The organism is Thiomicrorhabdus sp., from assembly GCF_041583835.1.
Classification (GTDB): Bacteria; Pseudomonadota; Gammaproteobacteria; order Thiomicrospirales; family Thiomicrospiraceae; genus Thiomicrorhabdus.
This window is the reverse complement of the sequence record NZ_JBFHFC010000022.1, coordinates 1-43,137: the sequence shown is the minus strand read 5'-3', so window position 1 is coordinate 43,137 and position 43,137 is coordinate 1. Positions and strand designations below refer to the sequence as shown.

The following is a 43,137-nucleotide window of genomic DNA, read 5'->3' as shown; positions in this document are numbered from 1 at the left end:
GTGGTTGTCGTCGGTCTTGTGGGAGAGCGTGGTCGCGAGGTTAACGATTTTGTTCGTAACAACCTGGGGGAAGAGGGTTTGAAGCGTTCTGTCGTCGTGGCGACACCCGCAGACGATCCGCCTTTGATGCGATTGCACGGAGCTATGTTAGCCACGGCGATCGCGGAATATTTTCGTGATCAGGGGTTGAATGTCTTACTGTTAATGGACTCTTTAACGCGTTTTGCGCAGGCTCAGCGTGAGATTGCACTGTCTGTCGGGGAGCCGCCCGCGAGCAAGGGGTATCCGCCTTCGGTGTTTTCTAAATTACCGCAATTGGTTGAACGGGCCGGAAATGCACAAGTCGGTGCGGGATCGATCACTGCTATTTATACGGTTTTGGCCGAGGGGGACGATCAGGCCGATCCTGTCGTCGATTCGGCACGAGGGGTACTGGACGGGCACATAGTACTCTCCCGGGAAATAGCGGACTCAGGCCGTTATCCCGCGATTGATATTGAATCCTCGGTCAGCCGTGTCATGGTTGAAATCGTGTCGAAAGATCAGATGATGCAAGCGCGTCGTTTTAAGCAGTTATATGCCACCTACCAGCAAAATCAGGACTTGATTAATGTCGGTGCCTATCGCAGAGGCAGTGACCCTAATATTGATGCCGCTATCGCTAAGCGGCCTGATTTGACTCAGTTTCTGTCCCAGCAGATAGACGAACAGTTTTCGGTAAAAGACAGTGTAGCCGAGTTGGAAAAGGCACTTGGTTAGGCTGCTTTTTGAAGGCCGTTGTATTGGGGAATGGTTTTGAGCTCTCGTATTCAAAAAATCCAGACTTTGGTTGATTTGGCCGAAATCGAAGAAGGCAAGTCGGCCAAGACGTTTGCCGAGTTACAGTCGCAGTATAAGCACCATTTACAGCAGCTGGAAATGTTGAATGCTTATGTCAACGAGTATGCACAGGCAAACGTATCTAAAGGGCAGGCAGTTAGCCCTATTCAAATTTTATCTACCCAGGCCTTTGTTTCTAAGCTTCAACATGCCATTCAGGCGGAATCTGATAAGACCGATGAATTATTGAATTTAACCGAGCGTTCTCGTGAAGTGTGGATGGAAAAACGCACGCGTTTGAATGCGTTGAAAAAACTGTTGGCAAAGTTAATTCAAGATCGCCAAGCCCGGATCGATAAGCAGGAGCAGCGGTTTTTGGATGAATTATCGGGTCAAAGCTTTCATAAAAACAGTGAAGAAAACAATGGGTTTTAAAAATGCGGCATGCATGTTGCTTTTTACTTTGCAACTTAATATAGAAATAGGGTGATAAGCGCTATGTTGGAACAGGTTTTATCAGACTCGAAACCGAAAGGGTTGGTTCTGCAAGGATCGGTTGGACGGCAAACTTTGCCTGAGAAAGGCGGTTTTGCGGCACTTCTGGAGTCGACTTTGTCTTCCGGGGAAGGTTCTTTGCCGTCTCTGAAAGGAGCAAGTTCTGCAGTCCTGTCAAATTTGCCTTTTGATTCTGAGGCACAGGGTCTGACGATGGCGAGTACTCGCATGCCTTTTGTAAAAGTCGATGGAGCTTTCGTCGATGACTCGGTTTTACCCCAGACTGCAGGAACGGAAAATGCCGTTTTAACGCTGGCGGATCTTGATAATCCTGGTGTTTTAAACGCTTCGGTTCTGGATGACCTTGAGGTAGCCGGTTCTCCTGAAACGGCGGGCGATGCAAACATTAAAGAAATTGTGGCTGCGATGCTGTCGGGTGGCAAGCTGGATCCTGAAGCACAGGATGTCGCTCAAACTGCCTCTGCTCAAAATGAAGTTGAAGCGGTCTCCGTGCTGGATGAAGCGGCGGTTTCTGCAACTTCTCAAACAGCCGGAGAGCCAGAGCCGTTGATTGCTGATCAACTTGATAACGAACAAGAGCAACAAGTTATTTCGCCTATCTTATCGGATGTATCCGAAGAGTCGTCTGTCGTAGATGATGTGCAAGTGGTTGCAGATCGTGCTACGCACAAATCGTTTGCGGATTATGCTGCGCAGAGAATGCCGGAGCATGATTCCCAAAAATCCGACTTGGATGCCGAGACGAAATCTGTGACGGTCGATGGAGAGGCTCAGGCGTTATCCGAGGAATTGCCGGTGGCGGGCAAGCCTGAACACCCGATTCAGGCACGTAATCAGGCGCATCCTGAACACCCTGAGCATCCCGAACATCCTGCGCATCCGGAACAGGCTCGAAACTTTTCGTCTCCGGCTCAATTCGAATCAAAAGTTCGTAATGCCAAGCATGAAGAATTAACTTCTGTCGCGCAAATGAAACCGGCAGTAGCTTCGGATGTGAATGATTCTGATGCCGATGTTGCCGTTAATGCAACGGAACAAGATTTGTCAGTGTCTGAAACGGTTGAAGAAGCTTCTATGGATGAGCTTTCGAAGTCCGCTGAATTGGACGCGAGTCCGGTAGATGAGAGTATTGCTCCGGTGGCCGTTGACGGTGCGGCGGAACAAGTCGATCCTCAAGAGCAAGTAGCGGCTGTTTCAGGGCAAGATTTGCCGGAAGAATCTATTGTCGCTTCGATGAATGCCGATGATTCTGCGGAAGTCATTGCTTCCAGTGTTAAGGCGGAAGCTGCAAGTTCAAGTCATGCGGCGGCATCCGGCAGTGCCGGTAATGGACATCAGGCGGCAAACAGAAGTCCTTTAACATTTGAGCACCCTTCGCAACCGCAAGGACAGCAAGCTCAAAATCAGCAAGGACAGAGTCAGCAGAACGGACAGCAAGGACAAGGTAATCAGTCCCAGCAGCAGTTTGCGCAAATGGCGCAGTCGTTTGTACAGAATATGCAAGCTTCCCGACAGCAAGCTGTTGAACGTCAGGCGGGGATTCAATTCAGTGTTGATGGAGCGACTAGCCAGACTGCTTTGGATGCCGAAACGTCAAATATTTTATTGAATACCGATAGACGCCCTCAGTTGCCGCACGGCCTTCAATCAATCGGTTTGCCGGTAGCTCATCAGAGATGGGGGCAAGCGTTGGGGCAGCGAGTGGTGTATATGGCTAATAACCAGATTCAGCAAGCTCAAATCACGCTGAATCCTGAAAAGCTGGGACCGGTACAGATTAAATTGCATGTTGACCGCGATCAACAGGTTCACGTTGTGATGACCGCCCAGCATGGTACAACACGTGAAGCGATGGAAGCGGCTATGCCAAGACTGAAAGAGATGATGGAGCAGGCGGGAATCGACCTGGCTTCCGTGGATGTCAGCGACCAACGTGATTTTCAACAGAATGCAAGTGACGATGAAAAAGACGGGCAGGCTGGAAGCGCATCGACCTTAACGGCCGATGCGGAAGCTGATGCCGCTACTGACGAGAGTGGTATGCAAACATATTCAACCGACAGTCTTGTCGATTATTACGCTTAGGAGCAAAAGATGAATTTTTTACATAAGTGTTTGGGGTTAATTCTCTTTATGCCGATGACTGCCATGGCAGGATCGACCGAAGGTGGGTTGCCGACGACCGGATTTGTCATTATTGCGGTCGTGGTGACCGCAGTTATCGTCGGTGCCCTGGTGTATCTGCTATGGTGTAATAAATCCGCCGTTTGCGAGCAGTCCGAATTGTTGAACGATTTAGAAGGCGTTTTGCAAAGTGAATCTTTGGAAGCGACTTTAAAATCCGAAAATACGAATCCTAAGTTGCTAAGCGGTTTGAACCAATTGCTGAAACTCTCTCAGAGCAAGGTGGCGGAAGCCATGAGCGCAAAGGCGCAAGCGGATTTAAAAATTAACGAGTTGGAATCTCAGATCGAAGAGTTGAACGGTGCTTTGGCAGCCTGTTATGCCCAGCAGAGCGAAATGACTTCGGCAAGCAGCGGTTTTAAACTGGATGGTCAGGAACTGGCGAATGCCGCGAATAATTTAGAAGAAGTGGTTGGTTTGTTAAACCGAGGTTCTTCTGTGGGAATGGAGTCGGTTCAAAAAGTGGTCACCGAGGTGAGTGGTTGGACGGATGAAGTAACGCATGCTTCCGGTGTTATTAAGCAGCTTGAAGAGGACAGCAGTAATATCGGAACCGTATTGGTGTTGATCAGAGATATTGCCGAGCAAACGAATCTTCTGGCTTTGAATGCGGCAATCGAAGCGGCTCGTGCCGGAGAACACGGCCGCGGTTTCGCTGTCGTAGCGGATGAAGTTCGTATACTGGCCGGTAAAACGCAACAGGCGACAACTGAAATTCAAACCATTATCGAAGAATTGCAGCAACGAGCTCGCGATGCGGTACAGGTGATGGAAAGCGGTCAGGAACGAGTGGGCGCGACCCAGGCACAGGCGTTAAAAGTCAATGAAGCATTGAGTGCCATTGCCGATAATTTAGTGAAATTGCAAGGTGCTCAAGAAACTTTGACCGCTTTAACCCATAACGTGAATTCGTAAGATTGTTGAAAAACATAATAAAAAGAACAAGGTAAGACCAGTATGAAAGCAATAGTCGGTACACTGATTGTCGTTGGTTCCCTGTTAGGGGGATATCTACCTCATGGTAGTATCGGGATCTTAATTCAGCCATTAGAAGTGCTCATCATTTGTGGGGGTGCAATTGGTGCCTATGTTATTGCCAATCCTGGTTGGGTCGTCAAAGCCGGTTTCAGCGGTGGTTTGAAATTGGCGAAAGGATCGCCGTATACCAAAGAGCTGCATATGGAACTACTGGGGTTGATGTTTCGTTTATTCAACAAAGCGCGCCGTGAAGGATTGATGTCGATTGAAGCGGATGTTGAAGACCCGCATTCAAGCGAGTTGTTCAATAGTGCGCCATTGGTGGCGGCGGATCATCATGCGGTGGATTTTATTTGTGACTATCTGCGTTTGATGATCAGTGGCGCTTCCAATCCTTACCAGTTGGAAGACTTGATGATTTTGGAATTGGATATTCATCATCACGAGGCTTTGATGCCGTCCGAAGCGGTCGGGAAAGTGTCGGAAGGTCTACCTGCATTCGGTATCGTAGCGGCCGTTTTGGGGATTGTTATTACCATGAGTTACCTGGATGCCGGTCCGATGGAAATCGCCCACCATATGTCGGTCGCTTTGGTCGGGACTTTCTTGGGTATTTTGATCGCCTACGGTGTGGTTGCGCCGATTTCATCGGATTTGGCAAACCGAGCAAATGCCGGAAGTGCATTTTACGGTGTAATTAAAACTTGTCTGATGGCTAATTTGAACGGTTATGCACCTCAAATCGCAGTGGAATTCGGGCGTAAAGCGATACCGGGTCAAATTCGTCCAAACTTCCAGGAAGTGGATGAATACCTACAGACTCAAAAATAATTTTTCGGTCGGAACTGAGTTTAGAGAATCGTAATGAGTGATGAACAATCCATAATTATCAAACGCATTAATAAGTGCCCGCATGCTGCGCATGGCGGGGCATGGAAGATTGCGTTTGCGGATTTCATGACTGCGGCGATGGCATTTTTCCTGATGCTGTGGATATTGTCGGGTTCTAACCAACAGGACATGAAAGCGATTGCCGAATATTTTCGTGATCCGACGGTGATTGAGGCCTCGCCGGTGAAATTGATCGAGTCCAGCGAATCCGGTCAAAGTTCGAATTCGATGATCGATATGGGTGGTTTCAAGGATGCGCCGCAAGCCGGAGAGGGTGAAAGCGACGGAGCCGAGACTGCAAAAGAGAAAGCGAAGCTGGAAGAGATGAAGCAGGAACTGGAGCAAAAAGTAAACGAGACTCCGGTTTTGAACCAACTGAAAGAGCAGATGAAAATCGACATCACTCCGAATGGTCTGCGAGTACAGATTTTGGATGACCGTAAAAAACCGATGTTTGCATCAGGGGTCGATATTCCGAGGGATTATGCAGCACAGTTGTTGAAAGAAGTTGGTTCGGTTTTGGCTAAATCCTCGAATAAGATCAGTATCACCGGGCATACGGATTCGTCGGGTTATCACGATAATGCCGAGTATACCAACTGGGAATTGTCGGCGGATAGAGCCAATGCGGCTCGAAGATTGATTCTGAACGGCGGGGTGAAAGGGGATCGTATCGCTCAAGTGGTCGGGCTATCAGATACAGTGCCATTTGATAAAGAAAACCCGTATAATCCACGCAATAGAAGAATTAGCATTATTTTGCTGACAAAAGAAGCCGAACAGCGCTTGAAGAGTCTCAGCGATGCACCCGAATTAAAGGATTTGGAAGGGCAGTTGTCTAGCCCGGGAAATTCTTGATAATAATTGATTTTGATATTCAAATTTTATCTTAAGGAATAGGTATGGCGGAAGAAGAGGTTAAAAAAGAAAAAAGTGGCAAAGGCCTTATCATTGTTCTTTTGGTCATTTTAATTTTGCTGGTGATTGGTGTTGGTGTGTTGGCGTTCATGTTGTTGAGCGGCGGCGATAAGTCCAACGGAAACCATGCTGCTGATGCAGAAGTACATGCGGACGCCGCTCACGGAGAAGAAGGTGCTGAAGAACAGCTTGGGCATGCGAAAACCTATTCGCCAAAATACAAACAGTTTGAGCCGCCTGAACCGAATACCCCTCCGATGTATTTCACGATGGATAAGTTTGTCGTGAATTTTAACGGTGACGGTCAAGCAAAATATCTGGCGGTCGATTTAAAGTTCATGTCTTACTATGCCGGACTGGTAGGCGAAAACGGAGAGATGGAGCATCTGCGCCCTATCCTGAAGAACGATATTCAGCGTTTATTGCGCAATCAGCATTACAACGATCTGAATACGCCCGACGGCCCTGATAAGTTGCGAGAAGAGATTTTGGCGACGGCAAAAAGAATTTTGGAAAAGCATAATATTTATCCAGATCTTCTGGAAGATGTTTATATGACTCGTTTTGTTATGCAATAGTCGAACGGATAAGGCACAAGGTAATGGATGATATTCTAAGTCAAGATGAAGTCGACGCCCTTCTCAAGGGAATGGGCGGCGGCGATGTTGAGACGGAAGGGGATAGTTCCGGTGAACGGGCCGGTGCCAAAGTCTACGACTTTACCAACCAAGAGCGGATTGTTCGCGGGCGTCTTCCTGCCTTAGATATTATCAACGAACGATTTGCACGCGGGTTTCAGCGACATTTTAATGAGATGATTATGGCCAGCGTCGAAGTGACGCCAGGCGAAGTTAAAATCATTAAGATGATCGATTATCTAAGAAACCTGTTTGTACCTACCAGCTTGAACATCTACCGTATTAATCCATTGAACGGGGTATCTTTGTTCACGTTGGATTCAAAGTTGATTTTCACTGCGGTGGATATCTATTTTGGCGGAACAGGTCTGCTGCCGTTTAAAATCGAAGGGCGTGAATATACGCCGGTAGAAATGAGCATGGTTCGCAGTATCCTGGATATCTCGTCGGAAAACCTTCGCAAGGCGTGGGGTCCGGTGATGGATATTGAAATCGAATATATGCATTCCGAAATGAATCCGAAGTTTGCGGGAATTGTCGACCCGACCGATATGATCGTGGTTAGCCCGATTAACGTCCGTTTTGAAGGCGTTGAAGGGCGGGTTGATATCGTCATGCCTTATGCGATGCTTGAACCGGTTCGCGACAAACTCGAAGAAGGAATGCAAAACCTTCAAGGTGAAAGCGATAATCGTTGGTCGCGCACTTTGAAAGAAGAAGCGAAGAATATTGAAATTGACCTAAGTACGAATTTGCTTGAATTGCAAATGAGTATGGACGATCTCATGAAAATGGAAAAGGGTGATATTATTCCGATAGAAATGCCTAAACAAGTCACGATTAAGGCGGAAGGAATTGCCATAATGCGCGGCAAGTTAGGCGAGAGTCAGAATAAGAAAGCCGTTAAGATTGAAAAAATACTGCATCATCCAGCTTATCAAGAGCGAAAGGTTGAAAATGTGAAGGAGTGGTACGATGAGTGATGAAGACGATTTGAGTGCTTGGGGCGATGCGTTGGCCGAGCAGGCGGAGGCCGAAGGTACAGGTGCAGAAGACGATTTGAGTGCTTGGGGCGACGCTCTGAACGAACAGGCCGAAGCCGAGGCAGCTGCCGAAACTCCTTCATTCGACGAATTGGCGGCCAGTCGCGAAGACGGTAAAGAGAAAGTGGATTTGGATGTGTTGCTGGATATTCCGGTAACGTTGCAGCTGGAAATCGGTCGAGCGAAAGTGTCGATTCGTAACTTGCTTTCTTATACTCAAGGTTCCGTTGTGGAAATGGATCGTTTGGCGGGAGAGCCTTTGGATCTTTTGGTAAACGGTACTTTGATTGCACACGGTGAAGTTGTAGTCATCAACGACAAGTTCGGGGTGCGTTTAACCGACGTAATCAGTCCGCAAGACCGTATCAAGAAACTCAAGTGATGATTCGTTATTTTGCCCTGCATCAAGTTCAAAGAGGTTTTTTAAAGCCTCTTTTTGCTATTTTGGCGTACCTGATTTCCCCATCCGGATTTGCACAAGATGCTGTAAAAGCGGGAGAGTCGGTTGCCCAGCCAAGTGATTATTTCGGACAAATTATGTTGTCACTTGTGTTGGTATTGCTTATTATTTTTATATCCGCGTGGTTATTACGTCGTTACGGGCGTTTTCCGGGTGTAGCGGACGGTAATTTAAAGGTAATCGGTGCTTTGTCCGTCGGGCAAAGAGAGCGTATTTTGTTGTTGCAGGTTGGTAAGGAGCAACTTCTCGTCGGCGTGACCAGCAGTAAAATCACGACTCTGCATCAGTTGGACGAACCTGTTTTGGTAAAGAGTTCCGAACCGGTTTCCGGGTCTTTTGCGCAACGACTGCAAGAAGCCTTGGCGAAAAAGAAAGAGACTCCAAACAACCTTAATCCCAAAGAGGTGAGCGATACTTCCGGTGAAAGTCATTAAATTTGCACTTTTCTTAATTCTTAGCGGCTTTCCGATTTTCAGTTGGGCGATGCCCGGTATTCCAGCATTTACGGTTGAAACCGATGCGGCGGGAAATCAAGATTATACTTTGACGATGCAGATCCTGTTGTTGATGACAGGATTGACGTTGTTGCCGACCGCATTGATCGCCATGACCTCATTTTTGCGAATTATCGTGGTGTTGGCGTTATTACGACAAGCGCTGGGAACCTCGCAAACGCCGTCAACTAAGGTTTTAATCGCATTGGCGATGTTTTTAACCTTATTTATCATGTCTCCGGTTTTAGATAAAGTCTACGATACGGCGGTTTCTCCTTATTTAGACGAACAGATTCAATTTAAGGAAGCGGTTGAGATCGGTTCCAAGCCGATGTATCAATTCATGCTGCAGCAGACGCGGGAAGACGATTTGGGCATGTTTGCGGAAATGGCCAATATCACACTGGACGATCCGCAATCGATTCCGTTCAAGGTTCTGATTCCGGCGTTTATGACCAGTGAATTGAAAACCGCGTTCCAGATCGGTTTTATGATTTTCATTCCGTTTTTGATTATTGACTTGGTGGTGGCGAGTTTGTTGATGTCCATGGGGATGATGATGCTGTCTCCAATGATTATTTCACTGCCGTTTAAGTTGATGCTGTTTGTCTTGATCGATGGCTGGGTCCTGGTCGTCGGAACGCTTGCGAACAGTTTTGTCGTGCCGGGAGGTGTGTGATGCAACAGGAATTCGTATTGACTTTGGGGCAGCGGATGTTGGAAGTAACGGCTATGTTGGCGGCTCCTCTGTTGATTCCCGCTTTGATTATCGGTTTGCTGGTGGGGATGTTTCAGGCGGCGACCCAGATTAACGAAATGACGTTGAGTTTCATTCCTAAACTCGCCATCGTCGGCGCGGCGCTGGTGATTTTCGGGCCGTGGATGCTAACTACGTTACTCTCCTTCACTCGAGAACTTTATGAAAACATTCCAGCACTGATTGGTTAGATCATGACGTTTAGTTATGCGGAATTTTTGCAGTTAATCGGATTGTATTTCTGGCCGTTCGTCAGAATCGGCGCCATGCTCTCTATTCTTCCGCTGTTCAGTATTGCCGCCGTTACTCCACAAACTCGAATCATGTTGACGCTGTTGATTACAATCGTCGTCGCTCCCAATCTCGCACTTCCTCCTCCGGTTGATCCTTTTACATGGCTCGGTGTTTTGTATCTAGTACAACAGATTCTGATCGGTCTGGTGATGGGAACGGTGTTTTTAATTGTTTTCCAAGCCTTTGTTATGGCCGGTCACATCATTGCGATGGGGATGGGGCTGGCGTTCGCGCAAATGGTCGATCCGGGCACGGGGGTCACGTCGACCGTCGTTTCCCAGTATTTCACCATTATCGTCACCTTGTTATTTTTGGCCATGAACGGCCACCTGGTCATGATTCAGGCCGTCGTGGACAGTTTTGAATATTTGCCGATCGGCGTGAACTTCTTGAATCAGGAAAGCTTGAGGAATTTGGTCGAGTTCGGTAGTTATATGTTTTCGGCCGGTGTGTTGGTCGCGTTGCCGGCGATTACTGCGCTGTTGTTGATCAACGTTGCTTTCGGCGTCGTAACCCGTGCGGCACCGGCGTTGAATATTTTCGCGGTCGGTTTCCCGGTTACGCTGATGGTTGGATTGGTTATGTTGTCTTTGACAACGCCGTTGATTTTGCCGCATCTGCAAGAGCTGGTGGGACGATCGATCGATCTTCTAAGCGGATTGGCCTTGGTGAGTAAGTAAGTATGGCTGAGAACGAAGACGGTAGCGAAAAGTCAGAAGAACCCACCGAGAAAAAACTCCGGGAAGCTCGGGAAAAAGGACAGATTCCGCGTTCTAGAGAGTTGACAACCGTATTGATGACGTTGTCTGCGGGCGTATTTTTGTTGCTGTACGGCAGCATTATGTTTCTGAATATCGAGACTTTTACGATTCAGGGGTTGAGCTTCGACCGGGACGTAGCCTTTGACGAGTTGAAAATGTGGAACGTCATTCAGGGGATGTTGCTGAGTTCCATCTACATGATATTGCCGTTCATGTTATTGATGGCTTTGATTGCGTTGGTCTCTCCTATGCTGTTGGGCGGTTGGTCTTTCAGCGCCAAGGCGATGGCGCCTAAAATCAGCAAGCTGAATCCGATCAAGGGTATTAAACGCATGTTTTCTGCCAAAGCCTTATTGGAGCTTTTTAAGGCGTTGGCAAAATTTACGCTGGTGATTGCGATTGCGACGTTTTTTCTCTATTCGGTTTTTGGCGAGGTGGTCGGTTTGGCAGCAGAGCCGCTTAAACAGGCGCTTGCTCACTCCGGAAGCGTGATTGTCGAAGCCTTTATTTTTGTTAGCCTCTCATTGATCGTGGTTGCTTTGATTGACGTGCCGTTTCAGCTTTGGGATCACAACCGGCAACTCAAAATGACCAAACAAGAGGTTAAGGAAGAGTATAAGCAACAGGAAGGTAACCCTGAGGTCAAAGGCCGGATTCGCCAGATTCAAAGAGAGATGTCGCAACAGCGTATGATGCAAAAAGTGCCGGAAGCGGACGTTGTCGTTACCAACCCGACGCACTATGCGGTTGCCTTGAAATACGACTCGGAAAGCATGCAGGAACCGGTTGTTTTGGCAATGGGAATCGACTTCATGGCATCACAGATTCGTACCATTGCCAGAGAACATGATATTCCTATAATAGAAGCCCCACCATTAGCTCGTGCTTTATACTATAATGCGGAGGTAGATCGAGCGATTCCGTATGATTTATTCAAGGCGGTGGCTGCGATACTCGCTTACGTTTACCAGTTGAAATCGGGTAAACCGGTGACTCAAACTAATTTTAGCAATCTTCCCATTCCGGATGAGATGAAGACAGAGTAGTTTCTACGAGAGAAAGTGAATAAGAGACAAGATGGATCTTCAACAGCTGTTTGCAAATATTAAGCAGAATTTTACTCGTGGATTAGGGGTGCCGATTGCCGTTCTTGCTCTGTTGGGCATGGTGACGATTCCGTTGCCTCCAATGTTGCTTGATGTGTTTTTCACTTTCAATATCGCCTTGTCGCTTGTTGTCCTGATGGTAACGCTTTATGCCAAGCGACCTTTAGACTTTGCTATTTTCCCTACCATCATCCTGCTGGCTACCTTATTCCGTCTTGCATTGAACATTGCTTCCACACGTGTAATCCTGCTTGAAGGTCATCAAGGGGGCGCGGCGGCGGGTAATGTTATCGAGGCGTTCGGTGAGTTCGTTATCGGCGGTAACTTTGCGGTCGGTTTGGTCGTCTTTGCTATTTTGGTGGTTATTAATTTCGTGGTTATCACCAAAGGTGCGGGGCGCGTCGCCGAAGTAAGCGCACGTTTCACTTTGGATTCGATGCCGGGGAAACAGATGGCGATCGACGCCGATCTTAACGCCGGATTGATTACGCAGGAACAGGCTCAGGAACGCCGTCGTGAAATCGCTTCGGAAGCCGATTTTTACGGATCGATGGACGGTGCGAGTAAGTTCGTCCGTGGGGATGCCGTTGCCGGTATTATCATTCTATTCATCAACCTGATCGGAGGGTTTGCAATCGGAATGGGGCAGCACGATCTTGCTTTTTCCGATGCGATTCAGGTCTACACCATTTTGACCCTCGGTGACGGCTTGGTCGCTCAGATCCCTGCCTTATTACTGTCTACCGCCACGGCAATCATCGTTACCCGAGTCTCCGGCGACCAGAAAGACATGGGTGAGCAGATGCAGATGCAGATGTTTGCCAATCCACGCTCATTAGGTATGACTGCCGGTATTGTTGGCGTTTTGGGATTGATTCCGGGGATGCCTAACTTTGCTTTCTTGTCGTTTGCGGGGGTTGCCGGTGCCGGTGCCTACCTGATTCACAGAAAGCAGCAGGCCGCTCCGGAAACCGAAGCCGAGATTTTGGAAGAGGAAGAGGCCGAGGCCAAGCCGCCGGAATTAAGCTGGGACGATGTACAGACTTTGGATGTGTTGGGCTTGGAAGTCGGGTACCGTTTGATCCCGATGGTGGATAAGTCTCAAAACGGTCAGCTTCTTGAACGTGTCAAAGGGGTGCGACGTAAGGCCTCCCAAGAATTGGGCTTTTTAGTTCCCCCGGTTCATATTAGGGATAACTTGGACTTAAAACCAAACCAATATAGAATTATGCTCATGGGCGTCAATATGGGAGAGGGTGAGGTTTTTCCGGATAAGGAACTCGCCATCAATCCCGGACAGGTTTTTGGCGAAGTGGCTGGAATTGCAACCAAAGATCCTACTTTTGGACTGGATGCGGTGTGGATTGACGTCAAGGATAGAGATCAGGCTCAGGCATTGGGTTATACCGTTGTCGATGCGAGTACGGTGGTGGCCACGCACATCAGTCAGGTTGTTCAGGATTACGCATATGAGTTACTCGGTCACGACGAGACTCAGCAGCTATTGGACAAACTCAAACAGAGCTCTCCGAAATTGGTCGACGAATTGGTGCCGGATCGTTTGTCATTGGCCGTGGTTGTCAAAGTATTGCAGAATTTATTGCAGGAAAAAGTGGCAATTCGCGACATGCGTACCATATTGGAAGCCTTGACGGCGAAAGCTTCGGTCACCAACGACGCCAATGAATTGACTCAATATGTGCGATCGGCATTGGCGAGATCGATCGTTCAGGACATATTGGGAGCGGAAACCGAGTTGAAAGTGATTACCTTGGAACCTGGGCTGGAACAATTGTTGCTTCAAGCTACGCAAGGTGCTCCGGAAGGACAGTTGGCGATCGAGCCCGGTTTGGCCGAGCGATTGCATGCGACGTTAAAAGAAGAATCGCAGAAACTGGAAATGGCGGGACAATCGGCCGTGCTCTTGGTGGCACCACAAATTCGATCTCAGCTGGCACGTTTATTTAGATACAGTCTGCCGACATTGCATATATTGGCGTATTCCGAAGTGCCGGAAAATCGACAGATCAGTGTGGTAGCGAATGTAGGACAGGGAGGCTAAGTTGAAAATTAAACGATACTTTGCCCCGAATATGCGTCAGGCCATGATGTTGGTAAAAGAAGCGCACGGTGACGATGCGGTTATTTTGTCGAGTAAAACGACGGCCGAAGGCGTGGAATTAGTTGCCGCTTCCGACCCGGAAGCGCAGGATTACCAACAAAAATCGGCTATGCAACAACCGAGCAGCAGTTACGTTTCGCCTGAAACCTCGTTTAATACGTCGGCGGAAAATAAGGCTGTGGCTGCGTCTTCTTCGGAATTGAGCAGTATGGCGCAAGAGCTTAAGGCGGTACGCGCCATGCTGGAAAACCAGCTATCCGGTTTGGCATGGGGACAGAATGAACAGGTCAATCCGGAAAAGGTCGGTTTAATCAAACGTCTGATGCAGATGGGAATTGGTTGGTCGCTGAGTCAGAACCTGGTTGAAAATGTCGGGATGCAAAGCGAACAGGCTTGGTCGGAAATTTTAAGAGAGATGGAACACAGCATTCCCGTGGAAGAGCGGGATGTGTTGGAGCGGGGCGGTATCGTCGCGCTGGTTGGGCCGACCGGAGTGGGCAAGACGACAACGATCGCCAAAATGGCGAGCCGTTTTGTGATGCGAAACAGTCCGAGCCAGTTAGCTCTGATTACGACGGATTGTTATAAAATAGGTGCTCAGGCTCAATTGAAAACCTTTGCCGACTTGATCGGCGTACCGGTGCATGTCGTGAACGCTCAAGGCGAACTTTACGCGTTGCTGGCTTCGTTGAGCAGTAAGAAATTGATTTTGATTGATACCGCTGGTATGAGTCAGCGTGATTTACAGTTATCGCAACAGCTGACTTCCGGGCAGGACGGTGTGAGTAGCGTTAGAAATTATTTGGTGATGTCCGCAGCCACCCAATTGAATGTTATGAAAGATATTGTTAAGTCGTTTTCACAGGTCGGATTACAGGGATGTATTTTGACTAAAGTTGATGAAGCCGTGCAGTTGGGCAATATTTTGACAGTATTGATTGAAGAGCGACTTTCGCTGGCTTATATGTCCGAGGGGCAGCGCGTTCCTGAGGATTTGGCTCCGGTGAAGGCAAGGGATATCATCGATCGGGCGATTGTTCTCGGTCAGCAAAGTTCAAATAGACAACAAGATGAGAGTGCACTCCGAATGGGATTGGGGAAGGAGATATCAGATGCTCAATGATCAGGCAGCAGGCTTGAGAGCTATGCAATCAAATCGAATGCAAAATGCAAAACCGGCCGGTAAGCCTGTAAGAGTCATTGCAGTCGCAAGCGGAAAGGGGGGCGTCGGTAAAACAAATGTCTCCGTGAATTTGGGGATTTCGTTAAGCCAGATGGGGAATCGTGTTTTGTTGATGGATGCCGACATGGGATTGGCGAACGTCGATATCATGCTTGGTTTGCAGACTAGATATAATTTAGCCCATGTTTTAGACGGTGAAAAAACCTTGAAAGAGGTCATTGTCGAAGGGCCTGCCGGATTGAAAATCATACCGGCCGCTTCCGGTGTGAAGCGCATGGCTCAATTGACGGCCATGGAGAATGCTGGAATAATTAATGCTTTTTCCGAGTTGAATGGTGAGCTCGACGTCCTTATTATTGATACGGCTGCTGGAATTGCTGACAGCGTAGTCAGCTTTTGTCGTGCATCTCAGGAAGTGGTTGTGGTGGTGACGGACGAACCGGCTTCGATTACGGATGCTTACGCTTTGATTAAAGTGTTAAGCAGAGATTATCAGGTAACGCGCTTTAGATTGTTGGCGAATATGAGTCGCTCGGCTCAGCACGGACGTCAACTTTATGACAAGTTGGCGAGAGTATGCGAGCAGTTTTTGGACGTTTCGATCGATTATCTGGGATCGGTACCTTACGATAATGATTTAAGAGAGGCGGTCCAAAGACAGGTTCCTGTAACCATCCACAAACCGAATAGTCTTGCCGCCAAGTCGTTTAAAGAAATGGCTTATACCATTGACTCGTGGCCGGTACCCAAAGGTGTAACCGGATATTTACAGTTTTTTGTGGAAAGTTTATTTCAATCAGGCCATTAGGAAGCGTGCATGAGTGCAACGGATGTTTATGCAGCAGTACAAAAACAAGTGTCTCAAGATGGTGTTCAGGATCTTGAACAGTATTTGCCGCTTGTAAAGCGCATTGCTTATCATCTGAAGGGACGGTTGCCTGAGAGTGTTTTTGTAGACGACTTGATTCAATCGGGTATTATCGGCTTGATTGAAGCGATGCAGAAATTCAATGCGAATCAGGGGGCTAGTTTCGAAACCTACGCGGGGATTCGTATTCGCGGAGCGATGTTGGACGAGATTCGTAAAGGGGACTGGACTCCACGTTCGGTGCATCGAAAATCCCGAGAAGTAAGTGAAGCGATCAACCGTTTGGAATCCAAGAACGGACGGGAAGCAAAAGACAGTGAAATCGCATTGGAACTCGGGGTTTCAATTCACGAGTATCATGCGATCTTAAAGGACACCAATGGTGCTCAACTGCTGTCGATTGATGAACCGGATCACGACGAACTTTCTGAAGACCGTATGTTGGGTGTGTCGCAAAACCCGTTCGCCGAATTGGCTGAAGCCGGTTTTCAGGAGGAGTTGGCCGAGCAGATCATGCAGTTGCCTGAAAAGGAAAAGCTAGTGATGGCGTTATATTACGACGAAGAACTGAATTTAAAAGAGATTGGCGAAGTGCTTGAGGTGAGTGAGTCTCGTGTAAGTCAGATTCACAGTCAGGCAATCAAGCGTTTGAGATCAAGGTTGGCAGATTGGATTTGAAATTTATAAAAGAAATGGACTTTTAAGGAAAGCGAAATGCAGATTAATAGAGATATGAATATTTTGGTTGTGGATGATTTTTCAACCATGCGTCGTATTGTAAAAAACCTATTGAAAGAGCTAGGATTTAGCAAGTTTGACGAAGCGGATGACGGTGCGACTGCATGGCCGATGGTACAAACCGGTAAGTATGACTTTATCGTCAGCGATTGGAACATGCCGCAGATGACCGGTATTGATCTATTGCGTCATGTACGTGCCGATGCCAACCTAAAAGACACGCCTTTTCTATTGATTACGGCTGAAGCGAAACGCAGCCAGATTTTGGAAGCCGCACAAGCCGGTGTTGACGGTTACATTGTAAAACCGTTTACTGCCGCGACGTTAAATGAAAAAATTCAAAAAATCTTTGCTCGTGTCGCCGAGAGACAGTAAGTTTGAATAAAAATAATATCTAGCAAAAACCCCAAGCTGTAGCGCCTACAGTAAGGGGTTTTTTTTTGACCAGAGGAAGGACAAATGACATTCGCAACCCAAATAGATAAAAGCAAGGTAGAAGCGTTATTGCATGCGATTGAAGCAGGACAGTCGGAAGAAGCGGCTAAGTTAGTGGATGACTTAACCCAGATCCGTGAAGGCGAGTTGTATCAACAGGTGCAATTGCTTACTCAAAACCTTCATCAGACGTTGGATGATCTGGAGGAGGACGCGCCGATTCTGTTGCATACCAAACACGATTTGCCGGATATTACCGAGCGATTGAAATACGTCATGAACGAAACCGATAACGCGAGTAACAAAACACTGAGCTCTGCGGAAAACGCTCTGGGTTTAGTGGAGCAACTTGCATCGTCGTTGGAAGGGGGGGCGTTGCAAGGTTTCGATAAGCAGCTTGTCGAGCAGATTAATCACGAATTGACCAATATCATGCTTGCGCAATCTTTCCAGGATTTAACCGGACAGGTTTTGAATAGAGTCATATTGATCGTGACCACCTTGGAAGAGTCGTTGAAAGAGTTGATTTCGCGCTCCAGGCATAATTTCGAAGCCATTCCTGAAAGAGCGGAGACGCTGGAAAGTAAAAAAGAGCAAGAAGAAAAGGGTATGGGTCCGAATGTGACTCAGAAATCCAAGCAAGATACGGTCGAATCTCAAGATGATGTCGACGATCTTTTAAGTGACTTGGGTATTTAAAGGGCAAAAATCGATCACCGGTAAATCCTTGATGCAATTCGTGGCACAGTGATTGCTTTTATCAATTCAATAATTAATGGATTGAATTTGACGTCGTCAATGTGGATTCGCTAGATAGGTGAGAAGAGGTATAGGTTGTGGATGAAGATATTTTACAAGACTTTTTAGTTGAAGCGACCGAACTAGTAGATCAGTTAAATGAGCAACTGGTCGATTTGGAGCAGTCCCCGAGTGACCGTGATTTATTGAACGCGGTTTTTAGAGGGTTTCATACTATTAAAGGAGGCGCAGGCTTTTTGGGGATTACTTCCCTGATCGAGGTGTGCCATCGTGCTGAAAATGTCTTTGATAAGATCCGAAATGGGGATGTCGAATATGATGCGGCAGCGGCCGACGTCATTCTTAGAGCGTTCGATGTGATTAACGACTCCATTGCCCAGCTAAATGAGGGTAACCGGGATTTGCCCGCAAACGATCCCGGCTTACTCGCTGAATTGGATGCTTTAACCAAAGGAACGGCGCATGCCCCGGTAGAATCGGCGGCAGAAGTGTCGGCCGCTCCAGCGGAACCTGTTCTGACGCTTGACGAAGGGTTGGATCCTGACGGAGACATTACCGATGAAGAATTTGAAGCCTTATTAAATCAACGTGATCTCATGTTGGAGGATTTTGATCCGGGTACCGCTTCAACGCCAGCCGGCGCGGCGGTTCCCGAGCTGAAATTGGATGAAGGATTGGATCCCGATGGCGAGATTTCGGATGAGGAATTTGAGGCTCTGTTGAATCAGCGGGATATGTTGGAAATGTCGGCTTTGGAAGGGTTGGATGAACCGGTCGTTGCTCCTGTAATGGAGGCAAAACCTGCCGTTGAATCACCAAGACCGGAACCGGTTCCTAAGCCGGTAGCGCCAGTTTCTGATGCGGTTAAGGCACCTGTCAAGAATACGGCGGAATCGACGGTGCGCGTCGATACCAAACGCTTAGACGAAATTATGAATTTGGTGGGTGAGCTGGTTTTAGTTCGAAACCGACTTTTGACATTGAGAGGCAGCCAAAGCAGCAGTGAAGACCTTTCGAATGCAGTTGCCAATTTAGATCATGTGACAACCGATTTGCAGACTTCGGTCATGAAAACCCGTATGCAACCGGTCAAGAAAGTTTTTGGCCGCTTTCCGCGAGTCGTTAGGGATTTGGCGCGTAAATTGGGCAAGGATATCGAACTTGAATTGCGCGGCGAAGAAACCGACTTGGATAAGAATTTGGTTGAGGCCTTGGCTGATCCTTTAGTGCATTTGGTGCGTAATTCGGTCGACCACGGTATCGAGATGCCTGAAGATCGGGTTAAAGCCGCCAAGCCCCGTAAAGGAACGGTTATTCTTGCGGCCGAACAGGAAGGCGATCATATTCTGCTTTCTATTACCGATGACGGTAAGGGGATGGATCCTGATATATTGCGTCGTAAAGCGGTCGAAAAAGGCTTGATGGATGAAATGACTGCCAATCAATTGGATGATAAGGCGGCATTTGAATTGATTATGTCTGCGGGATTCTCGACGGCGGATCAAATCAGCGATATTTCCGGCCGCGGAGTTGGTATGGATGTCGTTAAGAGCATGATTACCAAACTTAACGGCAGTATCGATATACATTCCGTTTTAGGCGAGGGTACTCGTATGAGTATTCGAGTGCCTTTAACCTTGGCGATTTTGCCGACGTTAATGGTTTCGTTCGAAGAAGACAATTATGCAATTCCTTTAACCAGTGTTCAGGAGATTTTTGATTTCGATCCGGAAAGCACTAACAAGATCGACGGTCAAATGATGGTCAGATTGAGAGATAAAAGCATTCCGTTGTACTTCCTTACTGAATGGTTAAGACCGGATCGCGTAAAAGACAGTTACGATGACGATAAAGTCGTTATTGTGTCGATCGGAAATCAGAAAGTCGGATTGGTTGTCGAACAGGTGAACGGACAAGAAGAGGTTGTCATTAAACCGTTGGGAGTTATGTTGAAAAAAGTATCCGGTTATGCGGGTGCAACAATCACCGGTAACGGCAGCATTGCTCTTATTTTGGATCTGCCGGGCGTAATTCAGCGTTTTCAGTAATAATGGAGTTAGGTTATGGGTGTAGGTTTTGAACAAGCATTAGCTGAAAGTCGCGGACCGGTCAACGGGTTGGATGAAGATACGAGCTATATGGGGCCAAGTGCTCGATGTGTTTTGTTCACTCTGGAAGAAGAAGTTTACGGCATTCATGTTAAGAAAATCCGTGAAGTGCTTCGTGTCGGAAAGATTCGGGAGGTTGCGGGAACGCCGTCTAATGTCTTGGGAGTGATTAACGTTCGAGGCGTGATCGTTACCGTGATTGATACCCGAATTGTTTTCGGTATGATGCCAAAGCCGGTTACCGATTTATCGAGAATTATAATCGTCGAGCTTGATGATGAGCAGACCGTCGGCATGATGGTGGATTTCGTGATGGAAGTTAAAGACATTCCGGAAAGCAAGTTAGAGCCGTTATCGTCCACAAAAGAAAATGCATCCCGTTATATTCAGGGGATTGCCCATTACCAAGGTAATGTCATTATCTTGATCGATGTCGATAGTATGTTGAAAGAGTTGGTGTAATAAAAATATTAGAGGGTTGGAGCGCTGATTGGCCTTGTAGAAGACAAGCATTCGCCCTCGTGTACCACTTCAATTCTTACGAACGATACTGCCGCCGTTTCATTCCATTCTGTTTATTTTTTACCGGGTAAGGTTTTACCGTTAAGCTGGTATGCGAAGACAAGCACTTGCGCGACCGCTTCGTATAAAACGCTCGGGATTTCGTGATTTAATTCAACTTGACTCAGTAGTTCGACCAGTTGATGGTCTTGTTGTATAGGGATGTTGTGTTGTTTGGCCGTTTCGATGATTTGTTCGGCGACGTGTCCGCTACCTTTTGCGGTGACGATTGGCGCTCCCTCTCCTTCGTATTGAAGCGATACCGCTATTTTATTGTCGAGGGAGTTGTTGTTTGAGTCTTTCATGACGAAAAGCTCTGATTTAAGCTAACTTCAAGGCCTCGCTTAGCCCCAGTTTTTCAGCAGACTGGCTGAGTAATTCACTGGCGTTCTGCCAAGTAATGCTTTTATTCTCTTGCTGTGCGGTGTTTACCAGGATCAACAGAGCTTGCAGCCCGCTTGTATCGATAGTTTCCACTGCTTCGGCATTAATTACGACTTCGTCACCTGAATTGGATAATGATTCACGAAGTTCGGTGTAAATATTGTCGATGGTGTGGATGGTAAGGCTTTCAGGAAGCGTAATGGTATCAGCCATCTTGTTCACCTGTATTCAGTTGATCGATTAAAAGACGGCCGCTCAACTCTAAGGGAGGAGGGCGGCTGCGTGTTGGCTTGTGAAAGTTAAAGTACTCGACTGATAACTGAAAGCAGTTTTTCCGGGCTGAACGGTTTAACGATCCAGCCGGTTGCTCCCGCTTCTTTTCCTTTGGTTTTCATGTCGCCGGACGATTCCGTTGTTAGACATAGAATCGGTGTGAACTTGTAGTTAGGCAGAGCACGTAAAGCCGTGATGAGTTCAATACCGTTCATATTCGGCATGTTGATATCCGTTACAATTAAATCAAACTGATTTTGTTTGGCGATATCTAGGGCCATTGCACCATCTTCTGCTTCGGTGACATCGTGCCCCGCAGATTTTAGTGACATGCTAACCATTTGTCGCATGGATTTAGAATCGTCTACAGCTAAGATTTTTGACATTGTTACTCTCTCACAGTCTAAATTTTATTCTAGTGATAAAAAAATAAATTCGGTTAATTTCATTCTTTGTTGATTGTCTGTTTTATCGAAGCCAGAATACCTTCATTGATCAACTGGTCGACATTCAGGACAACAATCATTTTTTCCGCTACCGTGGCTAATCCATTAACATAGTCGGTATGGATCGTACCGTTCATATCTGGTGCTGACTGGATTTCAGACTCGTTTAGGGAGTAGACGTCGGAAACTCCGTCTACCACCAGACCGATGATTTTTTGGGAGCCGGTCGGATCTTGAGCGCGTAATATAATCACAACGGTAGAATCATTATAAGTGATATGGCTTAAACCGAATCGAACTCTCAGATCTATGATAGGAACCACCGCACCACGCAAGTTGATTACACCCATCACATAATCAGGGGTGTTTGGAATTGCGGTCGTCTTTTCCCATCCTTTTATTTCTTGGACGGTCAAAATATCTACGCCATATTCCTCAGCACCCAATAGAAAGCTTAGAACCTGGTTGTCCTGATCGTTTCTTTGGTTGATTTGCTCTTGAATGTTATCAAGATTTGTATCCATTGTCGGTTGCTCTATTCGTTGAAACTATTTAGCCACTAAATTACCTTATTCAAATAAAAAGGTCTAGTATTAATCAGTTTAATTTATTAGTAAAAGTCGAATGATTTTATTGGTTTTAATGGGCGGAACGACCCAACCTCTTATTTTGTAAGTGTTTTTACTATATCGGTTGGATTTTGAATCATTTTTAAACTTTGACGTCGATTAAAGCAATTTGTGTGCTAATTGTGGATTGTTGGGGTTTGACCTGCACGATTTGAATCGGAGAGAGCTTTAAATTAAGCTGCTGTAGCTGTTCCTGCAGTAAGGGAAGGTTTGATTGAATCAACTTCTCCAGCTCGGAGGTTTCGCACCAAAGGTAACAGTTTAGGTTTTCCTGAGTAGAGTCTAAAGTCAGCTTTACCATTAATTCCTGTTGGTTGATATCCAGGTTAAGAATGACTTCCCACGAGTCCCGTTCTTGGACTTTTTTCTTATAGATCGCCAGGCGAAAGTTTTCGATTTGATGTTGCCCGGCGAAAGGCAATTCCATGTTAAGTAAAAGAGGGTTTTCAAACAGATGTAACTGTTGAACCGTCAGCTTATTCAGCGCTTGGGTTAATAGTTGCGTTAATTGTTTTAACGGTGAGGATTCCGGCTGCTTGTTCAGTTCGTTTAAAGCCAGTTGTTGGAGTTTAAGTATTTGGGCTTTGCTGTCTTTTGAAAGGGCATTTTTCTCTACATTGTTGCGTAATTTTCCTTCCAGGAAAAGACCGCTATTCATTATTTGTAGTTTCAGATCCTTATCGCTGATGGTCTGAGTCGGCTTTAGAAGTTGCTCCAGCAGTTGACTAATGGCCGTTTGGATATGTTGCGGTAAGGAGGGCAGGCTGGCTAAATTTTGCAGAGCTTGATTGAGCGGCAATTGATTGCCGATAAATTGTTTGTAGGCGTTTTGCAGTACCGACTGTTGTAGGTTGGCTTGGGTGATTTGTTGTTGTGCCCCGTCCGGTCTTGGAACGGTTAGAATGACTGTCGGTTGGGTTTGTTTCACTTGGACTTGCAGTTGTCCGGTTGTCAGTGACGGAATTTTGTTTTCTGCGATTAAAGTCTGTTTTCCGATCAGGAGCTGAGCTTGATCGCCGTTAAGTTGTTTAACGGTAATCGTCAAGGTTTGGCCGACACTTAGGTTCAATCCAGCCAAAGCCTGTGCGGGTTTTAATTGTAAACTGTTGGCGTTTAACTGAGATATATTTACCATAACCATTAATTTTTGAGTTATATTTATGACGAGTATCATGCATAATAATACGGATAATGTCATTTTCTATTTTGCTTAAAAATAACATAATGATAGTTGATATTGAGTTATAGGATACTCTTACTATGAATGATCGGGAATTTGAGTTTACCGAACAAGATTTTTCCAGAATACAAAAATTGGTCTATGATTTCGCAGGAATCGATCTAAACGAGTCAAAAAAAAACCTGGTATATAACCGTCTTTCGAAGCGAATCCGTTTTTTAAATTTACAAAGCTTTAAGCAGTATTTGAATTACGTTGAAGAGCAGGGTGAGGTTGAGTTCGTTAATTTAATTAACTCGATTACCACCAATCTGACTTTTTTCTTCCGTGAGAACCACCATTTCGAATATTTAGCCCAATCCGTGATTCCACAGCTTTTGGAAACCAATCGGGCGAGTAAAAAAATTCGTATCTGGTCGGCCGGATGTTCCACCGGAGAGGAACCGTATTCGATCGCCATTACTTTGAAAGAAGCGGTTCCGGCCGGGTGGGATGTAAAAGTCATCGCGACCGATTTGGATACAACGGTTGTTCAGACTGCCAGAACGGGGGTTTATAATATTGATCGTCTGAAAGGCGTCAGTGAAGCACGTAAGAAGCGTTGGTTCCTGAAAGGCACCGGAAAACAGGAAGGGTTTGTTAAAGTTAAGTCCGAATTGCAGGAAATAATCGAGTTTGGGCAGATTAATTTAATGAATGAATGGCCCATCAAAGATCAGGTGGATGTGATTTTTTGCCGCAATGTGGTGATCTATTTCGACAAGCCGACTCAGAGCCGCTTGTTTAACCGTTATGCCGATCTGTTGCCGAGTCACGGTCATTTGTTTATCGGTCATTCGGAATCTTTGTACAAAGTCTGTGACCGTTTCGAACTGATGGGACAAACGATCTATAAAAAGATCAGTTAGTTCGATATTCCGGCTAAAGGCCGTTGAAGATGAGAAGGAAATCTATGGCAAAAATTAAAGTCTTAATTGTGGACGATTCGGCACTGGTCAGGCAGATGCTTCAAGAGATGTTGTCGTCCGATCCGGCTATTGAAGTGGTCGGTACCGCCTCTGATCCTTATATGGCGCGCGAGAAAATCAAGCAATTGCATCCGGATGTTCTGACGTTGGATGTTGAAATGCCGCGCATGGACGGTGTGACTTTTTTAAAAAATTTAATGCGTTTGCATCCGATTCCGGTGGTGATGGTTTCTACTTTGACGGAGGTCGGAGCGGATGTAACGTTCGAAGCCTTGGATATGGGGGCGGTGGATTTTGTCGCCAAACCTAAAATCGATTTAAAGAATACGTTTGAAGACTATACGACGGAAATCTGCCATAAGGTTAAAACCGCAGCGCGTGTCAGTAAGCCGATGTTAGAGCGTAAGTATGCGCGCTACAGTGCCAATCAGCAGAAGACGCATACGGTGGATCGTTCGTTGCCTTCTTCCGTGACTCCTGCAATGAGAGTCGAAGGTAAGTTTACGGCCGATGCGGTGATTGAGAAGCGTCCGTTTGATCCTCGTCGATTACAGCATGTAAAAGATAAGATCATCGCCATAGGGGCTTCTACAGGCGGAACCGAAGCCATTAAAGAGGTTTTGATGGGACTTCCGGCGACCACGCCTGCGGTTGTCATTACCCAGCATATCCCCGAAGCGTTTAGCTTGCCTTTTGCCAATCGTATGAACACGGTTTCGGAGATGGAAGTTTGTCAGGCGGAAGACGGTCAGCAGATTTTGCCGGGACATGCCTATATTGCACCGGGCGGCAAACATTTACTGATCGAGCGAAGCGGCACTAATTATTTTTGTCGTTTGAACGACGGCCCTCCGGTTAATCGTCATAAGCCTTCGGTTGACGTGATGTTCCGTTCGGTGGTGCAGAATTTCGGTCCCAATGCCATAGGCGTTCTCCTAACCGGTATGGGGGATGACGGTGCGGTAGGCTTGAAAGAGTTGCAATCGGTAAAAGCTCCGACGATCGCACAGGACGAAAAGACCAGTGTCGTATGGGGTATGCCGGGCGAAGCGGTCAAGCTTGGTGCCGCAGACAGTATTTTATCTCTGGAATCCATCTCTAAGAAAATTCTCGAACTTTCGGCCAAATAATACGTTCCGCCTTCGGGCGGACTTGGTTCTCTGAGAGTTATTGGCATATTCCCTGCTTAATTCACAGCGAAGTTTTTAGGTAAACGAACCGGCGTGTTCGGATTCCGGTTTTTGTAATTTAATAAGTGTTAAGGATGTACAACATGCTTCAAGTCATGAAGGTTTATTGGGCTGCATGGTTGCTGACGGTGGTGGGAGTCGCTCTGAGTTTTTTGGAGGTCCCTTATATCGCACCGGTCATTATTGTCATTATCTCTTTGGCATGGACGTCCCAAGTGGCAATAGTTGCCAGAACGTCCGGTTCCGGGGATTCAACGGAAAGAGCGCCAGAAAAAGTTCAATTGCCTAATCGAGTGGCGGAGGGCAGTGTATCCATTATTACGGCGAATCAGTCGCTTGAGACCGTTGTGGGTGATTATGAAGAGGTCATCGGACGTGAAGTGGATGTCATTAACGAAGAGCTGGCTCAGGTTAAGGAATTGATTGCGGAAGCCATCGAGACCTTAAACAACAGCTTTTCAGGTTTGCACGATCAGACACAGGCTGAATACAAGATGGTTCTGTCCCTACTGGAAAACTTAGGGGGAGGAGAAAGTTCCGAACATATGAGCGTTCAGCGTTTTTCATCTGAAATCAAGGTGGTGTTACAGTACTTGATCGATCTGCTGACCGACGCCAGTCACCGCAGTACGCAAACGGTTTCTAAAATCGACGACATGGTCGGTCAGATCGAAGCGATCTTTATTTTGCTTGAAGACGTTAAAGGAATTGCCGATCAGACTAACTTGTTGGCATTGAACGCGGCGATTGAAGCGGCACGTGCCGGTGAGGCAGGACGCGGATTTGCCGTGGTCGCAGACGAGGTTCGTAAACTTTCGTTGAACTCCAACTTACTTAACGAACAGATTCGTAAACAAGCCGAGAAAGCACGCGGTACCGTGGATCAGGTCCGTAGCATCGTTAGTGAAACGGCATCTAAAGACATGGAACATGCGGTTTCGTCACAAAGTAAAGTGGACGGCATGTTGAGCGATTTGGAAGAGATGAACGGCGGAATTTCCGAAAAATTGGGTGACGTCTCCGGCATCATTTCCGAAATTGAAGTCAGTGTTTCCAACGCAATGCGTTCGTTGCAGTTTGAGGACATCGTGAGACAGTTGGTCGACCAGACAATGAATCACTTGGCGAACTTAAATGAGTTCTCTAACAAGGTAAATCAATTCCTGGAAGAGAGCAAAAATCTGCCGGTTGCCAATGAAGCGGAACATAAAGAAAGAATCGATCAATTGAAAATGGTGATTCGACAACAGCGTGATTATATCGAAGCGAATCGTATGAATCGCGTTCAGGCGGATAGTATGGATGAAGGGGACGTTGACCTTTTCTAGCACGCCATAGATTCATTCGGTATGAATTAACGCCATAAAAAAAGCTCCTGACGGAGCTTTTTTTATGGGCACATTTCGCGGAAGCGGTATTAACTAGCCATGCCGCCCATATGGTCGTTCCATAAGCTGCCTAAAATCAAGCTGAAAAAGATGCCCGTTGCGAAGACGATGTACCAGTAACGACGTAATTTTTTAGCATATTCGGACTCATCATCCGGACGATCCTTGAAAAAGACATATAGGAAACCGATCGCTGAAATAAACCCGGCAATATTGGCAAAGTAGTAAATGTCGGTCAGTATAGTCGTAATGCCAAGTAATAAAATAACGGCGTAGGTGATAAGCAACGGTCTCATCTATAACTCCTTTTGACTTGATTAATAGGGCGAAGTGATGGCCTATTGTATTTAATTTCGTTTTGTTCGGTAAGATTTTAACCATTAAATGAGGTGGTAAATGTATAAGCTCTGTTTTTTTGTGCCGGAATCGCATCTTGAGGATGTTAAAAGTGCGCTGTTTGAAATCGGCGTCGGCAAGATAGGAAACTACGATTGTTGTTGCTGGCAAGTAAAAGGAATGGGGCAGTTTCGCGCTTTGGAAGGCAGTCGGCCTTTTATCGGTCAGCAAGATGAAATTGAAAGAGTTGAAGAGTATAAAGTGGAAATGGTGTGCTCGGATGAATTGATTGCCGAGGCCGTGACAACCTTGCTTGATGCACACCCGTACGAGACGCCGGCGTATGAAGTTTATGCTTTGGCTGAATTCTGAACGGATGATTTGAAAGAGGCTTCGAGTAGCCGTTTTATCGCAATCTATTCAAATTATTGATGAGTCTTTATAACTTTAGCTTATTGAATGATAAGAAAAAACATATAAGGAAAAATTGATATAGGCGATTGATTATATTAGTATTGGCTTTGTTGTTTAACCAACACTCCTCTTGAAGAGCAACTTCAATTGGCCTGAATAAGGTAAACCCAGTTAACTAGTGTAACTGGGTTTTTTTATGTCTAACGCTTTGGATTATTTCGGCGCTTTTTCGAACTTAATTAATTCGACGGTAAAGATCAGAGTTTCGTTCGGCCCGATACGGTTACCCGCGCCTTTCTCGCCGTAGGCTAATTCGGCAGGAATATAAACTTCCCACTTGGCACCGACGTTCATTAATTTGAGTGCTTCTTTCCAGCCTTTGATAACGTTGTTCATTTGGAACTCAAGTGGTGAACCGCGCTCGTAAGAACTGTCGAATACGGTACCGTCGATCAACGAACCTTTGTAGTGCGCCGTGATCATATCGTCTTCAGTTGGAGAAGGGCCTTTACCTTCGGTAATCACTTTGTATTGCAAACCACTTGCTGTGGTTTTTACACCCGGCTTGGTTTTGTTTTTAGCCAGGAAATCCGCACCGGCCTTGGCATTTTTCTCGCCTAAGGCTTTTTGTTCTTCCAAGCGTTTTTGCATAAGTGCCGTTTTCACTTCATTAACGGCCGCCTGCATTTCTTCCTGGCTCAGTCTTAGCGGTTTTTGGTTAAGCACGTCTTCCAACCCTAGGGTTAGTGCTTTGATGTCGATGTTAACGCCTTGTTGACTCAAGTTTTTTGCCAAGTCGGTTCCAAGTGCATAACTGGCTTTCTGATCCGTGGTTTTCAAAGCCGGATCGGCCGCATACGTTAGGCTTGAAACGCTTAATCCGATTGCGAACAGCAATACTTTTTTCATGGTGTGTCCTCTGTTTAATAATTATCTGATTAATAATTAGGTACGGTATTGTTCTAGACTTGCCGCTTTTTTATTAGCCTGCAAATTCAAATTATGTAGGATAAAAAAAACCACCGTATTTGGTGGTTTTTTATGACACATGGATTATTAGCTTCCTAAGTTATCCAGATACTTCTCAGCATCCAAGGCAGCCATACATCCTGCACCGGCAGACGTGATCGCTTGCTTATAGTGCTGATCCATAACGTCACCCGCGGCGAAGATACCCGGAATAGACGTTTGAGTCGCGTTACCTTGAATACCGCTTTGAACTTTAAGGTAGCCGTTTTCCATTTCCAGCTGACCGTCAAAAATTCCGGTGTTAGGTGTGTGCCCGATAGCGATGAACACACCGGCAACATCGATGTCTTTACTTTCGCCGGTTTCGTTGTTTTTCAAACGTAAACCGGTCACGCCCATGTTGTCTCCCAACACTTCTTCCAACTGGCTGTTGAATTCGATTTTGATATTGCCGTTGGCGGCTTTTTCATGAAGGTGATCGGCTAGAATTTTTTCCGAACTGAATTTGTCGCGACGGTGAACGATTGTCACTTCAGCAGCGATATTTGAAAGATAAAGCGCTTCTTCAACTGCGGTATTACCACCACCGATTACCGCTACCTTTTGATTACGGTAGAAGAAACCGTCACAAGTCGCACAAGCGGAAACCCCTTTTCCTTTGAATGCTTCTTCCGATTCCAGTCCAAGGTATTTGGCTGAAGCACCGGTCGCAATAATCAAAGCGTCGCATGTGTATTCACCGGCGTCACCGATCAGTTTGAAAGGCTTGCTGGTCAGTTCGGCGGTATGGATATGATCAAAGATGATTTCAGTTCCGAAACGTTCGGCGTGCTTTTGCATACGTACCATTAGGTCAGGGCCGGTCAAACCTTCAGGATCGCCCGGCCAGTTGTCCACTTCCGTCGTCGTGGTTAATTGTCCGCCTTGCTGCATCCCGGTGACCATAACAGGTTGAAGATTCGCACGTGCTGCGTAAACTGCTGCGGTGTAACCTGCCGGACCTGAACCTAAAATAAGTAATTTGCAATGTTTTGTAGCCATGAAGCGTTCCTTTTAGGGTTTTCGATATACAGTGGAATTTGGAATCGTCGGCGGTTAATTAAAACCGGACAATTATCTTCTCTATAATCTATAAATAATTAACTTTGCCGATATGCTAAAATTTTAGCAGTTTTTAATCGATAAACTAGACCCAACTATGAATAATATAGACGAATCTAGCCTTTAAATTAGCTCTTCTATTCAATATCCATACACAGTGGGTGAAAGACGTATAAGTTGAGTGTAACAGAGAATCCGAGTTTTCGATGACCTTTAAACCAGTCAAATCTCCATCAAAAGAAGAATCCGTTCAAACCGAGAAAAAGTCCTCAAACGGCCAGTTTAACTGGGTGTTGAAAGACAGTCTGGTGTTAAGCTGTATCGGCTTGGCGTTCTTCCTTTTTATTGTCTTGTTTAGCTATGATCCGCAAGATCCGGGATTTGATTCCGCCGGCGGTGTTTATGAGCTGAAAAACTACGGCGGTAAGACCGGAGCCTGGTTGTCGTCGATGATTTTGTACGTCTTCGGCATTTTCGGTTTCCTGATTCCGTTCGGAATTCTATTGGCCGGTTGGGTGACCTTGAAGATACGCTCCGGCAGCGAGTTGGATTATTTCCGTTTCGGAGTCAGTCTTTTAGGGTTGTTGCTGTTGATCTCCGCCGGTGCCGGTCTGGCCAATCTGTATATGGATCCTGATAATGCCTTGATTCAATTGCCGTATTCGGCCGGTGGGGTTTGGGGTTATGAACTCAGTACCTGGCTGGTATCGGGAATTGATCTGTTGGGCGCAACCTTGGTGTTGTTGGTTTTGTTTGCCATTGCATTCAGCATGTTAACCAGTTATTCCTGGCTGACGATTGTGGAAGTGACCGGGCGCATGGCGGTTTTATTAAGCGAAAAAATCCAAGCTCAATTCCATGAAAAGGTGCAACATTCGGACAAAATGAAAGGTTGGTTTGAAAAGATCGACTTGAAACGTCCTCTACAAAATTCGAATGCTCAGATCGGTACGGCCTCCAAGCCCGCGTTGGCCGACACAACGAAAAAGCCAATCTCAAAGGTATTGGGTGTTTTCAAAAAGGGAGAACCGGCTACGGATGACGTTAACGTAAGTGAAAAGACTTTGGCGGTCGGAGCGTTGGACGATATTGAACTTGATAGCTCAGCACCTAAGATGCAAAACTCTGCGGTCGCCAATTCAAGCGAAATCGCTTCGGAACCGAATGTCGCGGAAGCCAGTGCGGTGGTTTCGAATTCAAGCGAACCGAAACCGGGAAATTTGTCGCATGTCAAAGTAGGCACCAGACAAACGGCCAGTTCGACGGTGCCGATCATTCAGTCCGGAGATTTGCCGAGTCTGGATTTACTTGATCCGCCGCCGGATTATGAAGAAGGCTTTTCCGAAGACGAACTAAAAGCCCTGTCAAACCTGTTGGAACAGCGTCTGCTCGACTTTGGCGTGACCGTCAAGGTTGAATCCGTGCAGCCGGGACCGGTCGTTACCCGTTTTGAAATTCTGCCTGCACCGGGCGTTAAGGTCAGTCAGATTAATAACCTGGCTAAAGATTTGGCGAGGGTACTGTCGGTACAATCGGTTCGTGTCGTTGACATCATTCCCGGTAAGGCATTTGTGGGAATCGAGATTCCGAACGAACAACGCGAACTGGTCAGTTTCAGGGAAGTTTTGTCTTCTGACGAATTCCAGCGCGCCAAGTCGCCGCTAACCATTGCGTTAGGTAAAGACATTTCCGGAAAACCGGTCGTGGCGGATATTGCCAAGATGCCGCACTTGTTGGTGGCGGGTACCACCGGTTCCGGTAAGTCGGTCGGGGTTAACAGTATGATCTTGAGTCTATTGTATAAGAGCCGTCCGGATGAAGTCCGTCTGATCATGGTCGACCCTAAGATGTTGGAGTTGTCGATTTACGAAGATATTCCGCATTTGTTGACGCCGGTGGTCACCGATATGAGCGATGCCGCCAATGCGTTGCGTTGGTGCGTATTCGAAATGGATCGCCGTTATCAGCTGATGGCCAAAATGGGTGTGAGAAACATTGCCGGTTTCAATCTCAAAGTGAAAGAAGCGATTGAAAAGGGCGAGCCTCTGATCGATCCGCTTTATCAACAGGCGGCTAACTTCGGACATGAAATGGGCGAGAAGCCGCCGACATTGGAACCGTTGCCGTTTATCGTGGTGGTGGTCGACGAGTTTGCCGATATGATCATGGTAGTCGGTAAAGAAGTCGAACAGTTGATCGCCCGTATCGCCCAGAAGGCGCGTGCGGCGGGTATCCATTTAGTTCTTGCAACCCAGCGTCCGTCGGTGAATGTCATTACCGGTCTGATCAAGGCCAATATTCCGACCCGAATTTCCTTTATGGTTAATACCAAAATCGACTCGCGTACCATTCTCGATCAGGGTGGTGCCGAGCAGTTGTTGGGGATGGGGGATATGTTGTTCCTACCGCCGGGTTCCGGTTCGCCAAGACGTGTTCACGGCGCCTTCATGACCGATGAAGAAGTGCATAGAGTGGTGGAATTCATTAAGACCCAGGGTGAACCGCAGTATCTGGAAACGATTACGCAAGGACCGACTTCGGATGCGGGTTCCGAGGGCGGTTACGAAGACGCCGAGCAGGATGCGTTGTACGACGAAGCGGTGGAATTTGTGATTCAAGGACGTCGGGTTTCGATCTCGTCAATCCAGCGACGCTTCAAGATCGGATACAACCGCGCCGCGCGTATTGTCGAAACCATGGAAGCGTCCGGAGTGGTCTCCACCATGCAATCGAACGGTAACCGTGAAGTCCTGGCGCCTAAGCCGCAGGATTGATGGTCGGAATCTAAACCGATTTAACCGACCAATTTATTTAAACGAAATAACGATTAAAAGAGCGCTTAATGAAATTAAACAGATCCTTTAACTGGTTGATGGGGCTTATTTTCACGGTTTCCATGCCGGTTTACGCACAATCCGAATTGCAAGACTACGTTAACCAATTGAAAACGTTCAGCGCCGATTTCGATCAAATTCAGCCGGACGAAGAACGTTTTACCACGAATGCCTCAAGCGGATATTTTAAGCTGCAACGTCCGGGGAAACTGGTGTGGCATTACCTAAAACCGGAACCGCAGAAAATCGTGGCGGACGGTATTAACCTATGGGTTCAGGACGATGATCTGGAGCAGGTTACGGTGCGTCCGATCAACGATATCAAGTCGGAGATCCCGCTAAGCTGGCTGCTGTATGACGAACCGATCGAAGATCGCTTTACCATCATTCACGAAGGTTCGGCCAACGGAAAGCAGCGTTATAACCTTAAGCCAAAGGAAGCTACCTATTTCCAAAGCATCGAAATTGTTTTGCAAGGCGGACAGATGACGGAAGTATGGATGTACCAAAGTGCCGATAACGTTACCCGGGTTCGTTTCAAGAATATCAAGATGAACCTGACGGTTCCTGCCGATGAGTTTAAGTTTAAATTGCCTAAGGGTTATGATTTGGTAGGTCAGCCGCAATAATGAGCCTTTATCAGCCACTTTCCGACCGATTACGTCCGCAGAATCTGGACGATTATGTCGGGCAAAAACATTTGCTCGGGCCTAACCGGGCTTTGTCGCGTATGTTCACCAGCGGCAACTTGCATTCCATGGTGTTCTGGGGGCCGCCGGGAACCGGAAAAACCACGCTGGCACGTTTGATCGCCAAACAGTCCGACTTGCAGTTCATCAGCCTTTCGGCGGTATTGGACGGTGTTAAAGATGTGCGTGCAGCCGTGGAACAAGCTAAGTTACACCGCCAGCAATTTCAGCAAGGCACCTTGTTGTTCGTCGACGAGGTTCATCGTTTTAACAAGGCGCAACAGGATGCGTTTTTGCCGTTTGTCGAAGACGGCACCTTTGTATTTATCGGTGCGACGACCGAGAACCCGTCGTTCGAGTTGAATAACGCTTTGTTGTCACGAGCTCGCGTCTATGTTCTACGCAGTTTGGAAGAGTCCGAATTGGCCGAAGTTTTGGAACGCGGCATCGAAATGCTGTCGAACGATCTGGAAGCGTCCGCCGGTGCTCGACTTCAGGTTGAAGAAGAGGCAAAAAGCCTGTTTTTACAGGCTGCCGACGGCGACGCCCGCCGCTTGCTTAACCTGTTGGAACAGGCGGTCGATTTTGCCGAACCCGATCCGGAAATCGAAGGTCAGCTGATCTTATCCGCCGAACATTGTAAAGAAGTGGTTCAAGGCGGTTTAAGACGTTTCGACAAAGGCGGCGAGGCATTTTACGACCAGATTTCCGCACTGCATAAATCCGTGCGCGGTTCCGATCCGAATGCGGCGCTTTATTGGTTGGTGCGTATGTTGGACGGGGGCGTCGACCCGCGTTATTTAGCGAGGCGTTTGATTCGTATGGCCAGCGAAGAGATCGGAAATGCCGACACTCGCGCTTTGCAGTTGGCGCTGAACGCGGCGGAAGCCTACGAGCGTTTGGGCTCGCCCGAAGGGGATTTGGCATTGGCTCAGGCGGCAACCTATTTGGCGGTGGCGCCGAAGTCGAATGCCGCATACATGGCTTATAACGCTGCGTTGGCGGACGTGAAAGAACATGGTTCCTATGAGGTGCCGCTTCACCTTCGCAATGCGCCGACTAAGCTGATGGCGGAAATGGATTACGGCAAAGGCTATCGTTATGCCCATGACGAGCCGGAAGCGTTTGCAGCGGGCGAGTGCTACTTCCCGGAAGAGATGGCCGAACGGGATTATTATCAACCGGCGGATCGCGGCTTGGAAATTAAGATTTCCGCCAAGATGGAGCATCTGCGCCAGTTGAATGCCAACGCAATTTATAAGAGACGTTCTTAATTTTAACGGTTAAGGGTATGCATAATTCGATGGAGAGGGGGCTAAAAAAATGACAGGACTTGCATGGCTTGCGATTGCCGCAGGCGGCGCTCTGGGAGCCGTTTCGCGTTTTGCCGTGTCGCATCAGACCTACCAATGGCTGGGGCGCGATTTTGCCTGGGGAACGCTGTCGGTCAATGTGATCGGTTCGTTCGTCATGGGACTTGTCGCGGTTTTGCTGGTAGACAAGTTGGGCGCCTCAAACGAATGGCGTTCATTCATCATGGTCGGTTTTTTAGGTGCCTTCACTACGTTTTCCACTTTCTCGTACGAGACTATGCAGTACATCGAAGTCGGGGAAATGAATAAGGCGTTGATGAATATCGCCGTCAGCGTCATTACTTGCGTGGTCGCAGTCTGGTTGGGAATGCTCGCCGCCCGCCAAATTTAATGCTTTTCAAAGCTGTGGATAACCGCTGTTTCGGCATTATTCTGGCATCATTAAATCTCTCATTACGGGGATAGAAAATCTCGAACCTATCTCCTTGATAAGTCTATAGAATAGTAGTTTTTACGGATTAAGCCGTTTCCTTCAAAATAGGCCCGGCTTTGCTTCTAGGACGTCATTATGCAGCAAACGCCCACAGCCCTTAAATACACTCCTCTTTACGGTTTACATCAGCAATTAGGCGCGAAACTGGTTGAATTCGCCGGTTACTCCATGCCGCTTCAATATCCCATGGGCATCAAACAAGAGCATCTGCATACCCGCACAAAAGCCGGTCTGTTCGATGTTTCGCACATGGGTCAAATTATTCTCAAAGGCGAACGTGCCGCCGAGGCGTTGGAAAAATTGGTGCCGGTCGATATTGTCGACTTGCCGTTAATGCGCCAGCGTTATGCGTTGTTCACCAATTCCGAGGGCGGCATTCTGGATGATTTGATGGTGACCAATACGGGGGAAAGTTTCTTTTTGGTCGTCAACGCGGCCTGTAAAGAGCGGGATATCCAGCATCTTAAGAAAAACCTGCAAGGTCTGTGCGATATCGAGGTGTTGGAAGATCGGGCTTTGTTGGCATTGCAAGGCCCGATGGCGGCAAAAGTGATGGCGAAGTTGGCGCCGGAATCCGGCCAAATGGTGTTTATGTCGGCGGCGGATTTGACGCTGAATGGCGTGGAGTGTCTGGTAACGCGTTCGGGTTACACCGGAGAGGACGGTTTTGAGATTTCCGTTTCGGCCGAACAGGCCGAATCTTTAACTCGTCGATTGCTGGAAGAGGACGGCGTTGAGATGATCGGTTTGGGTGCGCGCGACTCTTTGCGTTTGGAAGCCGGACTGTGTTTGTACGGTCACGATTTGACTGAAACCGTTACGCCGGTCGAAGCCAGTTTGGTTTGGGCGCTTTCAAAGGCGAGACGTCAAGACGGCGAACGCCCAGGCGGTTATCCGGGAGACAAGGTCATTATGGCGCAATTGCAGCAGGGTTCAGAGATCAAGCGAGTCGGATTGAAACCGGAAGGTAAAATCCCGGTGCGCGAGAATGCCCAGATCGAGGATGGTAACGATCAAGTGGTCGGTACGGTCAGCAGCGGCGGTTTCGGGCCGAGTGTCGGCGGCCCGATTTCAATGGGCTACGTGCCGACGGAGTTAGCCGAAATCGGAACGCGATTACTGGCGATAGTCAGAAATAAGGAAGTGCCGATGAGAGTGGTGGCGTTGCCGTTTGTGGAAACCCATTACTATCGGGGGTAAGCAGCAGGTAGGCGACAGGACAAAAGCGAATCGGTTTAGCAGTGACAATAAAACAGATAACAGTAAAAAAACAGCAATAAAAAAAACAGTAGGAGAAGATGCGGTGAGCCAAATTAAATACAGCGAAGAGCATGAGTGGGTTCAAGTAGATGATGACGGAATTGCGTCAATCGGCATTACCGATTTTGCCCAGGCGCAACTGGGCGATTTGGTGTATATCGAATTGCCGGAAGAGGGGCAAGATATTCAAAAAGGCGAATCGATCTCGGTGATCGAATCGGTCAAAGCGGCCAGCGAACTCTATGCGCCGGTCAACGGCACCATTGTGGAAGTCAATCACGCGTTGGACGACGAGCCCGAGTTGGTGAATCAAAATGCCATGTCCACCTGGTTCATTAAAGTCAAACTGACGGACATCGCCGAGCTGGATGACTTGATGGACGAAACCGCTTATCAGGCTTGTATTGCCGAATAATCGACATTCCTAATGAATAGGTGAGGAGCGTTTATGGTGAAGGCAGGGGTTACGGACTTAGCTTCATTGTCGTTGGATGCGTTGCAGTACGGTGATGAATTTGTAAACCGTCATTTGGGGCCGGATGAAAAAGAACAGGCCTGTATGTTACAGAGTTTGGGTTTGACTTCAATGGAGGAACTGTTGGACAGTGTCGTTCCAGAAGCAATCCGTCGCCATGACGATATGGCTCTGGAAGAGGGGCTGACCGAACATCAGTCGCTGGCCCGGTTAAAAACCATCGCCGCAAAGAATACCGTCTGTAAATCCTTCATCGGCATGGGCTACCACAACACCTTTACGCCACCGACCATTCAACGCAACATCTTGGAAAATCCCGCTTGGTATACCGCCTATACGCCTTATCAAGCGGAAATCTCCCAAGGCCGCTTGGAAGCGATGCTCAACTTTCAAACCATGGTGTCCGATCTTACCGCCATGGAACTTGCCAATGCTTCAATGTTGGACGAAGCGACGGCCTGTGCCGAAGCGATGACGTTGTGCCAACGTATGAGTAAATCCAAAGGCAAGGTGTTTCTGGTGGCGGAAGACTGTCATCCGCAAAACATCGCCGTCGTTAAAACCCGAGCCGAGCCTTTGGGGATTGAGGTGGTGGTGGCGAATCCGACAAAGGGCATCGAAGATTTGGATTTGTTCGGCATGTTGTTGCAGTATCCGGGAACCGACGGCAAGGTGGCGGATTACACCGCTTTGATCGAGCAGGCGCATCGGCAACAGGCTTTGGTGGCCGTTGCCGCCGACTTATTAAGTCTGACGTTACTCAAACCGCCGGGTGAGATGGGTGCGGATGTGGTGGTCGGCAACACGCAACGATTCGGCGTACCACTGGGTTACGGCGGTCCGCATGCCGCCTATATGGCAACCCGAGACGCTTTCAAGCGTTCCATGCCGGGGCGCTTGATCGGAGTTTCCGTGGATAGCCGTGGACAGAAAGCATATCGCTTGGCGCTACAAACACGCGAACAACATATCCGCCGCGAGAAGGCCACCAGTAACATCTGTACCGCGCAAGCTTTATTAGCGGTGATGGCGAGCATGTATGCGGTTTACCAGGGTCCGCAAGGTCTGACCAAAATCGCCTATCGAGTGCATCGGTTGACTCACTTCCTGGCGGAAGGATTGAAAAACTTAGGCTGTTTGCTTGTTCATCAACAATATTTCGATACCTTGAGAATTCGTACCTTCGGGCAAGCGTCGCAAATCCTTGAAGGTGCTTTGAAAAAGGGCATTAACCTACGTCTGATCGATTCAGACAATATTGCGATCTCTTTGGACGAAACCACAACAATCGAAGACGTGAAGCAGCTTTGGGATGTATTTGCAGATGTTAAGTCGATTGAATTCAGAGTCGACGACATTGAAGCGTCCTCTTGCGATGTGATACCTGAAACCTTGCAGCGTCAGTCCGGCTTTTTGACGCATCCGGTGTTCAATCAGCATCATTCGGAAACCGAGATGATGCGTTATATGCGCCGACTGGCGGATAAAGATCTGGCTCTGGATCGTGCCATGATTCCGTTGGGTTCCTGCACCATGAAACTCAATGCCGCTGCCGAACTCATGCCGATTTCATGGCCGGAATTCGCTCAACTGCATCCTTTTGCGCCCGCGGATCAGGCTCAAGGTTATCAACAGCTTTGTCGGGAATTGGAAGCGATGTTGTGTGCGGCAACCGGCTACGATGCGGTTTCCTTGCAACCGAATTCCGGTGCGCAGGGCGAATACGCCGGACTGTTGGCGATCGGCGCTTATCATCGCAGTCGAGGCGAAGGGCATCGTGATGTCTGTCTGATTCCCGCGTCCGCGCACGGAACCAATCCCGCTTCGGCGCACATGGCCGGAATGCAGGTTGTAGTAGTGGCGACTTCGGCGTCGGGCGATATCGATTTGGACGATTTGAAGAATAAGCTGGAGCTACATTCGGACAAGTTAGCGGCGATTATGATTACGTATCCGTCCACTCACGGCGTGTTCGAAGACAATGTCAAAACCGTTTGCGACTGGGTGCATCAACACGGCGGACAGGTTTACATCGACGGTGCCAATATGAACGCCATGGTCGGTGTTTGTGCGCCCGGTCAGTTCGGCGGTGATGTTTCGCACTTGAATCTGCATAAAACCTTTGCGATTCCGCACGGCGGAGGCGGACCGGGGGTTGGGCCGATTGGCGTAAAACAACATCTTGCCGAATTCCTGCCGGGCAGTGTGTTGCAGACAAAGTCCGAGTTCTCTCAAGGCGTGGGGGCGGTTTCCGGCGCACCGCAGGGAAGCGCGGGCGTATTGCCGATCAGTTGGATGTATATTGCGATGATGGGGCGCAGCGGTTTGAAACAAGCCACGGCTACGGCCATCTTGAGTGCCAACTACATCGCCGTCAGATTGGCCGATCATTATCCGATTTTATTCACTGATGCACACGGGCGAGTTGCACATGAATGCATTATCGATCTGCGACCGATCAAAGAAGAGACCGGTATCAGTGTCGACGACGTCGCCAAGCGTCTGATCGATTACGGTTTTCATGCGCCGACCATGTCGTTTCCGGTGGCCGGCACTCTGATGATCGAACCGACCGAGTCGGAATCCAAAGACGAAATCGATCGCTTCTGCGATGCCATGATCGCCATCAAGCGGGAAATAGACGACGTTGCCAACGGCAAACTCGATGCCGAAGACAATCCGTTGAAACATGCGCCGCATACGGCCGATCAGGTTATGGCCGACGATTGGCCGCATGCCTATAGCCGTGAATTGGCGGCGTATCCGTTGGAATCGTTGAAGCAAAACAAATATTGGCCGGTGGTCGGGCGGGTCGATAATGTGTTCGGCGACCGTAATCTGGTGTGTGCTTGTCCGCCGATGAGCGACTATCAAACTGAAACCTCCTGAACTTATCCTGTAAACGGGCTGCATCGTTCGGCTGCGACCCGTTTTTCAATACGGTTCGTCCGAAATCGATTTACTCTGTTTTAAATCTGACGAATTCCGCAGAATATGGCGTGTAATTGCAGCATCGACAAACGCAATTGATGTTAGAATAATTCGCAAAATTTACGTCGTCCCGCGACGGCTGAAAAAACAGAATAATCAAACACAGAGAGTCACCATGTTAGATGCAAAGCTACTGAGAACAGAGCTGGAAACGGTTGCTGAAAAATTGAAAACTCGCGGTTTTGAATTGGATACCGCGCAGATTGAAACTTTGGAAGCGCAACGTAAAGAGTTGCAGGCCAAAACCCAATCCTTGCAAGCGGAGCGTAATAGCCGTTCGAAAGAGATCGGTAAAGCCAAATCGCAAGGCCTGGATATCGAACCGCTATTGGCGGAAGTGGCTGATTTGGGCGACCAGTTGGAAGCGGCTAAAACCGCATCGGACGAAGTACAGGCTCAAATCGAAGACATCTACGCCGGTATTCCTAATCTTCCTCACGAATCCACGCCGATTGGCGGGGGCGAAGACGACAACGTCGAAATCCGTAAATGGGGCGAGCCGAAAGCATTTGATTTTGAAGTTAAAGATCACGTTGATTTGATGGAAGCGCGCGGCTGGTACGACAACGACGCGGCCGTTAAGATCGCTTCTTCGCGTTTCTCCGTGTTAAAAGGATCGGTTGCCAAGTTGCAGCGCGCTTTGACTCAGTTCATGTTGGATACGCATGCAGAAAGCGGCTATAACGAAGTTTACGTGCCTTACATCGTCAACCAGCACAGCTTGCGCGGAACCGGGCAGTTGCCTAAGTTTGAAGAAGACCTGTATAAGTTGAGTAAGCACGAAGAACACGATACCAATGACCGTGACCTTTACTTGATTCCGACTGCCGAAGTGCCGATCACCAACTTGTTCCGCGATGAAATCATCGAAGAGTCCGAGTTGCCGATTCGTATGGTCGGTCACACACCGTGTTTCCGTTCCGAAGCGGGTTCATACGGACGTGATACCAAAGGTTTGATTCGTCAGCACCAGTTTGAAAAAGTCGAAATGGTACAGCTTGTACATCCTGAAAAGTCGCATGAAGCGCTTGAAGAGCTGACCGGCCATGCAGAATTGATTCTACAAAAGCTGGGTCTTCCGTACCGCGTACTGGCGTTGTGTACCGGTGACATCGAGTTCTCTTCCGCCAAAACTTACGATTTGGAAGTATGGTTGCCGGGTCAGAGCGCATATCGTGAAATCTCTTCATGCTCGAACTTTGAAGATTTCCAGGCACGTCGTCTGTTGGCGCGTTTCCGTTCCGGTAACGACAAGCCTCAGTTGGTTCACACTTTGAACGGTTCCGGTCTAGCGGTTGGTCGTACTCTGGTTGCGGTATTGGAGAACTATCAGAACGCCGACGGCAGCATTACCGTGCCGGAAGCGTTGCGTCCTTACATGGGCGGTGCGGAAGTACTTTAATATCCTCGTGATATGCTCGATAAAAGAACCAGGCTTGCCTGGTTTTTTTATGTCTGCGATTCAGGATTCATTGAAGTCGAAAAAGACCGATTCAAAATCGGCGACTTTGGAATCTTTAATTTCCAGACCTTCCTGTTTCAGTAACTCGATCTTCTTTTCATGACCCAAGGCGTAATGACCGATTGCACCATTGCTATTGACCACACGGTGGCAGGGCACTTCAATCAGATAAGGGTTTTTCGCCATCGCCGTCCCAACAGCCCGATAAGCTTTGCTGCCCAACGCATCGGCAATTGCCTTGTACGTTGTGACTCTGCCTTCGGGAATGCGTTTAAGCAGTTCATAACAACGGATTTGAAAGGGCGTAAGGGTCGGTTCCGGCTTTAAGCTTTTCATAATTCTCAACGGGCTAGGCTAAATAATTGGTTTAATAAAGATTGTATATTTTTTTACAAAAATATGAACAAAACGCCTTGCAAAAAACTCTGGGGGCTCTATAATACGCCACATCAAACATTGGTGGACTGGCTGAGCGGTTGAAGGCGGCGGTCTTGAAAACCGTTGTAGGTTAGTAGCCTACCTGGGGTTCGAATCCCTAGTCCACCGCCATATTCTTAAAACCCGCATTGAGTAATCTCAATGCGGGTTTTTTTATGTCTTCGTTATTATCACGAATATTTGAAATCCGTTTCTTAATGTTGGTTTTCTTCCGGGAAGCACACTCTACCTTTGCCGCTTTCTTTGGCTGTGTACATGGCGTCGTCGGCGAGGCTGATGAGTTTGTCTAGGTTGTCGCTGTGCTTAGGGTATAGCGCTATACCGATACTGGCACCTAATTGTAGGATGTGGCCTTCGACATGGATTGGATCTTGAATTTTATGCAGCAGTTTTTGTCCTAAGCGTTCGGCGTGTTTAACCATGGATAGCTTGGGAGCGATAAGGGCGAATTCGTCGCCGCCCAAACGAATAAGTATGTCTTGTTCGCGCACGCTACTTTGCAGTCGTTTGGCGACGATTTTGAGCACTTCGTCGCCGATATGATGGCCGTATTGATCGTTGATGGGTTTGAAACCATCCAGATCGAAGAAGAATACGGCATAAGGCGTTGATTGATCATGTGGAAGCACCAGGTTTAAACCTTGTGCCTGGTCGAGGATGTGGCGGTTGAAAAGACCGGTCAATTCGTCGTGAAATGCCATGTGATGGGTTTTATAGAGTAAATACTGTTTTTCTAAATAAGAAGCTGCCAGAAAATAGGCTAAAAACGCTAATAAAACCAATCCGACGGCGATGTAGGCAATGCTGCCTAAAAGCGCGTTTTGAGTGTCTGTATAAAACTTGGAGGCGGGCAAAAACGAGATTAAGACCCATTGATAATCATCTAATTGGGTTTGGGTTTTAAAGACGGTATCCTTAAAGTCGTAGTGCCAATTTCTAGTGTGGTTATTTGGCTTTAACGGCAGTAGGATTTTGTAGCTGTAAAGACCCTCGGGAGTGCGGATTTGTCCGGCTTTTTGTTTTTGCATCTGACGCCAAATACCGGGGTGTTCGTTTGCAAAAGAAACCTGTTTTTTATCGGCAAACATAAAGCCCCATTCTTTTTCTTTAATAGGTCCTTTCATCCAGTAACCGTCATGGTCTAGCAGCATGAGTGACGAGCGGGAATCCAAAGCTTGCGTACCAAAATTAAGGGTATCCAGTAAGTGTTGTCCATAGTAGTTTAGGATGATGCTGCCTTGAGGTTGGTTGTTTATGTCGAACAGATGCAT

Annotated in this window: 44 protein-coding genes and 1 tRNA gene; 35 read left to right on the top strand and 10 right to left on the bottom strand. The window is 47.6% G+C overall.

Annotation, left to right across the window (positions count from 1 at the left end; genetic code table 11):
• The 22 genes from ABY044_RS10150 to ABY044_RS10045 form a co-directional block, all read left to right on the top strand.
• On the top strand, positions 1–759 hold a 759-nt coding region (locus ABY044_RS10150), incomplete at its 5' end, for a FliI/YscN family ATPase (RefSeq protein WP_373020399.1).
• 36 nt (positions 760–795) lie between these two features.
• Complete coding sequence (fliJ, locus tag ABY044_RS10145; protein ID WP_373020398.1) at positions 796–1,254, top strand: flagellar export protein FliJ; 459 nt, start codon at positions 796–798, stop codon at positions 1,252–1,254.
• A 63-nt stretch (positions 1,255–1,317) separates the two neighbouring features.
• On the top strand, positions 1,318–3,420 hold the full coding sequence (locus ABY044_RS10140) for a flagellar hook-length control protein FliK (RefSeq protein WP_373020396.1): 2,103 nt from the start codon (positions 1,318–1,320) through the stop codon (positions 3,418–3,420).
• A gap of 9 nt (positions 3,421–3,429) precedes the next feature.
• On the top strand, positions 3,430–4,434 hold the full coding sequence (locus ABY044_RS10135; RefSeq protein ID WP_373020394.1) for a methyl-accepting chemotaxis protein: 1,005 nt from the start codon (positions 3,430–3,432) through the stop codon (positions 4,432–4,434).
• 42 nt (positions 4,435–4,476) lie between these two features.
• Positions 4,477–5,328, top strand: a complete 852-nt coding sequence (gene motA / locus ABY044_RS10130; RefSeq protein WP_373020392.1) for a flagellar motor stator protein MotA — start codon at positions 4,477–4,479, stop codon at positions 5,326–5,328.
• A gap of 33 nt (positions 5,329–5,361) precedes the next feature.
• Positions 5,362–6,246, top strand: coding sequence for a flagellar motor protein MotB (gene motB, locus ABY044_RS10125; protein ID WP_373020390.1), 885 nt, complete (start codon positions 5,362–5,364; stop codon positions 6,244–6,246).
• A gap of 44 nt (positions 6,247–6,290) precedes the next feature.
• A complete protein-coding gene (gene fliL, locus ABY044_RS10120) occupies positions 6,291–6,884 on the top strand; it encodes a flagellar basal body-associated protein FliL (protein ID WP_373020389.1) in 594 nt (197 codons plus the stop codon).
• A gap of 23 nt (positions 6,885–6,907) precedes the next feature.
• Positions 6,908–7,927, top strand: coding sequence for a flagellar motor switch protein FliM (fliM, locus tag ABY044_RS10115; protein ID WP_373020388.1), 1,020 nt, complete (start codon positions 6,908–6,910; stop codon positions 7,925–7,927).
• Positions 7,920–8,369, top strand: a complete 450-nt coding sequence (gene fliN, locus ABY044_RS10110) for a flagellar motor switch protein FliN (protein WP_373020386.1) — start codon at positions 7,920–7,922, stop codon at positions 8,367–8,369. The genes fliM and fliN overlap by 8 nt, the downstream gene beginning before the upstream one ends.
• Positions 8,369–8,881, top strand: coding sequence for a flagellar biosynthetic protein FliO (gene fliO / locus ABY044_RS10105; RefSeq protein WP_373020403.1), 513 nt, complete (start codon positions 8,369–8,371; stop codon positions 8,879–8,881). The genes fliN and fliO overlap by 1 nt, the downstream gene beginning before the upstream one ends.
• A 49-nt stretch (positions 8,882–8,930) precedes the next feature.
• Complete coding sequence (gene fliP / locus ABY044_RS10100; protein WP_373020401.1) at positions 8,931–9,620, top strand: flagellar type III secretion system pore protein FliP; 690 nt, start codon at positions 8,931–8,933, stop codon at positions 9,618–9,620.
• The gene (gene fliQ / locus ABY044_RS10095; RefSeq protein ID WP_279419163.1) at positions 9,620–9,889 is read left to right on the top strand and encodes a flagellar biosynthesis protein FliQ; all 270 of its coding nucleotides are present in this window, start codon (positions 9,620–9,622) and stop codon (positions 9,887–9,889) included. The genes fliP and fliQ overlap by 1 nt, the downstream gene beginning before the upstream one ends.
• Positions 9,890–9,892: 3 nt before the next feature.
• A complete protein-coding gene (gene fliR, locus ABY044_RS10090; protein WP_373020384.1) occupies positions 9,893–10,672 on the top strand; it encodes a flagellar biosynthetic protein FliR in 780 nt (259 codons plus the stop codon).
• A 2-nt stretch (positions 10,673–10,674) separates the two neighbouring features.
• On the top strand, positions 10,675–11,799 hold the full coding sequence (gene flhB / locus ABY044_RS10085) for a flagellar biosynthesis protein FlhB (RefSeq protein WP_373020382.1): 1,125 nt from the start codon (positions 10,675–10,677) through the stop codon (positions 11,797–11,799).
• A 31-nt stretch (positions 11,800–11,830) separates the two neighbouring features.
• Positions 11,831–13,921: a flagellar biosynthesis protein FlhA gene (gene flhA / locus ABY044_RS10080; RefSeq protein WP_373020380.1), complete on the top strand. Its 2,091-nt coding sequence runs from the start codon at positions 11,831–11,833 to the stop codon at positions 13,919–13,921.
• 1 nt (position 13,922) lies between these two features.
• Entirely contained in the window at positions 13,923–15,104 is a 1,182-nt protein-coding gene (gene flhF, locus ABY044_RS10075; RefSeq protein WP_373020378.1) for a flagellar biosynthesis protein FlhF, read from the top strand.
• Positions 15,094–15,972, top strand: coding sequence for a MinD/ParA family protein (locus ABY044_RS10070; RefSeq protein ID WP_373020377.1), 879 nt, complete (start codon positions 15,094–15,096; stop codon positions 15,970–15,972). Before flhF ends, ABY044_RS10070 begins: the two co-directional genes overlap by 11 nt.
• A 9-nt stretch (positions 15,973–15,981) precedes the next feature.
• Positions 15,982–16,710, top strand: a complete 729-nt coding sequence (locus ABY044_RS10065) for an RNA polymerase sigma factor FliA (protein WP_373020375.1) — start codon at positions 15,982–15,984, stop codon at positions 16,708–16,710.
• A gap of 54 nt (positions 16,711–16,764) precedes the next feature.
• The gene (locus tag ABY044_RS10060; RefSeq protein ID WP_373020400.1) at positions 16,765–17,145 is read left to right on the top strand and encodes a chemotaxis response regulator CheY; all 381 of its coding nucleotides are present in this window, start codon (positions 16,765–16,767) and stop codon (positions 17,143–17,145) included.
• An 84-nt stretch (positions 17,146–17,229) separates the two neighbouring features.
• Positions 17,230–17,904: a protein phosphatase CheZ gene (locus ABY044_RS10055; RefSeq protein WP_373020373.1), complete on the top strand. Its 675-nt coding sequence runs from the start codon at positions 17,230–17,232 to the stop codon at positions 17,902–17,904.
• 137 nt (positions 17,905–18,041) lie between these two features.
• Positions 18,042–20,012, top strand: coding sequence for a chemotaxis protein CheA (locus ABY044_RS10050; RefSeq protein ID WP_373020371.1), 1,971 nt, complete (start codon positions 18,042–18,044; stop codon positions 20,010–20,012).
• A gap of 15 nt (positions 20,013–20,027) precedes the next feature.
• Entirely contained in the window at positions 20,028–20,534 is a 507-nt protein-coding gene (locus ABY044_RS10045) for a chemotaxis protein CheW (RefSeq protein ID WP_373020369.1), read from the top strand.
• Between the two features lie 113 nt (positions 20,535–20,647).
• Here ABY044_RS10045 and ABY044_RS10040 read toward each other — a convergent pair whose 3' ends face one another.
• From ABY044_RS10040 to ABY044_RS10020, 5 genes are all read right to left on the bottom strand, one after another.
• Complete coding sequence (locus ABY044_RS10040) at positions 20,648–20,938, bottom strand: EscU/YscU/HrcU family type III secretion system export apparatus switch protein (protein WP_373020368.1); 291 nt, start codon at positions 20,936–20,938, stop codon at positions 20,648–20,650.
• Positions 20,939–20,954: 16 nt separating this feature from the next.
• Positions 20,955–21,230, bottom strand: a complete 276-nt coding sequence (locus tag ABY044_RS10035) for an STAS domain-containing protein (RefSeq protein ID WP_373020367.1) — start codon at positions 21,228–21,230, stop codon at positions 20,955–20,957.
• Between the two features lie 86 nt (positions 21,231–21,316).
• On the bottom strand, positions 21,317–21,676 hold the full coding sequence (locus ABY044_RS10030; protein WP_373020366.1) for a response regulator: 360 nt from the start codon (positions 21,674–21,676) through the stop codon (positions 21,317–21,319).
• Positions 21,677–21,735: 59 nt separating this feature from the next.
• Positions 21,736–22,260 (bottom strand): chemotaxis protein CheW, encoded by a 525-nt coding sequence (locus ABY044_RS10025; protein ID WP_373020365.1) that lies wholly within the window; start codon positions 22,258–22,260, stop codon positions 21,736–21,738.
• 187 nt (positions 22,261–22,447) lie between these two features.
• Entirely contained in the window at positions 22,448–23,500 is a 1,053-nt protein-coding gene (locus ABY044_RS10020; RefSeq protein WP_373020363.1) for a hypothetical protein, read from the bottom strand.
• Positions 23,501–23,625: 125 nt separating this feature from the next.
• On the opposite strand from ABY044_RS10020, the gene ABY044_RS10015 reads away from it, so the two are divergent.
• The 3 genes from ABY044_RS10015 to ABY044_RS10005 all read left to right on the top strand — a co-directional run bounded on the left by ABY044_RS10015 (position 23,626) and on the right by ABY044_RS10005 (position 27,031).
• Positions 23,626–24,453 carry a protein-glutamate O-methyltransferase CheR gene (locus tag ABY044_RS10015; RefSeq protein WP_373020361.1) on the top strand — a complete coding sequence of 276 codons (828 nt, stop codon included), beginning with the start codon at positions 23,626–23,628 and terminating at the stop codon, positions 24,451–24,453.
• Positions 24,454–24,497: 44 nt separating this feature from the next.
• Entirely contained in the window at positions 24,498–25,643 is a 1,146-nt protein-coding gene (locus ABY044_RS10010) for a chemotaxis response regulator protein-glutamate methylesterase (protein ID WP_373020359.1), read from the top strand.
• A gap of 143 nt (positions 25,644–25,786) precedes the next feature.
• Positions 25,787–27,031: a methyl-accepting chemotaxis protein gene (locus tag ABY044_RS10005; RefSeq protein ID WP_373020357.1), complete on the top strand. Its 1,245-nt coding sequence runs from the start codon at positions 25,787–25,789 to the stop codon at positions 27,029–27,031.
• 89 nt (positions 27,032–27,120) lie between these two features.
• On the opposite strand, the gene ABY044_RS10000 is transcribed toward ABY044_RS10005, so the two are convergent.
• Positions 27,121–27,387: a hypothetical protein gene (locus tag ABY044_RS10000; RefSeq protein WP_373020355.1), complete on the bottom strand. Its 267-nt coding sequence runs from the start codon at positions 27,385–27,387 to the stop codon at positions 27,121–27,123.
• 100 nt (positions 27,388–27,487) lie between these two features.
• Between ABY044_RS10000 and ABY044_RS09995 the strand changes: the two genes are divergently transcribed.
• Positions 27,488–27,799, top strand: a complete 312-nt coding sequence (locus ABY044_RS09995) for an NGG1p interacting factor NIF3 (protein ID WP_373020353.1) — start codon at positions 27,488–27,490, stop codon at positions 27,797–27,799.
• Positions 27,800–28,054: 255 nt separating this feature from the next.
• On the opposite strand, the gene ABY044_RS09990 is transcribed toward ABY044_RS09995, so the two are convergent.
• Both ABY044_RS09990 and trxB read right to left on the bottom strand, forming a co-directional pair.
• A complete protein-coding gene (locus tag ABY044_RS09990) occupies positions 28,055–28,750 on the bottom strand; it encodes an FKBP-type peptidyl-prolyl cis-trans isomerase (RefSeq protein WP_373020352.1) in 696 nt (231 codons plus the stop codon).
• A 147-nt stretch (positions 28,751–28,897) separates the two neighbouring features.
• Positions 28,898–29,851, bottom strand: coding sequence for a thioredoxin-disulfide reductase (gene trxB / locus ABY044_RS09985; protein ID WP_373020350.1), 954 nt, complete (start codon positions 29,849–29,851; stop codon positions 28,898–28,900).
• 266 nt (positions 29,852–30,117) lie between these two features.
• Here trxB and ABY044_RS09980 point away from each other — a divergent pair, with 266 nt between their 5' ends.
• The 8 genes from ABY044_RS09980 to serS all read left to right on the top strand — a co-directional run bounded on the left by ABY044_RS09980 (position 30,118) and on the right by serS (position 41,368).
• Positions 30,118–32,685 carry a DNA translocase FtsK gene (locus ABY044_RS09980; RefSeq protein ID WP_373020348.1) on the top strand — a complete coding sequence of 856 codons (2,568 nt, stop codon included), beginning with the start codon at positions 30,118–30,120 and terminating at the stop codon, positions 32,683–32,685.
• A gap of 68 nt (positions 32,686–32,753) precedes the next feature.
• A complete protein-coding gene (locus ABY044_RS09975) occupies positions 32,754–33,374 on the top strand; it encodes an outer membrane lipoprotein carrier protein LolA (RefSeq protein WP_373020346.1) in 621 nt (206 codons plus the stop codon).
• Entirely contained in the window at positions 33,374–34,708 is a 1,335-nt protein-coding gene (locus ABY044_RS09970) for a replication-associated recombination protein A (protein WP_373020345.1), read from the top strand. The genes ABY044_RS09975 and ABY044_RS09970 overlap by 1 nt, the downstream gene beginning before the upstream one ends.
• Before the next feature lie 49 nt (positions 34,709–34,757).
• On the top strand, positions 34,758–35,138 hold the full coding sequence (crcB, locus tag ABY044_RS09965) for a fluoride efflux transporter CrcB (RefSeq protein WP_373020344.1): 381 nt from the start codon (positions 34,758–34,760) through the stop codon (positions 35,136–35,138).
• 177 nt (positions 35,139–35,315) lie between these two features.
• Positions 35,316–36,440: a glycine cleavage system aminomethyltransferase GcvT gene (gene gcvT / locus ABY044_RS09960; RefSeq protein ID WP_373020342.1), complete on the top strand. Its 1,125-nt coding sequence runs from the start codon at positions 35,316–35,318 to the stop codon at positions 36,438–36,440.
• Positions 36,441–36,543: 103 nt separating this feature from the next.
• Entirely contained in the window at positions 36,544–36,915 is a 372-nt protein-coding gene (gcvH, locus tag ABY044_RS09955) for a glycine cleavage system protein GcvH (RefSeq protein WP_373020340.1), read from the top strand.
• 33 nt (positions 36,916–36,948) lie between these two features.
• A complete protein-coding gene (gene gcvP / locus ABY044_RS09950; protein WP_373020338.1) occupies positions 36,949–39,864 on the top strand; it encodes an aminomethyl-transferring glycine dehydrogenase in 2,916 nt (971 codons plus the stop codon).
• 217 nt (positions 39,865–40,081) lie between these two features.
• A complete protein-coding gene (gene serS / locus ABY044_RS09945; protein WP_373020336.1) occupies positions 40,082–41,368 on the top strand; it encodes a serine--tRNA ligase in 1,287 nt (428 codons plus the stop codon).
• A 60-nt stretch (positions 41,369–41,428) separates the two neighbouring features.
• Here the strand turns inward: serS and ABY044_RS09940 are convergent, their stop codons facing one another.
• Positions 41,429–41,764: an MGMT family protein gene (locus tag ABY044_RS09940; protein WP_373020334.1), complete on the bottom strand. Its 336-nt coding sequence runs from the start codon at positions 41,762–41,764 to the stop codon at positions 41,429–41,431.
• 122 nt (positions 41,765–41,886) lie between these two features.
• Here ABY044_RS09940 and ABY044_RS09935 point away from each other — a divergent pair.
• Positions 41,887–41,977: transfer RNA gene (locus tag ABY044_RS09935), tRNA-Ser, on the top strand.
• A gap of 83 nt (positions 41,978–42,060) precedes the next feature.
• On the opposite strand, the gene ABY044_RS09930 is transcribed toward ABY044_RS09935, so the two are convergent.
• On the bottom strand, positions 42,061–43,137 hold a 1,077-nt coding region (locus tag ABY044_RS09930; RefSeq protein ID WP_373020332.1), incomplete at its 5' end, for a diguanylate cyclase domain-containing protein.

What these genes read in the sequence shown, in the direction of transcription:
- ABY044_RS10035 (WP_373020367.1), bottom strand. Translation starts at nt 21,230, where the DNA reads ATGGCTGATACCATTACGCTTCCTGAAAGCCTTACCATCCACACCATC.
- crcB (WP_373020344.1), top strand. Translation starts at nt 34,758, where the DNA reads ATGACAGGACTTGCATGGCTTGCGATTGCCGCAGGCGGCGCTCTGGGA.
- ABY044_RS10000 (WP_373020355.1), bottom strand. Translation starts at nt 27,387, where the DNA reads ATGAGACCGTTGCTTATCACCTACGCCGTTATTTTATTACTTGGCATT.
- ABY044_RS09940 (WP_373020334.1), bottom strand. Translation starts at nt 41,764, where the DNA reads ATGAAAAGCTTAAAGCCGGAACCGACCCTTACGCCCTTTCAAATCCGT.
- ABY044_RS09980 (WP_373020348.1), top strand. Translation starts at nt 30,118, where the DNA reads ATGACCTTTAAACCAGTCAAATCTCCATCAAAAGAAGAATCCGTTCAA.
- motA (WP_373020392.1), top strand. Translation starts at nt 4,477, where the DNA reads ATGAAAGCAATAGTCGGTACACTGATTGTCGTTGGTTCCCTGTTAGGG.
- ABY044_RS10140 (WP_373020396.1), top strand. Translation starts at nt 1,318, where the DNA reads ATGTTGGAACAGGTTTTATCAGACTCGAAACCGAAAGGGTTGGTTCTG.
- ABY044_RS10040 (WP_373020368.1), bottom strand. Translation starts at nt 20,938, where the DNA reads ATGAAAGACTCAAACAACAACTCCCTCGACAATAAAATAGCGGTATCG.
- flhB (WP_373020382.1), top strand. Translation starts at nt 10,675, where the DNA reads ATGGCTGAGAACGAAGACGGTAGCGAAAAGTCAGAAGAACCCACCGAG.
- ABY044_RS10135 (WP_373020394.1), top strand. Translation starts at nt 3,430, where the DNA reads ATGAATTTTTTACATAAGTGTTTGGGGTTAATTCTCTTTATGCCGATG.
- ABY044_RS09975 (WP_373020346.1), top strand. Translation starts at nt 32,754, where the DNA reads ATGAAATTAAACAGATCCTTTAACTGGTTGATGGGGCTTATTTTCACG.
- fliM (WP_373020388.1), top strand. Translation starts at nt 6,908, where the DNA reads ATGGATGATATTCTAAGTCAAGATGAAGTCGACGCCCTTCTCAAGGGA.
- gcvP (WP_373020338.1), top strand. Translation starts at nt 36,949, where the DNA reads ATGGTGAAGGCAGGGGTTACGGACTTAGCTTCATTGTCGTTGGATGCG.
- ABY044_RS09990 (WP_373020352.1), bottom strand. Translation starts at nt 28,750, where the DNA reads ATGAAAAAAGTATTGCTGTTCGCAATCGGATTAAGCGTTTCAAGCCTA.
- trxB (WP_373020350.1), bottom strand. Translation starts at nt 29,851, where the DNA reads ATGGCTACAAAACATTGCAAATTACTTATTTTAGGTTCAGGTCCGGCA.
- fliR (WP_373020384.1), top strand. Translation starts at nt 9,893, where the DNA reads ATGACGTTTAGTTATGCGGAATTTTTGCAGTTAATCGGATTGTATTTC.
- ABY044_RS10005 (WP_373020357.1), top strand. Translation starts at nt 25,787, where the DNA reads ATGCTTCAAGTCATGAAGGTTTATTGGGCTGCATGGTTGCTGACGGTG.
- ABY044_RS10045 (WP_373020369.1), top strand. Translation starts at nt 20,028, where the DNA reads ATGGGTGTAGGTTTTGAACAAGCATTAGCTGAAAGTCGCGGACCGGTC.
- fliN (WP_373020386.1), top strand. Translation starts at nt 7,920, where the DNA reads ATGAGTGATGAAGACGATTTGAGTGCTTGGGGCGATGCGTTGGCCGAG.
- fliO (WP_373020403.1), top strand. Translation starts at nt 8,369, where the DNA reads ATGATTCGTTATTTTGCCCTGCATCAAGTTCAAAGAGGTTTTTTAAAG.
- ABY044_RS10030 (WP_373020366.1), bottom strand. Translation starts at nt 21,676, where the DNA reads ATGTCAAAAATCTTAGCTGTAGACGATTCTAAATCCATGCGACAAATG.
- ABY044_RS10025 (WP_373020365.1), bottom strand. Translation starts at nt 22,260, where the DNA reads ATGGATACAAATCTTGATAACATTCAAGAGCAAATCAACCAAAGAAAC.
- ABY044_RS10060 (WP_373020400.1), top strand. Translation starts at nt 16,765, where the DNA reads ATGAATATTTTGGTTGTGGATGATTTTTCAACCATGCGTCGTATTGTA.
- fliQ (WP_279419163.1), top strand. Translation starts at nt 9,620, where the DNA reads ATGCAACAGGAATTCGTATTGACTTTGGGGCAGCGGATGTTGGAAGTA.
- ABY044_RS10065 (WP_373020375.1), top strand. Translation starts at nt 15,982, where the DNA reads ATGAGTGCAACGGATGTTTATGCAGCAGTACAAAAACAAGTGTCTCAA.
- ABY044_RS10010 (WP_373020359.1), top strand. Translation starts at nt 24,498, where the DNA reads ATGGCAAAAATTAAAGTCTTAATTGTGGACGATTCGGCACTGGTCAGG.
- ABY044_RS09995 (WP_373020353.1), top strand. Translation starts at nt 27,488, where the DNA reads ATGTATAAGCTCTGTTTTTTTGTGCCGGAATCGCATCTTGAGGATGTT.
- ABY044_RS09970 (WP_373020345.1), top strand. Translation starts at nt 33,374, where the DNA reads ATGAGCCTTTATCAGCCACTTTCCGACCGATTACGTCCGCAGAATCTG.
- ABY044_RS10055 (WP_373020373.1), top strand. Translation starts at nt 17,230, where the DNA reads ATGACATTCGCAACCCAAATAGATAAAAGCAAGGTAGAAGCGTTATTG.
- ABY044_RS10015 (WP_373020361.1), top strand. Translation starts at nt 23,626, where the DNA reads ATGAATGATCGGGAATTTGAGTTTACCGAACAAGATTTTTCCAGAATA.
- serS (WP_373020336.1), top strand. Translation starts at nt 40,082, where the DNA reads ATGTTAGATGCAAAGCTACTGAGAACAGAGCTGGAAACGGTTGCTGAA.
- fliL (WP_373020389.1), top strand. Translation starts at nt 6,291, where the DNA reads ATGGCGGAAGAAGAGGTTAAAAAAGAAAAAAGTGGCAAAGGCCTTATC.
- ABY044_RS10020 (WP_373020363.1), bottom strand. Translation starts at nt 23,500, where the DNA reads ATGGTAAATATATCTCAGTTAAACGCCAACAGTTTACAATTAAAACCC.
- gcvT (WP_373020342.1), top strand. Translation starts at nt 35,316, where the DNA reads ATGCAGCAAACGCCCACAGCCCTTAAATACACTCCTCTTTACGGTTTA.
- motB (WP_373020390.1), top strand. Translation starts at nt 5,362, where the DNA reads ATGAGTGATGAACAATCCATAATTATCAAACGCATTAATAAGTGCCCG.
- flhA (WP_373020380.1), top strand. Translation starts at nt 11,831, where the DNA reads ATGGATCTTCAACAGCTGTTTGCAAATATTAAGCAGAATTTTACTCGT.
- fliP (WP_373020401.1), top strand. Translation starts at nt 8,931, where the DNA reads ATGCCCGGTATTCCAGCATTTACGGTTGAAACCGATGCGGCGGGAAAT.
- ABY044_RS10070 (WP_373020377.1), top strand. Translation starts at nt 15,094, where the DNA reads ATGCTCAATGATCAGGCAGCAGGCTTGAGAGCTATGCAATCAAATCGA.